The following is a 56,706-nucleotide window of genomic DNA, read 5'->3' on the forward strand; positions in this document are numbered from 1 at the left end:
GCCGCGCGCCAGCAGTTCGGTGCGGATGGTGCCGCCGGCCGCCAGGTGCCGGTCGTAGGGCAGGACGCACACGCTCGCCCCGGTCGCCTTCAGCTGCTCGGCCGCCTTGTCCAGGTCGACGCCGGTGTGCGGCGCGGTCTCGGTGAGCACGACGACGGTGGAGGTGGTGATGTCCCGGGGCAGGCCGCGCATCCACTCCAGGACCGCGTGCGTGCTGGCGACCCCCTCCAGCGTCGCCGGCACCGTCAGGATCCGTGCCTGGGCGGCGGACAGGGCGGTACGGGCGACCTCGGCGGGCAGCGTCTCGCAGTCGGCGACCGTGACGCCGAAGTAGCGGCGCATCGACACCATGATCCGCTCGTAGCCCTTGGTGTCGAGCATCGCCCCGACCTGCCCCTGACTGCCGGGCAACAGCCAGGCGTTCTCGGGCAGTTGGACGAGGTAACCGGTGATGTCCAAAAGCGTCATCTGCGGTTCGAGGACGTCGGCGAGGTCACCGGTGGTCCACCGCAGGTTCTCCGCGCCGAGCCGCAACGGCAGTGAGCCGAGCGCCGGGTCGGCCTCGACGACCAGCACGGGGTCCTGGCGGTAGTGGGCGTACGTGGTGGCCAGCAGCGCGGCCACGGTCGTCTTGCCGGAGCCGCCGCGGATGCTGGTCACGGCTATCTGACGGCCGGTGGTCACCGGCTGCTGGAGCGTCTCGGCGGTCGCGGTGGTCTCGGCGACCTCCCGGGACGCCGAGGAGGCGAGGGTACGGCGGACCGCGCGCACGGCCCGGGCCGCGAACGACTCCCCGCGCCGGGGGCCCTTGCCCGCGCCCAGCAGCTTCTTGTCGACCACCGGCCGGCTGTCGGGGGCGGTGCGGGAGGAACGGGCCCGGGGGGCGGGGGCCTGCTCGGCGTACTGCACCGGCCGTTGCTGCTGCTGCGGGGCGTACTGCTGCTGCGGCGTGTGCCCGGGGTGGGGCTGTTGCGGGGCCGCGTACTGCCCGGCGTACGGCTGCGGGGGCTGGGCGTGCTGCTGACGGGCCGGAGCGGGCTGTTGGGGGTGCTGCGGCTGCTGCGGGTAGCCGTAGGCGGGGGGCCGGCCCTGGGCGTGCGGGTCGGCCTGGAGGGCGGCCGGCGGTTGCTGCTGAGGGGGCACCTGCTGGGACGGCTGCTGCTGCGCTGGCGGTTGCTGCGGGGAGGCCTGTTGCGGTGCGGGCGGTTGCTGGGGGGAGGCCTGTTGCGGTGCGGGCGGCTGCTGAGGTGCCGGCGCCTGCTGCTGCTCGTCCGGTTGCGCGGCACGCTGCTGGGGCGTGCCGCCCCGCAGGTCGCGCAGCACGTCGTTCTGCCAGTTGTCGCCGCTCGGCATGTCGCCCTTCTCTCCTGCCTCAGAACTTGTTGAGCAACTGCCCGTAGATGCCGAACGCCCCGATGGCGAGCGGGAACAGCGTGATCACGCCGAGTGACTCGACCAGGTCGGCGCTCCTGCGCAGCCGCACCCGGACGTGGTCGGGCGGTTCGACGCCGAGCACCAGCAGCGGCAGCAGCGCCGCGGCGCCCAGCAGCACCAGCGCTCCGACGCCCCCGGTGTGGTCCAGCCACAGCACGGCGAGGCGGACGACGAGCACCGCCGCCGCCGCGAACAGCGCCACCACCTCGGCGACCAGCGGGAACGCCCGCGCCCGGGACAGCAGCACCACGGCCACGACGGAGGCGAGGGCCACCGTCCAGACCGACGGCTCCTTCGCGGTGGTCAGCATCCAGCCGCCGGCGGCGGCCGAGGCCGCGGTGACGACGGTGGCGAGGGCGAGTCCGCGATGGGTGGCGGCCAGGGCGTTGCCGACCTGGTGGCGGCTCACCGACGTGCCGGTGGAACGTTTGTCGTCGAGCGCGGTGAGTCCGGAGGCCATCAGCGCGAACCGGGGCAGCAGCCCGAGCAGGACGATGGAGAACACGGCCATCACGGCGCCGATCCGGTCCGTCCGGTCCTGGAGCAGGGCGACGCCCTCCCACACCAGGGTGACCGTGACGATCGCCCCGGCCCCGATGAGCCCGCCCCGGCCCAACGGGGAGCAGTAGGCCAGCAGTACGAGGGTGATGACGAGCGCGGCCGTGATCCCGGCCAGCCGGGCCGTGCCGCCCCAGCCGTACGCGTCGGCGGCCGTCCACGCCGTGAGCAGGCCGAGCCCGCCGGCGGCCAGCAGCAGCGCGGTCGCCAGGCCCTGGTTGCCCGCGCCGATCTTCGCGGTGGCCGCACCGGCGAGCAGGAAGACGACGGTGACGACGGCGAGTGCCGTCGTGACGGCCTCCAGGGAGAACTCCCGGCGGGCCAGCACGGCGGCGGCGACCGTGAAGACCACGGTCGCCACGCCGGCGCTCACCCGGCGGGCCGCCGGACGCCAGCGCCAGGTCCGCAGGTCCAGGTCGTCCGCGACCTGGTCGGTGACGTCGTGCACGACCGGCGCCGGAGGCGCGGCGTGGGCACGGACGAGCCGGAGCACGGCACCGTCGGGCACTTCGGCCGACGACAGCGTCGCGTCATGGGGCAGCGCCGAGCCGTCGGAGGTGATCAACTGCCGGGTGGTGGGCCGGGTGGCCGCACGGTCGTCCAGCAACTGGAGTATGTCGGGGAGCAGTTGGCCGATCGGGGTGTCCGACGGCAGAACGAGGTCGGCTCGTCGTCGTTCGCCGATCAGGGTGACCCGGCTCAGCTGGGTCCGAGACGTCGTTGCTGCGCTCACCACTCACCGGAACCTATCATCGCGTCGTTGAGGGCCCGTCCGCGTCCCGGACGCCTGGCGTAGGCCGCACACAGCCCGTTCACTGCTTCTCCGCACCCTTGCCGCCGGCACCGCTCGCGGAGGCGCCGGGGGCCGGGTCGTACATCTGCTCCTGCTGCTGCCGCTGCTTCTTCTCCTCCGCCTTCTGCTTGGCCAGCGTGGCCTGGAGGAAGGACCAGCCGATGCAGCCGGCGCACAGGACGGCAGCGATCGCGATGCCCGCGAAGAGTTTGCCGAACCGTTCGTCCGCCGTACGCCGGGAGCGCTGGGCGCCGAAGAGCAGCGCGTCGCGCATCCGGCGCCGGCGCACCGCCACCGACTCCAGCAGCTGGCTGTCGTAGTCCCGTGCCATTCAGTCGTCCTGTGCTCGTCGATGCGTCCTGTGCCGCGTGCGGGTTGTGGTGCGTGCGTCTTGTGGTCCGTGCGTGCTGTGTCGTGCCGGTTGACCTTCGTGCGTGCTGTGGTGCGTGCGTGCTGTGTCGTGCCGGTTGACCTTCGTGCGTGCTGTGCTGTGCCGGCCGGTCAGTCGTCCGGGCCGAGGCCGAGGTGCTCGCGCATGTCGGCGTACTTCCGCGTGAGCCGCCGGGCGGTGGCCGGGTCGAGGACGGCGAGGCGAGCGGGGTCCGCGTTGTGCGCGAGATCGGCCGTCTTCACCAGCCGGGCGCCCGGCGTGGCCAGGATCCGGCGCGCGTACGCCTCCGGCTCCTCCCCCGGCCGCTTGGTCATGGCCCGTACGACGTCCTTGGTGTACTGCGTCAGAGCCGCCGCGTCGAGCCAGTCCTCGCCGAGGACGCCGTCCTCCAGAGCGTCGTGCAGCCAGGCGGCGGCGACCAGCCGGTCGTCCCCGCCGCGTGCGCGCACCCCTGCGGCGACGGCCGCCAGGTGCTCCGCGTACGGGCGACCCGCCTTGTCGGTCTGCCCGGCGTGGGCTGCGCGAGCGACGGTCTCGACCTCGGCGACACTCATTGTCTGCGGCATGCCGACCCCCCTAGCTACGCCTCCGCAACATAAGACATGGACGCGCCAGGAGTACAACCGGGGTGCAGCGGTCCCGGCGAGTCCCCCCAGGGCGTTCACATCCCTCGGGACAGCCCCGTCACGGCCAGGAACAGCACCCACAGCACGGGGATCAGGGCGATGTAGGCGCGGGGCCTGCGGCGCACCGGCACCCCCGGGTCGTAGCGGGGCCCGAGGGTTCCCGGGCCCGGCGCGGGGAGCCGCTTGACCTTCCGCACGGCCAGGACGTTGCGGATCAGCGTGAGCGGCGCGAACAGGAAGAGGGACAGCGGGCTCCACCATCCCCAGGTGAGGGTGTGGGCGGTCAGCGCCCGGTACACCGCCAGCCCGCACGTCAGGCACATGGGGCCGTCGGTCCGACGGAAACCGAGGAGCAGGACGAGACCGCGGTGGGCGCGGAAGGCCACGTCCACGGCGGGAGAACCTCCGCAGAACCTGCACATGAGGAGGGCGGGGTCCGGCAGTTCGGCGGGGGGTGCGACCGCCGGCGGACCGGCCATCTCTGGGGCCGGGGCGGTCGGCTCCCGGTCCGCCGCGTAAGAGTCCGCCGGGTCCGGGTCCGGGTGCGCGTACCAGGCGCGCAGCGAGGTGGCGACGGCGTCCAGGAGGCCGTCGTTCAAGGCGTGGTCGATGATCCCGTCGCAGAACTTCTCCCCGCGCACGACCGCGGTGGCGGCCCGCACGGCGTCGGCGGGCCGCAGTGCGCCGTCCGGTCCGGGCGTGGGGACGGGGTTGTCCATCCACCGGTGCTCGGGGGTGACGGCACCGACGCGGTGAAGGGCTCCCACGGCCCGGTGGACGCCCGCGCTGTACTTGGGGAACGGCACGTGGATCGCCCCGCTGGGCGACTTCTGCCCGCCGCCCCACTGCACGTCGCGGTCCTCGTCCGTGAGCGCGTCGAAGGCGTCGGCGAGCTCCCGCCACGCCTCCGTGTCCGCGCGGTCGAGCTGTGCGAGCAGGCGGCGGTCGTCGGCCGGGGTGACGGTCCGGGCGAGTTCCTCCACGGCCGCGGCGTCGACGGCCCCGGTGACGGGGCCCACGCCGGGTTCGCGGCTGAGCAGGTGCAGGACGCCGAGGGGGGTCAGCCCACGCTCCCGGGCCTCGCGCACCTTGCGGTACCACTCGGTTCCGAGCTCGTAGGCCCTGCGGCTGCTCGCCGCGCGGCTGATCCACTCGACGTCGCCGGCTTGATCGCCGGCCCACGCATATCCGACGATCTCGCCGTCGTCGGGGGCGGTGACGGCGACGTACCGCACGGCCCCGGTCGCGGTGCCCGCCGGGGCGGGCGGGCGTCCCCGCGCGGAGCCGTCACCGGGTGCTTCGCTAGGCATCCTTGGCGAGGGCCTCGACAGCGGCGGCACTCGGGGCGTCGGCGAGGGAGCCGGGCAGCGGACGGGTCCTGCCACGCGGCTCGGCCTCGGCGTACAGCTCGGCGAGGGTCTGCGTCGGGCGGAGACCGCGCTCCTTGCCGTCACGCAGCCGGCTGATCCAGGCGATGCCCGCGTTCACGGCGCGGGGGCCGCCTGCCTGACGCGGCTCGTAGGCGGCGGCGTCGTCCTCGTCACCGGCCCAGAGGTATCCGAGAGCCGTGCCGCTCTCCTTGTCCACCACGGTGAAGTACCGCACCGGCTTCTCGGTCCAGTCCCGGTACCGCGCCGGCCCGCCCGGCTTCTCACGGAACTGCAGGTCCTCCTCGAAGCGCGAGGGCACCGGCTGCTCACTGCTCATGGGTTCATCCTCCTTGAGTCGCCCGTCGCGTCCGCGACAGTGACGCGGCTACGACCCGGCCTTCGGCACGACCTGGCAGTAGACCTGCCACTTCCCGGCCTCGTCCTGGAAGACCCGCGTCACCTTGTATTCCACACCACGGGCGAGCAGGAGCTCCCGCTCCCCCTTGTTCACGGAGATGTGGTCGATCCAGAGGGCAGGCGTGCCCTGCGGCACCCGCAGGTGCAGGTGGACGGGCTGATAGGCGAAGGCCGGGTCCTTGCCGAGGGACGTGGACATGTACCCGAGCTCGTCGTAGACGTTGCCCTGCATCTCGAGCGGTGACCGCAGGTTGAGGTAGCTCACGTCGGTGCCCCGGACGACCATGATGTCCTCGGGCACCGGGCGCGAGCCCATGACCCGGTCCATGTTGTCGACGAGATCCGCGACGGGGCGTTCCAGGGGTACGTCGACGTTCCGCAGCTGACCGTTGATGTTCTGGTAGTAGAAGCTGCTGTACCTCTCCAGGGCGCCCCTGGCCTCGGGATCCAGGTTGTCGAGGTGGTCGTTCCAGTACGCGTCGCCGTACTCCTGGCCCGCCCTGTTGCTGGTGCTGGGGTACGGGTTGGTCCCCCGCTCCAGCTCGGCGGTGGCCACCGCGTGCCGCTCGGCGTCGGTGGCCAGGTCGGCGAAGTCCTCCGCGGACATGGTCGGCCGGTACTCGAACGGCTCCCCGGCCGCGCCGCCCGGCACGTCCACGCCCTGGTGCCCGGCACCGACGGGAGCATCGGTGCCGTGGGGTACACCGGCGTCGCCGGCGTCGGCATGCTCACCGGCGTGCGCTGCGTCGTCCGCGTGCTGCCCGGCATCGGCGTCACCGTGATCGCCGCCGTGGGAGACGTCGTCGGCGTGCCCGTGCCCGGCACCGTGCCCGGCGTCGTCCGCGTGCCCGGCTCCCGGGAAGTCGTGGCCGCCGGGGTGCGTGTGCGGCGTGGTCGTCGGCGAGGTGTCGTAGGAGGACGGCGACGGCGCGTGGTCGTACGCGGACGGGGCCGGTGACGGGTCGAAGGCTCCGCCCGGGGCGTGGAGCGGAGCGGTGGGCGGTGCGTGGTGGTACGCACCGCCGGCCGTGTTGTCCACGGTGTGCGCGACGCCGTCCGTCCCGGCGTGCACCCCGGCGTACGAGGGCGTGGGAGAACCGTGCGTCGTCCAGTGAGCGGGAAGCGTCGGCGTGGTGCTGTGCGGGACGGTGGGAGTCGCGCCGTGCGGCGCGGGAGTCGTACCGTGCGGCGCCGGAGTCGCACCGATCGTGCCGTCCGGGGCGACGAGGTTGCCGTTCGGGGTGAGTTGGTGGCCGTCGGGCAGATGGACCGAGCCGTCGGGCAGCGTGGGGATGTCGATGTTGCCGACTCCGCGCAGGCCCTTGGTGATGTCGCCGATCTTCGACAGACCCGCCCCGGCGCCCTTGGCGATGTACGTCATCGGGTCGATCACCCGGCCCGCCTTGCCCGCCACCGACAACGCCTTCGCCACCGCACCGGCCTTGCCCGCACCCGACGCCGCAGCCCCCGCACCACCCGTGAACACCGTCGTCACGACATTGAAGGTGACCGCACCCGCGGCACGGGCGGGGTTCTTGCCCCACTCGTCCCACGCCACCAGCGCCTTGCCCGTCTCCTTCATCGCGGTGCGCGAATCACGGATCCAGGACGGCAACTTGTCGTCCGGCAGCGCCCAGAACGCCGTCGCCACACCCGGGATCGCCGACAGGGCCAGCCCCGTCGCCAACTGCGCCAGGCCCTTCCACGCCTGGCCCATCGCCTCCCAGCCACCGAAACCGACCAGCGTGCCCAGGCCCTTGATCGTGCCCCAGATGCCGTCCACGATCAGCCCGTCCCACACGAAGGACTTCACCCAGTGGCCGACCTCGTACCAGTGGTGCTTCTCCTCCACCGGGTCACCCCAGGGAAGCTTCGCGTTCTTCAAATCCTCCGCGTTGAACCCGTACTGGTTCTCCTTCTCGGAGCCGTCCCCGGCCACCATCTGGGTACCGCCCCACAGGGCAGTGATCTTGTTGTGGCAGGTGCGCTCCGCCGCCCAGAACGCCGCCACCGTCGCGGTGATGTCGTCCCGCAGCTTGTTGTGCTCACCGACCTTGTCCTCGTCGTACTCCCACTCGTCGTCGTCCTTGACGGACTCGACGAAGGTGTGGGCCTTGGTCTTCAGCTCCTTGAGCTTCGTCACCAGGGGCCGGATTTCGGTGGCGTAGGACGAGAGCGCCCCCGACACCGTCTCCAGGTCGTCGGCGAACGCGTCCGCCTTGTCCTTGACCGGCTTGGTCGTGGCGAACAACTGCTCCGCCTCCGGAGCGGAGTAATACGCCGACAAGCCCTGGAAACGGGAGTGGATGTCCCCACCGGCACTGCGAACGTGGCCGGCGTCCTTCTTCAGGTCGGCGTGGTCGCTTTCCAACTGCTCCAGATCACCCGTGAACTGCGGGATCTTCTCCGGCTGGATCACTTCTTGCCCACTCCCGGCAGATCCACCACCGGCGCCTTCAGCGTGTTGCGCTGCGCCTCGGCCGCCATCTCCTGATCACCGTTCAGATAGGCCGTGGTCGCATCCACCACACCCTGCAACGACTTGCCCGCACGCGCCGCGACGAACTTCAGATCCTTCGTCGCGTGCTCCGCCCACTGCGACAACGCCAAGGCCACCAGACCGCCCTGGGCCTTCTCGCCGCCCTCACCGCCACCCTCCGCGGAGACGGTGCCCGCACTGGTCGCCGCCGACGTCAGATGCTTCCCGAAGGCCGTCGCGTACTTCTCCAGCTTCGCAGCCTCCTCACCCGTCGACTTCAGCACCTGAGAAATACCCTGAGGCTTCAAATCCCAGCCGGGCACCGCAAACCCCCGTCACTCACTACCCGCCACCACTTCAACGACTCGCCGAAGACAGCCTGTTCAGCCGATATTGTCGACAGCCGCCTTCGCCCGCTGCAACGTCGACTGCGCCGTACCGTCGTTCTTCTCCAGCGTCGTCTTCAGCAAGTGGATGATGTTCTTCACCTCTTGCGAGGCGTTGTTCCACCGCTTCTCCTTGCCGTGGTACTCATCCGCCACACCGTCCGCCGTGAAGTCCGCCATCGCCGCCTTCACCTGCCGATCACGCTCCGCGATCAACGACTCCAGCCGACCGATCACCGTCTGGATGTTCGACTGAGCGTCCGTCGACGCACCCACGTCATACGACCGACGATCCGCACCCGCGCCTGCCATCACACACCACTCCCCGAATGAAAGAACCCAGTTGACCGGTCAGACGTCTCAGCGGAAACGCGCGGCGTCGAAATTCGCCGCGGACATCTGCTGACGCGCGTTGTCACCCTGCTCCTGATCACCCGAGGAGAACGCGCCGTCCATCCCCGACTGACCACCCAGGATCGCCGACAACGACGAATTCAGATCCGACGCGATCCGATCCGCCCGCGTCTTGAACTGGTCGAACATCACCCGGCCCGAACCGTTGAACTTCCCCTCCAGCGGCTGCGCCGCCGCCACCAACTGCCGGACCAGACCACCCAGATCGTCCGTCGAACCACGCGTGTCCCGCTGCAACGACGACAACGTCTGCGCACCCATGTCGAACTTCATCTACTGACTCGCCTCCCCCGTACGGGCCGTCGGACCACCGCGCATGGCGGCCCGAAGTCTCTCCGCCATCTCTATCAACGCGGCCGACGCGGTGGGTATCGGGGGTCCCGAGCAGTCACAGAAGCACCACAAATCCGCCACGCAGACGGCCGACAGGGGTCGGAGCGGACGCCGGCGACCAAGCCGCGGCACGGGAACGGGCGCGCCTGCACTCGTCCCTCGTGGTCAGGACGGTCGGAGTCGGTCGGTGAGGTCCGGGCCTCGGCCGTCCGTGACGACTGGTTCGTCGACCCCGTATCCCACAGCTCTGCCGAAGCCGGTCTGCTCACCGGGTTCAGGAGGTGCACCCAGCAGGTCCTCAAGGTCTCCCAGCGCTGCGGCAAGACGTGGGGCGTTCTGCTGATGCACTTCGGGGTGCGGATCGCCACGGAAGTCGAACGGGCCCCAGATGTCGTGGTAGACGGACACGTCGGCGGAGAGCCCCAAGGGCTCCGGGTAAACGGTCAGTTCCACGAGCCGGTCCTCGCGGCGTGCCCTTCCTTGTTCGTCGAACCAGATGCCCGGGCCCGCCACGAGTAGATCGCCGCCCACCGCATCCGGGAACCCGGAGGGATGCATGCCCTGGATGCGCCGAAGGGTTTCTTCACCATCGAGCGGGCCCGTCAGCTGCAACCGCGTCACCGCGGGGGCGGGCCCCGCCCGTTCCGGGGATGAACCATGGCCATTCCACACTGCGCGGTTCCAGCAAGTCATGCTGCCGCAGCACGGCGACCATCTTCGAAGCGGTCACCAGTGCCGAGCGCAACCCGGGCGGCGCGTAGTCCTCCAGGTCCCAGAACCAGGACGCGCACTCTCGGGGTGCGCGCATGAGCATGGGCACGGGTCTTCTCCGAGCTGGGCGGCATCTTGGACCAGGACCCTCACGCGTCCTTGCGCCACATGCGGGTCGGCCGGCCCTGTTCGTCCCACGCGTGGTCTTCCAGGAGGGCCATCCCGTTCTCCGCGAAGACCCGCCTCGAGGCGAGCACACCGTTGGCATGCCATTCCTTGAACTCACCCACAGGCAGCCCCCTTCGCGGGGCCCCTTCCGAACGGAGACTGCCGTCCTGGTACCACTCACGAGACGGTCCGTCCCTGTAGCCGTCGACGTAGGTGTCGAGGCTGATGAGGCTCTCGCCGAAGTGCTCTGTCACCTTGCCGGTGAATGGCTCGCCGCCGTAGTACAACCGCTCCGAGTTGTCCATGTCGACCTCGGGGTCGTCGATGTCGATGGACCCACTGAGTGCCAACGACTCACGCACTTTCCTGGGAGAGGCCTACGACCTTGACCCCGAGTGTCGAAAGAAGTTCTGCGCAGACAACGCACGGCGCTACGGGTTTGCCATGGTCAGGATTTCCTGGCTCACGCACCATACGGGACATCATGATAGCCCCGGCAAAGTGAGGTGCCGCGTCAGTGATGGTGCCGGTTCCAGCATCGGCGCGTGCCCCGTCAATCCTCCACAGTTGGTCGGATACGAGAACAGCCTCGGCGCACCGTCCGCTGAATGTCGCCTGCTGATGGCTTGGCAGAGACCTGATAAACGTCCACACCGCTGGATGCAGGCTTGCCCCACTGTCACCAATAAGGCTGGTGTGACTGACGATGGTCCCATCGATAAGCAGCGATGACGCGACTGCAGGGAACCTCTCAGGCAAAATAATCCTCCGCGTCTGGGGCTTCTACAGCGTTCAGAAAGCGCAAAAATGCGTCGTTCTCGTCTGCTCCGAGGAAGTATCCTCCGGTGTGGTGGAGGTGGAACCAACGCCCTTCCTCATCCACAAGGATAAGCCCTCGCTCGGACTCCTCATAGCCCACCGGGAAGAGACCCACACCAAGCCCGCCCGCCAGCTCTGCAATCACGGCCGCATCCCCCTCGTACCCGATGGTTGGCTTCATCAGCCAAGTCTCATCCGTTCGCGGATGAGGGAGTCTAAGCGAGCCAAATGCGTGAATCACTGCAGCCGCCGCCGGAGAGGGGGTCAAGGGATATCCCTGCCGAACTGAGTCCTCCATGCGCACCTGGATGAGCTCTGCTGCACTCGTACCGATGTCACGGCCGGGATTCCAGCCGTTCGCGGTCAGCCACGTCAGCACTTCCGGTGCCCACTGATCAAAAACCATGCTTTATCCGTTCTACGAGCTGAGCCGTCAAGAATGCACACGGATTCCCAATTGAGGCAAAACATGTTTGCATGTATTGCAGGGCGGAAGGAAATCGTTGTGCAAGGATACGACTTGGCCCGTCTGACGGTCGACGACATCGTTGATCTGCCGCGTGTGCATGACAGCGCCCTCGAGGGCGGTTCGTGCGTCATGGACATTCCGAACCGCAGTCCCCCTCGGATCCAGTTGGTGAAGCCGGTCACTGATGAGGGACACCTCGGCACACTTCCCATGCCCCAGGCCTGTCTTCGACCCACTGGCCGCTGCTCGAGCACTAATGTCGTTCAAAATCTCCCGCAACACCGGATGAGTGTTCGGCAGTTTTTGCCCATGCATTTTAGTAGTGCTGGTGTGCACCGTTACGACGTTGTCATGCAAGAGACTGCCGGCACACCCAGATTCAAGGCGGTTGCTACCCGCTGGCGCAGCACCGGGTTGCGCACTTCGCGCTTCATCTGCAAGAGCGACGGCCTCGCTCTCCAGGACCGCCAGTTGCTGTTCGGGGGCTAGGTGACTGACATCGAGAGCCGGCCGTCGATAGTGCCGCATCTGGTCTGCGCTTTGCCCGTGCCACCCCGGTGGAGGGTCGATCGGGTTTCCGTGTACCGGATGCCCAGCGTCATTGCCGCCTGGCGGCGGCGGCGTGTCACCCGTGCCACCGTGGTGCTCCACGTCGGCCGTGCCACCTCCGTGGGATGAATCATCACTGTGGTGATTCGGCATTACATCTTCGCCGTGCGACGTCGAAGTATCCCGCGGCCCATCGGGCAACTCCTGACCGGCGTTCGGCTCAGGAAGCCGGTTGTCGGCTTGGTGACCAGGAAGATGATCTCCTGCACCGTCAACCGGCGCTTTGCTTCCAGCATGCGCGGTGGGTACGTCGCCTCCGGCATGGACTGCCGGGGTGGTGGCCGGGTTGTCCGTGGCCCGGCCGACGTCGCCCAGGTTGGTGTCGAGGCTGTCGCCCAGGCGTACGTGCTGGCCGGCCTGCTCCGCGCTGCGGGTGCCCGCACCGGTCAGGGCCGGCTGCCGGTCCGGGGAGTCCACCCGGGGGTTGTCCGCACCGGAGGTGGGACGGTCCGGCTTGCCCGGCTGGTCGACGACGTCGGCGGGGCCGTCGGCGGACTGCTGCAGCACGTTGCCGCGCTCGTCCAGCAGGTTGCCGTCCGGGTCGTAGTAGCGGGCCGGAGCACCGTCCTCCGTGGGCAGCCGCGTCGTGCCCTCCGGGAGGACCGGCACGTCGTCCGGCAGACGCACCGTGCCGTCCGGCAGCTTCGTCGCACCGTCGGGGATCGCCGCACCCTCGGGCCACTGCACCGTGCCATCGGCAAGCTTCACACTGCCCTCGGGCAGCGTCAGCGCGTTCTCCGGCAGCGTGGGGATGTCGATGGCACCGACTCCGCGCAGGCCCTTGGTGATGTCGCCGATCTTCGACAGACCCGCGCCAGCGCCCTTGGCGATGTACGTCATCGGGTCGATGACCCGGCCCGCCTTGCCCGCCACCGACAACGCCTTCGCCACCGCACCGGCCTTGCCCGCACCCGACGCCGCAGCCCCCGCACCACCCGTGAACACCGTCGTCACCACGTTGAAGGTGACCGCACCCGCGGCGCGGGCGGGGTTCTTGCCCCACTCGTCCCACGCCACCAGCGCCTTGCCCGTCTCCTTCATCGCGGTGCGCGAATCACGGATCCAGGACGGCAACTTGTCGTCCGGCAGCGCCCAGAACGCCGTCGCCACACCCGGGATCGCCGACAGGGCAAGCCCCGTCGCCAACTGCGCCAGCCCCTTCCAGGCCTGGCCCATCGCCTCCCAGCCACCGAAACCGACCAGCGTGCCCAAGCCCTTGATCGTGCCCCAGATGCCGTCCACGATCAGCCCGTCCCACACGAACGACTTCACCCAGTGGCCGACCTCGTACCAATGGTGCTTCTCCTCCACCGGGTCACCCCAGGGAAGCTTCGCGTTCTTCAAGTCCTCCGCGTTGAACCCGTACTGGTTCGCCTTGTCCGAGCCGTCCCCGGCCACCATCTGCGCCCCGCCGGGGAACAGTGCGGTGATCTTGTTGTGGCAGGTGCGCTCCGCCGCCCAGAACGCCGCCACCGTCGCGGTGATGTCGTCCCGCAGCTTGTTGTGCTCACCGACCTTGTCCTCGTCGTACTCCCACTCGTCGTCGTCCTTCACCGACGACACGAACGCCGCCGCGTCCGCCTTCAACTGCTTCAGCTTCGCCACCAGCGGACGCACCTCGGTGGCATACGACGACAACGCCCCCGACACCGTCTCCAAGTCGTCCGCGAACGCATCCGCCCGGTCCTTCACCGGCTTCGTCGTCGCGAACAACTGCTCCGCCTCCGGCGCGGTGTAGTACGCCGACAGACCCTGGAACCGGGAGTGGATGTCCCCACCGGCACCCCGGACAGCACCCGCGTCCTTCTTCAGGGCCGCATAGTCGGACTCCAGCTGCTCCAGATCACCCGTGAACTGCGGGATCTTCTCCGGCTGGATCACTTCTTGCCCACTTCCGGCAGATCCACCACCGGCGCCTTCAGTGTGTTGCGCTGCGCCTCGGCCGCCATCTCCTGATCACCGTTCAGATAGGCCGTGGTCGCGTCAACCACACCCTGCAACGACTTGCCCGCACGCGCCGCGACGAACTTCAGATCCTTCGTCGCGTGCTCCGCCCACTGCGACAACGCCAAGGCCACCAGACCGCCCTGGGCCTTCTCGCCGCCCTCACCGCCACCCTCCGCGGAGACGGTGCCCGCACTGGTCGCCGCCGACGTCAGATGCTTCCCGAAGGCCGTCGCGTACTTCTCCAGCTTCGCAGCCTCCTCACCCGTCGACTTCAGCACCTGAGAAATACCCTGAGGCTTCAAATCCCAGCCGGGCACCGCAAACCCCCGTCACTCACTACCGGCTCAACACGTTCAACGACACCACAACAACGGTCGTGTCAGCCGATGTTGTCGACAGCCGCCTTCGCCCGCTGCAACGTCGACTGCGCCGTACCGTCGTTCTTCTCCAGCGTCGTCTTCAGCAGGTGGATGATGTTCTTCACCTCTTGCGAGGCGTTGTTCCACCGCTTCTCCTTGCCGTGGTACTCATCCGCCACGCCATCCGCGGTGAAGTCCGCCATCGCCGCCTTCACCTGCCGATCACGCTCCGCGATCAACGACTCCAGCCGACCGATCACGGTCTGGATGTTCGACTGAGCGTCCGTCGACGCACCCACGTCATACGACCGACGATCCGCACCCGCGCCTGCCATCACACACCACTCCCCGAATGAAAGAACCCAGTTGACCGGACAGACGTCTCAGCGGAAACGCGCGGCGTCGAAATTCGCCGCGGACATCTGCTGACGCGCGTTGTCACCCTGCTCCTGATCACCCGAGGAGAACGCACCGTCCATCCCCGACTGACCACCCAGGATCGCCGACAACGACGAGTTCAGATCGGAGGCGATGCGATCCGCCCGCGTCTTGAACTGGTCGAACATCACCCGGCCCGAACCGTTGAACTTCCCCTCCAGCGGCTGCGCCGCCGCCACCAACTGCCGGACCAGACCACCCAGATCGTCCGTCGAACCACGCGTGTCCCGGTGCAACGACGACAGCGTCTGCGCACCCATGTCGAACTTCATCTACTGACTCGCCTCCCCCGTGTGGGCTACCTCGGCGACCGATCCCCGGCCGGCCTCACGTCTCCCTACCATCTCTACCAACACCGTAGTTGCCCGTGCAATCGAGGTTCGAGTCGCTTACAGAAGTGGCACAGAACCATGACCGAGCCGTGGGAGGGGCTCCGCCGGGCGCCGTGCGTCAGCGGGTCGCCGCCGCCGTCGGCCCTTCCCGGCAGATCAGCAGCAGGGCGCGGTCGTCGTTGACGTCCTTGGCGACCGCCTCGATGAGGTGCCAGGCCGCGCCGTGGAAGCCGCCGGCGACATAGCGGTCGGCCTCGCCGGTGAGACGGTCGATGCCCTCGACGATGTCGCGGTCGGAGGTCTCCACCAGGCCGTCCGTGAACAGCATCAGGACGTCACCGGGCCGTAGCGAGCCCTTCACCGGGTCGAACTGGGCGCCGTCGTAGACGCCGAGCAGGGGGCCCTCGGCGGCCTTCTCCTCCCAGCGGCCGCTGCCCGCGCTGAGCTGGAGGCCCGGCGGATGGCCCGCCGAGTACAGCTCGTAGTCGCCGGAGTCCAGGTCGAGGACCAGGTGGATGGAGGTGGCGAAGCCCTCGTCCCAGTCCTGGCGGAGCAGGTAGCCGTTCGCGGCCGGGAGGAAGGCGTGCGGCGGGAGGGAGCCCAGGAGGCCGCCGAACGCGCCGGAGAGCAGCAGGGCGCGCGAGCCCGCGTCCATGCCCTTGCCGGAGACGTCGGTGAGGACGACCTCCAGGGTCCGGCCGCCGTTGGTGCGGGCGGCCACCACGAAGTCGCCGGAGAAGGACTGGCCGCCCGCCGGGCGCAGGGCCATCTCGCGGTGCCAGCCGTCGGGCAGGCCGGGCAGCTTGCTCTGCACCCGGATCCGCTCGCGCAGGTCGAACAGCATGGTGCCGCCGCGGCGCCAGGGCACGCCGACCCGGCTGCGGAACTGGGCGAGCAGGAGCCCGAAGAAGCCGCAGGCCGCGACGACGAGCACGGTGCCGGGGGTGACCCGGGACGGGCCCTCGGTGTAGGGGCCGAGCTGCACCGACTCCACGATCAGTGCCGTGGCGGCGGCCGCGTACAGGCCGAGCAGGCTGGCCGGGCGCAGCAGCAGTCCGCCCACGACGACCGGCAGGACCAGGGCGGCCGGGGAGAACCACACCGCGTTGCCCAGGGTGGCGGCCGCGATCAGTGGGACGGTCAGGAGCAGGCCGGCCAGGGCGATCCAGTCCGAGCCGTCGCCGCGGAAGTAGTCCACGGCGGCTCGGCGCACGCCGACGCGGACCCGGTGCCACTGCTTCTTCAACCGGGCCGTGAACGTGTCGGCTTCCGACCGCCGCTCTCGTCCTGATGCCATTAGTTCGGGACCCTATCCATCGGACCAGCCCCTTGGCACGGGAGGTCCCACTTGTCCCCCGTCCGAGGGCCGACTTCACAGTGAACTTCACCGTGCGCCCGTGCGCCGCCGCCGGGGAGAAATTCCCTCGCTCGTCCCGCATTGCCCTGGTAGGCATGGCCCATGGCGACTGATGTGAACGGCTCTTCGGCCGACCCCCGGGTATTGCAGCGGGATGAATGGGACCAGTGGTACAACGCCCTGCTCCGGGGCTTCGGCGGGGTGCCGGAGGCCGCCGAGGAGCGGGAGCTGTGGAACGCGCTGACCCGGTTCGACCGTTCACTGGGCGTCTGGGACGGCGACGAGTGCGTGGGGACGGCCGGGGCGTTCGCCTTCCGGCTCACCGTGCCCGGCGGCGCCCCGGTGCGGGCGGCCGGCGTCACGATGGTGAGTGTCGCGGCCACGCACCGCCGGCGCGGAGTGCTGACGTCGATGATGCGGCGGCAGCTGGACGACGTGCGCGCCTGGGGCGAGCCGCTGGCCGTGCTCACGGCGTCCGAGCCGGCGATCTACGGCCGGTTCGGTTACGGGGCGGCCACCTTCCACCTGGCCGCCGAGATCGACACGACCCGGGTGCGCCTGTCGGTGCCGGACGGGACGGACGCCCTGCGGGTGCGCTTCGCGGCTCCGGCCGACGTCCTCGACGTGTGCGAGGCGCTGTACGCCCGGCTGGTCCCCACGCGGCCCGGGCTCCTCGCGCGGCAGCCCGGCTGGGAGCGGCTGGGGGTGCTCGACCCGGAGAGCGAGCGGGGCGGGGCGTCACCGTTGCAGTGCGTGCTCGCCGAGCGGGACAGGGAGACGGTCGGGTACGCGCGCTACCGCGTGAAGCCGGAGTGGGAGACCGCCGGGCCGAACGGCACGGTCGTACTGGAGGACCTGGTCGCGCTGGACCCGGCGGCGGACGCGGCGTTGTGGCGGTTCCTGTTCGGGATCGACCTGACCTCGAAGATCACCCTGCGCGGACGTCCGGTGGACGACCCCTGGCAGTACATGGTGTCCGACATACGGCGGTGCCTGCCGCGGCTGCGGGACTCGTTGTACGTGCGGCCGGTGGAGGTCGGGGCGGCGCTCCAGGCGCGGACGTACCAGGCGCCGGTGGACGTGGTGTTCGAGGTCGAGGACGCGTTCTGCCCGTGGAACGCCGGGCGCTGGCGGCTGAGCGGCGACCAGAAGGGGGCGTCCTGCGAGCGCACCCGGGATACGGCCGATCTCGCCCTGTCGGTGCGTGAGTTGGGGTCCGCCTACCTCGGGGGGGTGTCGCTGACGGCGCTGGCCGCGGCGGGGCGGGTGCGCGAACTGCGGCAGGGTGCGCTGGCGGAGGCGTCGGTGGCGTTCGGCAGCGGGGGTCCGGCCCCGTGGCTGCCCCACGGGTTCTGAGGCGGGGCGGGCCCCCGGCCCGAGGCCCCGGTCAGGGGCGCTGGCAGGTGGGGCACCAGAAGAGGTTGCGGGCGGCGAGGTCGGCGGTGCGGATCTCGCCGCCGCAGACGTGGCAGGGCAGGTTCGCCCGGCGGTAGACGTACACCTCGCCGCCGTGGTCGTCCACGCGGGGCGGGCGGCCCATCGCTTGCGGGGTGTGCTCGGGGCGGACCGTGTCGATGCGGTTGTTGCGGACGCCCTCGTGCATGAGGGCGACGAGGTCGTCCCAGATGGCCCGCCACTCGGCCGGCCCGATGTCCTTGCCGGGACGGTAGGGGTCGATCCGGTGCCGGAAGAGGACCTCGGCGCGGTAGACGTTGCCGACACCCGCGATGACCTTCTGGTCCATGAGCAGCGCGGCGATCGTCGTACGGCTGCGGGAGACGCGCCGGTACGCCGCGTCCGGGTCGGCGTCGTCGCGCAGCGGGTCGGGTCCGAGGCGGTCGTGTATCGCCTGCTTCTCCGGGGGCGTGATCAGGGCGCAGGTGGTGGGGCCCCGGAGGTCGACGCAGGCCGTGTCGTTCTCCAGGCGCAGGCGGACGGTGTCGGTGGGGGGCGGCGCGGGCGCCGGGCCGAAGGTGACCTTGCCGAAGAGGCCGAGGTGGATGTGCACCCACCGCGTTTCGCCGAAGCGGAGGAAGAGGTGCTTGCCGTGGGCTTCCGTGGCGGTGAGCCGGGTGCCCGTGAGGAGCGCGGCAGCCGGGGCGAACTTGCCCTGCGGGCTGGTGACCTCGGGTGCGCTGCCGAGGAAGGCCGTGGCGTAGTCCTGGGCCAGGCGGTGAATGGTGTGGCCTTCCGGCACGGGGTTCGTCCTCCGGCGGGCGTCTGTCCGGCCCGGGCCGCGGCACGGGCGCGTGGCGGTCGTCGTCGGGCACGGCGGTGGGTCGTCGGGTGCGGCGGTCGTCGTCGGGCACGGCGGTCGTCGTCGCGCGCGGCGGTGGGATCGGGTGCGGCGGTGGTCGTCCAGTGCGGCCGCGGGCCCCGCGGCCGCACTGGAGATCGGCGGCGGGTGCGGCCGCAGCCGCGTGTCACGGCGCACGCCGGGTGACGCTGCGGACACCGCTGCGGCCCGGGGAACGCTCGGAGGCGCGATCCCCGGGCCGTCGGCCGGCTGGGCGGTGCTACGACTGCGGGTGGTGCGGCGGGATCGGCGGCAGGTCGCCGCTGGTCTCGTACGCGGAGAGCATGTCGATGCGGCGGATGTGGCGCTCGTCACCGGAGAACGGGGTGCCGAGGAACGTCTCGACGAACTTCGTCGCCTCGTCCTGCGAGTGCATACGGGCGCCGACGGCCACGACGTTGGCGTTGTTGTGCTGGCGGCCCAGGGCCGCCGTCTCCTCGCTCCAGGCGAGGGCCGCGCGCACGCCCTCGACCTTGTTCGCCGCGATCTGCTCGCCGTTTCCGGAGCCGCCGATGACGATGCCGAGCGAGTCGGGGTCGGCGGCCGTGCGCTCCGCCGCGCGGAGGCAGAAGGGCGGGTAGTCGTCCTGGGCGTCGTAGATGTGCGGGCCGCAGTCCACGGGGTCGTGCCCCGCCGCCTTCAGCCAGTCGACGAGGTGGTTCTTGAGTTCGTAGCCCGCATGGTCCGAGCCGAGGTACACGCGCATGGCACGAGTGTGACACGGGTGACGCGGGGCAGGCGCGCGGGGTGGTGCTCGGGAAAACCCGGCTCGAATGTGAAATGGATTACGGAACCTCAGGAAAACCTCAAGTAACAATCTGGATTCAAAGGTTCTCCTATCCGTTCGCCTCCGATTCACTGGACCGGCTCGTACGCCGCTCGTATGAGCCCCGCACCACCGTCAGGCCGCGGCACACCCCGTTCGCAGGCGTGCGCGGTGCCGTGCGACGTACCACTCCCCGGCGCAAAGGAAATCCGTTCCATGACCTCGCAGCCGACGACGAAGACCACCGAGAAGGACCGTGAAGGACCCGGGGAACCCGGGGCGCACGGTTCCGGACTCCAGGCCGGGCTGAAGAACCGGCACCTGTCGATGATCGCCATCGGCGGTGTCATCGGCGCCGGGCTCTTCGTCGGGTCCAGCTCCGGTATCGCCACCGCCGGTCCCGGCATCCTGCTGTCCTACGCCCTCGTCGGCACGCTCGTGGTGCTGGTGATGCGGATGCTCGGCGAGATGTCGGCCGCCAACCCCACCTCGGGCTCCTTCTCCGCCCACGCGGACCGGGCGCTCGGCTCGTGGGCCGGCTTCTCCATCGGCTGGCTGTACTGGTTCTTCTGGGTCGTCGTGCTCGCGGTCGAGGCGACCGCCGGCGCGGTGATCCTGGAGGGCTGGATACCGGCCGTCCCGCAGTGGGCCTGGGCCCTGATCGTGATGATCGTGCTGACCGCCACCAACCTGGTCTCCGTCGGCTCCTACGGCGAGTTCGAGTTCTGGTTCGCGGGCATCAAGGTCGTCGCCATCGGCGCGTTCATCGTCATCGGCGGTCTCGCCGTGTTCGGCGTGCTGCCGGGTGTCGACAGCGACCAGGCCGGATTCGGCAACCTCACCGAGCACGGCGGTTTCCTGCCCCACGGGGCCGGAGCGATCCTCACCGGTGTGCTGCTCGTCGTCTTCTCCTTCATGGGCAGCGAGATCGCCACCCTGGCCGCCGGTGAGTCGGAGAACCCGCAGCAGGCCGTCACCAAGGCCACCAACAGCATCATCTGGCGTGTCGCCGTCTTCTACCTCGGCTCGATCCTGGTCGTGGTCTCCCTGCTGCCGTGGGACAGCAAGTCCATCACCGAGGACGGCTCGTACGTCGCCGCGCTCGACTCCCTCGGCATCGCGCACGCCGGTCAGATCATGAACTTCATCGTGCTGACCTCGGTGCTGTCCTGCCTCAACTCCGGCCTGTACACCGCCTCCCGCATGGCCTTCTCGCTCGGCCAGCGCGGGGACGCGCCGAAGGCCTTCGCCCGTACGACGTCCAACGGCGTGCCGCGCACCGCGATCCTCGCGTCCGTGGCGTTCGGCTTCGTCGCCGTGTTCTTCAACTACAAGTTCCCGGACTCCGTCTTCCTGTTCCTGGTGAACTCCAGCGGTGCGGTCGCCCTGTTCGTGTGGCTGGTGATCTGCTTCTCCCAGCTGCGCATGCGCAGGATCATCCAGGCCGAGGCGCCGGAGAAGCTCGTCGTGAAGATGTGGCTGTACCCGTACCTGACCTGGGCCACGGCCGCGCTGATCGTGTTCATCCTCGGCTACATGCTCACCGACACCGAGCACGACGGGCGCACCACCATCTCGCTGTCGCTGCTGGTGGCGGCGGTGGTGCTCGTCATCGCCTTCGTGAAGCAGAAGGTGCGGGGCGGCCGCCGCCCGGCCGACGCGGCCGCGGCCCCCGCCGACCGGCGCGACGAGGTCTCGGCCGGCTGAGCCGCACGGCCGCCCGCCGTTCCGGCTGAACCGAAGGGCCTGTGCCGCGTGCTGTTCCCGCACGCGGCACAGGCCCTTCGTCGTGCCGCCCGCCGCGGCTGCTAACAGCACGGTCGAAACCGTCCCCGACCTGCTCGCCCGACCTCCTTCCGCACGCCCGCGGGGGCGTGGACGGGCAGGGCCTGTGCCGCGACGGCGGAGTCGTACGAGGCGCCGGCCCAGCCCGTCGGGCGCGGCCAACCCCCTGCCCGACGCCCGGCCGCCGTGACGCCGAGCGCGGCGCCGAGCACGGCAGAGGCCCGCCGGGGACTCCCGGCGGGCCTCTGCGGCGTCCTGCGCGGTCAGCGCCTGCCGGCGAACTTCCACGCCGTGGGCAGCGCGCCCATCGCCAGCGCCGCCTTCAGCGCGTCGCCGATGAGGAACGGCGTCAGGCCGGCCGCGATGGCGGCGGTGGCGGACATGCCGGTCGACAGCGCGAGGTAGGGCACGCCGACGGCGTAGATGATCGCCTCGCCGACGAGCATCGTGCCCGCCATGCGCCACACCGAGCGGTCCGCGCCGCGGCGGGCCAGGGCGCCGACGACGGTCGCGGCGAGGATCATGCCGAGGATGTAACCGAAGGACGGGGCGACGCCGGACGTGCCACTCGCGAACCACGGCACCCCGGCGACGCCTGCCACCGCGTACAGCGCGAGGGCGAGCAGCCCGCGGCCGGCGCCGAGCGAGGTGCCGACGAGCAGGGCGGCGAAGGTCTGGCCCGTCACCGGCACCGGGGAGCCGGGCACGGGCACCGACAGCTGGGCGGCGAGGCCGGTGAGCGCGGCGCCGCCGAGCACGAGGGCCGCGTCCCGGACACGGGAGGCAGGGAGCAGGTCGGCGAGGACCTGTCCGGTGCTGGCGGGTGTGGCGGCGGCGGTGCTCATGGGGACTCCGCGGGGTGAGGGCCGGTGGGACACCGTGACGCTATCCCAGTGCCCTCGCGCCGATCACCGTCAGCGCTCGACAAAGGCATGAGGCGGCCCTTGGTCGGCTCCGGACAAAGGATGCCGCCTCCCGCGGGTGTGGCGTGACGCCGGTCACTGAGTTGAGGTGGCCCGCAGCACGCCGGCCGCCGAAGAGGCCGCTGTAGGTTTCCACCAAAGACCGCGGCGTCCTCGCGGGTGCTGTCCGGCCGTGTCTCGCCCGTCGGGCACGCCCTGTCCGCCGCGGGGGCGTTTTGCTAGCGTCTCGCCCATGGTTGCCCAGGCCCGGTACTTCTCGCAGCGTCGCTACGTCGACCTGCGCCGCCAGGGCACGGCCACCTGTCGCCGCCCGGTGTGAGGCGGGGCGGCACGGTTCCGGCCCGCCGATCCAGACGGCACAGTGTCGGACCGGCCCCAGGAAGTTCCCATGCCCCGTACCGCGGCTCCCCTTCTGACGTCCCCCATCCCCCGAGTCGCCGACAGCGACCGGCGCCGCACCAGCGCCAGCGTCGTCCTGCGGTCCGTGCTGGAGCACGGCCCCGTCGCGCGCAGCACCATCGCCCGGCTGACCGGGCTGTCGCCGGCGTCGGTGACCGACTACTGCGCCCGGCTGGCCGAGGCGGGGCTCGTCCGCGAGTCCGCGGTGCCGCTGCGGTCCAAGGGGGTGGGGCGGCCGCACCTGCCGGTCGACCTGGACGGCTCCCGGTTCGTGGTGGCCGGGGTGCACGTGGCGGTGCCCCACACCACCGTCGCGCTGCTCGATCTGCGCGGGCGGGTCCTGGCCCGGCGCGAGCTGAAGCACGAGGGGGCCGGTCCCGCGCGGGTGCTGGCCCGGGCCGCCGACGCGCTGGCGGCACTGTTCGCCGGGGCCCGGGACAGCAGGCCGCTGGGCGTCGGGTTCGCTGCGGGCGGCTGGGTGGACCGGGACTCGGGCACCGTTGTGGAGCATCCCCTGCTGGGCTGGCGCGAGGTGCCGGTGCGTGACCTGCTGGGCGCGCACACGGGCCTGCCGGTCCATGTGGACGGGCACGCCCGGTCGTTGCTCAACGCGGAGCGGCTGTTCGGCCCGGCGCGGGGCAGCCGGAGCGTGCTGCACCTGTTCGCGGGCAACATGGTCGACGCGGCGTTCGCGACCAACGACGAGGTGCACCACGGGCCGCGCTCCGCGGCCGGGGCCATCGCCCATCTGCCGGTGCCGGGCGGCTCGGAGCTCTGCGACTGCGGCCGGACCGGTTGCCTCCAGGCCGAGTTGAGCGAGCGGACCCTGTGCCGGCGGGCCCGGGAGGCAGGTGTCCTCGTCGGGGTGAACCCGATGCGCGTGGTCGGCGCGGCCGCGGCCGGTGACGCCGTGGCGGCGGGGCTGCTGCGGGAGCGGTCGCGCCGGGTGGGGCGTGCGGTGGCGCTGTTGCTCGACGTGCTCAACCCGGAGCGGGTGGTGGTGACGGAGATCGGCGCCATGCACCGTGCGGACTGCCTCGCCGCGCTGCGCGAGGAAGTGGGGCCCGAGCGCGCGGACACCGTCACGCCGATCGCCTTCACGGATTCCGTGCCGGCCGTCGCGGGCGGTTCGGTGGCGCTCGACGTTCTCTACCGGGATCCGCTGGGCGCGTCACCTGAGGCTATTTAATTCAGAAACTCGGAATGTTGACAGGCCGGGCCGCTGACCAGGAACATCCTGTTCATGAGCCCGCTCACGAGCTGTCGCACCCTCTGTTGCTGACCCGTTGACGCGCCCCCGGCGCCCCTTCGCGGAGCGCCTTCTCCTTCCTTTGTGACATTCCCGTGAATTCCCGGCCGGTTTTTCCCGGCCCGGAATTCCGCGTGCGGTGCCGCCTTCATACCCAGGGAGCCCTCCCATGCCCTCGCCCCCCGTTTCCGGTGTCGACCGGCGTCTGTTCCTGACCTCGCTGCTCGGCGTGACGGCCGCCGCGGCCGGGCTCAGCGGCTGCGCGGACAGCAGTGCCGCGGCCGGCGAGCCGGCCTCCGACGCCCCGCTGGCCAGGAAGGTCCCGGCGGGTACCGGCCTGAAGATCGCGTCGTACCAGAACGCGCAGGAACTCCAGCTGAAGCTGGCCGGGTTGGACGACCTGCCGTTCAAGGTGACGAACTGGCTGAACATCGGCGCCGGCCCCGATGTCATCAACGCCTTCCGCGCCAAGTCCCTGGACGTCGCCAACAACGCGGGCATCCCGCCGATCCAGGCGCACTACCAGGGCTTCGACGCGAAGATCGTCGCGATCAACATCACCCGCAAGCCCAACTACCTGTTCGCCACCAAACCCGGCAGCGACATCCGCGAGGTGGCGGACTTCCGGGGCAGGCGGCTCGCCTTCTCGCAGGGCCAGGCCCAGGGCGTCGTCCTGCTGCGGGCCCTGAAGAAGGCGGGGCTGGCGTACGACGACGTGGATCTGGTGCCGCTGACCAGCAACCAGTTCCTCACCGCCCTGCAGTCCGGGCAGGTGGACGTCGCGCCGCTGGCCAACACCCAGGCGCCGGCGTACCTGACGCAGTACAGGTCGGCCCGCACCATCACCACCGACGTGGTGGACCTGCTCAGTCTGCTGTGGGCGCCGGTGGCGGTGCTGAACGACCGGGCGAAGGCCGCCGCGGTCGCCGCCTACATCCCGCACTGGGCGAAGAGCCAGGTGTGGACCTACGAGCACCCCGACGAGTGGAACGAGCGGTTCTACGTCGGCACCCAGAACCTGACCCTCGCCCAGGCGAAGGCGGTGACCGAGCTGGCCAACAAGCCGCTGTTCCCGCCGCGCTGGGACGAGGCGATCCGCTGGGAGCAGGAGACCGCGGACCTGCTGGCCGAGGGCGGTTTCGTGAAGAAGTTCGACGTGTCGGAGCTGTTCGACCACCGCTTCGAGTCCCTGGCGGCCGAGGCCGTGCCGGCGGAGTACCGGAGGTGACCGCGATGACCACGACGACGCACACGACCCCGGCCGCCGCCGCGCCGCTCGCGCCGGTGGAGGAGGCGCACCAGGTGCGCAGGCGCCGCCGGCTGGCCCCGGGCCGGCGGCTGCCCGCCGCCCGGCTGGCCGGACCGGCCGCCGTCCTCGCCCTGTGGACCGGCGCCTCGGCCGCCGGGCTGCTCGACACCGGGGCGATACCGGCGCCGTGGACGGTGCTGGAGACGGGCATCCGCCTGTGGACCGAGGGCACGCTGCCCGACGACATCCTGACCTCGCTGCGGCGGGCGGCCGGCGGCTTCGCGATCGGCCTGACCGTGGGGATCCTGCTGGCCCTGGCGTCGGGGCTGACCCGGACCGGCGAGGCGCTGATCGACGGGACCGTGAACCTCAACCGGGCCATCCCCACCCTGGGGCTGATCCCGCTGTTCATCCTGTGGCTGGGCATCGGCGAGACCTTCAAGATCGCCATCATCGCGATCGTCGTCTACATCCCCCTCTACCTCAACACGCACGCGGCGCTGTCCGGCATCGACAGCCGCTTCGTCGAACTGGCCGAGGTGCAGGGGCTGTCGAAGTACCGCTTCATCCGGCAGGTGGTGATCCCCGGGGCGCTGCCCGGCTTCTTCGTCGGGCTGCGGCTCGGCGTGACCGGTTCCTGGCTGGGCCTGGTGGTCCTGGAGCAGATCAACGCCACCAGCGGGCTCGGTTACCTGATGTTCCAGGCGCAGAACTACGGCCAGACGGACGTGATCCTCGTCGGCCTGGTCGTCTACGGCGTCTTCGGCCTGATCTCCGACAGCGCGGTCCGCATCATCGAACGGAGGGTGCTGTCATGGCGCCGCACACTGAGCAGCTGACCCGCCCGGCCGTGCAACTGCGCGGTCTGACCCGGTCTTTCGAGGGGCGCACCGTCCTCGACGGCATCGACCTGGACCTGCCCGCCGGGCAGCTCACGGCCCTGCTCGGGCACAGCGGCTCGGGCAAGAGCACGCTGCTGCGGGCCATCGCCGGGCTCGACCACGGCGTCGCCGGCTCCGGGCAGCTGACCGCGCCCGAGCGGGTGTCGGTCGTCTTCCAGGACTCCCGGCTGCTGCCCTGGCGACGGGTCCTCGACAACGTGCTGCTCGGCGCGGAGGGCAGGGACGCCGGCCGCCGCGGCCGGGCCGCCCTGGAGGAAGTCGGTCTGAAGGGCCGCGAGCGGGCCTGGCCGGGCGAGCTGTCGGGCGGTGAGGCCCAGCGCGCCGCCCTGGCCCGCTCCCTGGTGCGGGAGCCGGAACTGCTGCTGGCGGACGAGCCGTTCGGCGCGCTGGACGCGCTGACCCGGATCCGGATGCACGGCCTGCTGCGGGAGCTGTGGGAGCGCCACCGGCCCTCGGTGCTGCTGGTCACCCACGACGTGGACGAGGCGATCGTGCTGGCCGACCGGGTGCTCGTCCTGGAGAAGGGCCGCATCGGCCTGGACCTGACCATCGACCGCCCGCACCCGCGGTCGTACCGCGACCCCCTGCTCGGCGAGTACCGGGAGCGGCTGCTGGCCGCGCTCGGTGTCACGGAGGACCACCGATGACCGGCGCACAGCTGCACCTGAACGCGTTCCTGATGAACACCGGCCACCACGAGGCGTCGTGGCGGCTGCCGGAGAGCGACCCGTACGCGAGCGTCGACCTGGCCCACTACGTGCGGCTCGCGCGGATCGCCGAACGGGGCACCTTCGACTCGCTGTTCCTCGCCGACGGCCCGCAATTGTGGAGCAGTGTGGGACAGCGGCCCGCGGGAGCGCTGGAGCCGATCACGCTGCTGACCGCGCTGGCGACGGCCACCGAGCACATCGGCCTGATCGCCACGGCGTCCACCTCGTACAACGAGCCCTACAACCTGGCCCGCGCGTTCGCCTCCCTCGACCACATCAGCGGCGGCCGGGCGGGCTGGAACATCGTCACCACCGCCGGTGCGGAGGCGGCCCGCAACTTCGGTCTGGACGCCGAGCCGGCGCACGCCGAGCGGTACGCGCGGGCCGCCGAGTTCCTCGACGTGGCGCTGAAGCTGTGGGACAGCTGGGAGGACGACACGGTCGTCGCCGACAAGGCGGCGGGCGTGTGGGGTGACGACGCGAAGATCCATCCGCCCCGCCACCAGGGGCGCTTCTTCAGCGTCGAGGGGGCGCTCAACGTGCCCCGCTCGCCGCAGGGTTACCCGCTGCTGGTGCAGGCCGGCTCCTCCGAGGACGGCAAGCGGTTCGCGGCCCGCCACGCGGAGGCGGTGTTCACCGCGCAGCAGACGATCGAGGACGCGCGGGCCTTCTACGCCGACCTCAAGGCCCGGACCGTCGCGGCCGGCCGGGACGCCGGGCACGTCAAGGTGCTGCCGGGCATCGTCCCGGTGATCGGTTCCACCGAGGCCGAGGCCCGGGCGCACGAGCAGGTCCTGGAGGACCACATCGTGCACACCCACGGCGTGCGCCATCTGGAGCGGCTGCTGCGCCTGGACCCGGACACCCTCGACCTGGACGGCCCGCTGCCGGCCGACCTGCCGCCGGAGAGCGCCATCGAGGGCGCCAGGAGCCGCTACACGCTCGTGGTCGAACTGGCCCGGCGCGACCGGCTCACCGTGCGGCAGCTGATCGGCCGGCTCGGCGGCGGCCGCGGGCACCTCACGTTCGCGGGGACCCCCGAGCAGGTCGCCGACACCATCGAGCTGTGGTTCACCTCGGGCGCGGCCGACGGTTTCAACATCATGCCCGCGGTGCTGCCGTCCGGCCTGGAGGCGTTCGTCGACCACGTCGTCCCCCTGCTGCGCGGCCGGGGGCTGCTGCGCACCGAGTACGGCGCCCGCACCACCCTGCGGGGGCGCTACGGCCTGCCGCGCCCCGCCAACCAGCACGTCCTCTCCCCCGCCCTCGTCTGACCCACCCGGAAGGAATCCGCCATGAGCATCGAGATCCACAAGGTCACCGCGCACATCGGCGCCCGTGTCGAGGGCGTCGACCTCACCCGGCCCCTCGACCAGGACACGTCCACCGCCCTGCGTGAGGCGCTCAACGCGCACAAGGCCCTCGTCTTCGACGCGGAGGGGCTGGACGACGCGGGCCAGCAGGCCTTCGTGCGGCACTTCGGGGACATCACCACCGCCCATCCGACGGTGGCCGCGGTCGACGGCGCCCCGCACGTGCTGCCGGTCGACAGCGAGGGCGGCCGGGCGGCCAACCACTGGCACACCGACGTGACCTTCGTCCTCAACCCGCCGCAGGCCACCAGCCTGCGCAGCATCACCGTGCCGCCCTACGGCGGCGAGACGCTCATCGCCAGCTCGGCCGCCGCCTACCGCAACCTGCCCGACTCCCTGCGGCGCCTGGCGGACACGCTGTGGGCCGAGCACACCAACGACTACGACTACGCCGTACCGGAGGAGGACCTCGACGACGAGCAGGCGGCCCGGCGTGCCGAGTTCACCTCGATCACGTACCGCACGGTCCACCCCGTGGTCCGGGTCCACCCGCTGACCGGGGAGCGGGGCCTGTTCATCGGCGGCTTCGCCCAGCGGATCGTGGGCCTGTCGGCGGGCGAGTCCCGCAAGGTCCTGGACCTGCTCCAGGCGTACGTGACCCGGCCGGAGAACGTGCTGCGCCACCGCTGGTCGCCGAACCAGCTCGTGCTGTTCGACAACCGCATCACCCAGCACTACGCCGTCGACAACTACGACGGCCTGCCGCGCCGGCTGCACCGCGTCACGGTCGCCGGGGACGTCCCGGTGGGTGTGGAGGGCAAGGAGAGCTACGCGATCGAGGGCGACGCCTCGCATTACACCCCGGTCGCCGCCTGACCACGCGGAGCGACCGGCTCGTCCACATGGTGGGATGCCTCTTCGCGTGGGCGGGGAGGCATCCGAGACTGGCGGCGTTTTTGCCCTCGCACGCCCCTCACGCATTGGACGAGCCGCGCCCATGCCCAGCAGCACCACTCAGGAGACGCCGACCGGCACGGACGGCGTCTCCCTCTCCCACGGCCTGAAACAGCGCCACCTGTCGATGATCGCCCTCGGCGGTGTGATCGGCGCCGGTCTGTTCGTCGGCTCCGGTGCCGGCATCGCCGCCGCCGGACCGTCGATCGTCGTCGCCTACGCCCTCTCCGGTCTCCTCGTCATGCTGGTGATGCGGATGCTGGGCGAGATGTCGGCCGCCTATCCCTCCTCGGGCTCGTTCTCGGCGCACGCCGAGCGGGCCATCGGCCCCTGGGCCGGATTCACCGCCGGCTGGTCGTTCTGGGTGCTGCTGTGCACGGCGGTCGGCCTGGAGGGCATCGGCGCCGCGAAGATCGTCAGCGGCTGGCTGCCGGGCACCCCGGAGTGGCTGTGGGTGGCCCTGTTCATGGTCGTCTTCTGCGGCACGAACCTCGCGGCCGTGAAGAACTTCGGCGAGTTCGAGTTCTGGTTCGCGGCCCTGAAGGTCGCCGCGATCAGCCTGTTCCTGGTGCTCGGCGTGCTGGCGATCCTGGGCGTCCTGCCGGGCACCGACTCGCCCGGCGCGGGCAACCTCACCGACTTCCTGCCCAACGGCGGCGAGGGCCTGGTCATCGGCCTGCTCGCGTCGGTCTTCGCCTACGGCGGCCTGGAGACGGTCACCATCGCGGCGGCCGAGTCGGAGAACCCCGTCCAGGGCGTGGCGCGCGCGGTCCGCACCGCGATGTGGCGCATCGCGCTGTTCTACATCGGCTCCATGGCGGTCATCGTCACGCTCGTGCCGTGGGACTCGAAGGAGGTCGTCGAGAAGGGCCCGTACGTCGCCGCCCTCGACGAACTGGGCATCCCCGGCGCCGGCCAGCTGATGAACGTGGTCGTGCTCGTGGCGCTGCTGTCCGCGATGAACGCCAACATCTACGGCGCCTCGCGCATCGCCTACTCGCTCGTGGAACGCGGCCAGGGCCCCAAGGGTCTGGGCCGGGTCTCGGGCGGCGTGCCGCGCATCGCGGTGCTGGCGTCGTCGGTCTTCGGCTTCCTGTGCGTGCTGCTGAGCTACTGGCGGCCCGACGACGTGTTCGCGTGGCTGCTGAACATGATCGGCGCGGTGATCCTGGCCGTGTGGATCTTCATCGCCGTCTCGCAGCTGCGGCTGCGCCGCCGGCTGGAGCGGGAGGCGCCCGAGCGGCTGGCCGTGCGGATGTGGGCGTTCCCGTATCTGACCTGGGTGGCCCTGGCGGGGATGGCGGCCGTGTTCGTCCTGATGGCCCGCGAGCCGGACACCCGCGTCCAGCTGTACTCGACGGGCGGCATGATCCTGGTCCTCGCGGCCGTCGGCTACGCCTGGCAGCGGGCCCGCGCCAAGCGCTAGGACTCCCGCGACGAGAAGGCCCCCGCGACACCGCGGGGGCCTTTTCGCATGCCCGCGCCACAGACCCGGCCTGTTGCTGCTAGCGTGCAGTTGCAAGTACTTTGCAATAACAGGTCCGGAGGGGATCCCCGCCCATGCCCGTGTACACGCTGCCCGAGCTCCCGTACGACTACTCGGCCCTCGCTCCGGTGATCAGCCCCGAGATCATCGAGCTGCACCACGACAAGCACCACGCGGCCTATGTGAAGGGCGCCAACGACACCCTGGAGCAGCTCGCCGAGGCGCGCGACAAGGAGACCTGGGGCTCGATCAACAGGCTGGAGAAGAACCTGGCCTTCCATCTGTCGGGGCACATCCTGCACAGCATCTACTGGCAGAACATGACCGGCCCGAAGGACGGCGGCGGCGAGCCGCTGGCTCAGGACGGCGTGGGCGAACTCGCCGACGCCATCACCGAGTCCTTCGGCTCCTTCGCCGGCTTCAAGGCCCAGCTGACCAAGGCAGCCGCCACCACCCAGGGCTCCGGCTGGGGCGTGCTCGCCCACGAACCGCTCAGCGGCCGGCTGGTCGTCGAGCAGGTCTACGACCACCAGGGCAACGTCGGCCAGGGCTCGACCCCGATCCTGGTCTTCGACGCCTGGGAGCACGCCTTCTACCTGCAGTACAAGAACCAGAAGGTCGATTTCATCGAGGCCATGTGGGCCGTCGTCAACTGGCAGGACGTGGCCCGGCGTTACAAGGCCGCCACGTCCCGGGCGGACGTGCTGCTGCTGACCCCCTGAGGGCCGCCGAGCGTCCTGCCTCGTGATCGTCTTCTCACCCTTCACGTACGGCAGGCGGAAAGAAGGAGAACCCCCGCGAGGACGTGACTCGCGGGGGTTCTCCCGTGCCGCTACAGCGGGGAGGCCCAGACGGCGTCGACGGGGTGGGCGGCGGCCCACCGGCCCAGGGCCTCGGCCTGGGCGCGGCCGGTGTCGGTGAGGTCGATGTCGCTGACGCCGGCGTAGCGGTTCTCGGCGTGCCGGACGGTCTGCCCGTGGCGCACCAGCAGGAGGGTCGTACTCATGAGGCGGAAGTATCCCGGATGGGACGATTTCGGGGACGCGTCGGCGCAGTACGCGCTGTACTGGCGCAGGGGGCCGGCACGTCGTGCCGGTTTCCCGGACCTGGCGGTGACGGCGAGGAGGGGTTGATGGGGACGCGCGTGCTGGACTGCCCGAACTGCGGCGGGATGCAGGTCTTCCGGGTGCTCGACCGGGAGGAGAGGGAAGCGGTCCGGGCGGAGATGAAGGATCCCCGCTACTACGTGGACAACCTCTGGCGCTGCACGGTCCAGGGCTGCCGGACGTACTACCCGCAGTTCCACAAGGCCGGCCACGGGCTCCTTCCCGAGCGGTTCGGCGAGGAGCCCGCGGCCGGAGGGTGAGCCTCAGAGGTTGGAGAAGTCCGGGCCCTTGGTGCGGGTGCGCTTGATCTCGTAGAAGCCGGGGACCGAGGCCACGGCGAGGGTGCCGTCCCAGAGGCGGGCGGCCTCCTCGCCCTGGGGCGCCGGGGTGACGACCGGGCCGAAGAAGGCGATCTGCTCGCCGTCGGCACCCGGCACGGCGATGACGGGCGTGCCGACGTCCTGGCCGACCTTGTCGATGCCCTCCTTGTGAGAGGCGCGCAGCTCGGCCTCGTACGGGGTGGAGTCCCAGTGCTCCAGGAGGGCCTCGGGCAGGCCCACGTCCTTCAGGGCCGCCGCGACGGTCTCCTTGCCGGGGCCTTCGCCCTGGTTGTGGATGCGGGTGCCGAGGGCGGTGTAGAAGTCACCGAGGACCTCGGGGCCGTGCTCCTGCTGCGCCGCGATGACGACCCGGACGGGGCCCCACGCCTTGTTCTCCAGCATGTCGCGGTATTCCTCGGGCAGCTCGTCCAGCTTGTCCTCGTTGAGGACGGCGAGGCTCATGACGTGCCAGCGGACCTCGATGTCCCTGACCTTCTCCACCTCCAGCACCCAGCGGGAGGTCATCCACGCCCAGGGGCACAGCGGATCGAACCAGAAGTCGACGGGCGTCTTGTCCGACATGTCTCTCCTCAGCAGGAAACCGTTTCTCCGGGAACGCCGCCGTGCGCCCGCCCCATTCCCGGCTGCCCGGCGTCAGGGGCACATGGCAGGATCGGTGCTGTTCAGCCGTACCCCACGACACCTGAGGAGTGCCGCCCGTGCCCGGTGAGAATCTGTCCCGCGACGAGGCCCGCGAGCGGGCCGCCCTGCTGAGCGTCGACGGGTACGAGGTGTCCCTCGACCTGCGGTCCGCGGTCGGCGAGGTCACGGGAGACGGGCCCCGCACCTTCCGTTCCGTGACCACGATCCGCTTCCGCTGCAACGAACCCGGGGCGAGCAGCTTCGCCGATCTGATCGCGCCCGGTGTGACGGCCGTCTCACTCAACGGCCGTGATCTGGACCCGGGTGAGGTCTTCGACGGTTCCCGGATCGCCCTGGAGGACCTGGCCGCGGACAACGAGCTGGTGGTCGACGCGCAGTGCGCGTACTCCCGCACCGGCGAGGGCCTGCACCGCTTCGTCGACCCGGAGGACGGCGAGGTGTACCTGTACACGCAGTACGAGCCGGCCGACGCGCGCCGGGTCTTCGCCAACTTCGAGCAGCCCGACCTCAAGGCCCCCTACCGCTTCGAGGTGCGCGCGCCGCAGGGCTGGACGGTGTGGAGCAACGGCGCGGGCGAACAGGCCGACGGGGTGTGGCGGTTCGCCGAGACCAAGCCGATCTCGACGTACATCACCTGTGTGGTGGCCGGTCCGTACCACTACGTGACGGACTCCTACTCCCGTACGTTCGCCGACGGCACGACCCTGGAGATCCCGCTCGGCGCCCTGTGCCGCAAGGGTCTCGCGCCGCACTTCGACGCCGACGACGTCTTCCTGGTCACCAAGCAGGGCCTGGACTTCTTCCACGACCACTTCGACTACCCCTACCCGTTCGGCAAGTACGACCAGGCGTTCGTGCCGGAGTACAACCTGGGCGCGATGGAGAACCCCGGGCTGGTGACGTTCCGGGAGGAGTTCATCTTCCGCGGGAAGGTCACGCAGACGTCCTACGAGGCCCGCGCCAACGTCGTCCTGCACGAGATGGCGCACATGTGGTTCGGCGACCTGGTCACCATGGAGTGGTGGGACGACCTGTGGCTGAAGGAGTCCTTCGCCGACTTCATGGGCTCGTTCTCGCTGGTCGGGGCGACCCGCTTCCAGGACGGCTGGATCACCTTCGCCAACCGGCGCAAGGCGTGGGCCTACCGCGCCGACCAGCTGCCCTCCACGCACCCCGTCACCGCGGACATCCGTGACCTGCAGGACGCCAAGCTGAACTTCGACGGCATCACGTACGCCAAGGGCGCCTCCGTGCTGAAGCAGCTCGTGACGTACGTCGGCGAGGAGGCGTTCCTGGAGGGCGCCCGGCGCTACTTCAAGCGGCACGCGTACGGCAACACGCGGCTGGGCGACCTGCTGTCGGCGCTGGAGGAGACCAGCGGCCGTGACATGAGCGCCTGGGCGCGGTCCTGGCTGCAGACGGCCGGGGTCAACGCGCTGACCCCGCAGGTGCTGCTGGGCGCGGACGGCCGCGTCGAGGAGCTGGCGGTGGTGCAGGAGGCGGCCGAGTCGCACCCGGAGCTGCGCCCGCACCGGGTCGCGGTGGGCCTGTACCGGGTGACGGACGGCGCGCTGGAGCGCTACGCGCGCGTGGAGACCGACGTCGAGGGCGCCCGCACGGTCGTGGCGGAGCTCGCCGGGAGCGAGGCGCCCGACCTGGTCCTGGTCAACGACGACGACCTGACGTACTGCAAGACCCGTTTCGACGCCACGTCCCTGGCGACCCTGCGCGAGCACCTGGGCGCGGTCACCGACCCGCTCGCCCGCGCCCTGTGCTGGTCGGCGCTGTGGAACATGACGCGGGACGCGCTGCTGCCCGCGCGTGACTTCCTCGACCTGGTGCTGCGGTTCGCGGGCCGCGAGTCCGGCATCGGCGTGCTGCAGATGCTGCACGCCTGGGCCGAGTCGGCGGTCACCCACTACACGGCGCCCGCCCGCCGCGAGACGGCCGCCCGGCTGCTCGCCGAGGGCGCGCGGCGCGAGCTGTACGCGGCGCGCGCCGGCAGCGAGCACCAGCTGGCCTGGGCGCGCTTCTTCGCCCGGACGGCCACCGCCGAGGCCGACTTCGCGCTGCTGGGCGAGCTGCTGTCGGGCACGAGCACGGTCGAGGGCCTGGAGGTGGACCAGGAGCTGCGGTGGGCGTTCCTGGAGCCACTGACCGCGCACGGGGCCGTGGACGAGGAGACGCTGGCGCGGGAACTGGCCCGGGACGACACGGCGTCCGGCAAGCGGCACCAGGTCCGCTGCCTGGCCGCCCGTCCGTCCGCGGCGGTCAAGGCACAGGCGTGGGCGCAGGTCGTGGAGTCGGACGCGCTGTCCAACGCCATGGTCGAGGCGACCATCGCGGGCTTCGCGCAGGACGCGCAGCGCGAGCTGATCGCCCCGTACGCGGACCTGTACTTCGCCGCGATCGAGCGGGTGTGGCAGGAGCGGTCGATCCAGATCGCGATGCACGTGGTGCAGGGCCTGTTCCCCTCGCTGCAGCAGTCCCGGGCGACGCTGGACGCCACCGACGCCTGGCTGGACTCCCACAAGGAGGCCGCCCCGGCGCTGCGCCGGCTGGTGCTGGAGTCCCGGGACGACCTGGCCCGCGCCCTGCGCGGCCAGGCGTGCGACGAGGCCGCTGACCAGTAGCTTTGGCCTGAGATCGGGGTGTTCCCCCGTCGTTACGAGATGAGTGCCCCGTACCCCGTAACCCCTGGTCCGTACCCGAACGGACCAGGGGCTTTCGGCAACCGAACATCCGTCCTTTAGTGCCGTGTTGTCCGCATTCTTCGACGGACGTGTAACAGCGGTTCAAAGCGGGTCCGGGCGCGGGAAATTGCGGGGCATGACGCACAACACCCCGCTCTCCCCCCGCCCCCTGCACGAGCTGTCCGGCCACGGCCGCCCCCGGGTGATGACGACGGCCCAGCTGCGTTCGCACGGCGTCTCCCAGGCCGGGACCAACGAGCAGTGCCGGCCCGGCGGCCCCTGGCAGCAGCTCCTGCCGGGTGTGGTCCTGCTCCACCCGGGCCCGCCGACCAGCGAGGAGCGGCTGCACGCCGTGCTCATGTACGCGGCACGGGAGCGCGGGACCGGCGTCCCGGCCCAGCCCGGCGCGGCCCGGGAGCACACCGCCGACTATCCCGAGGTGATGATCACCGGCCTGGCCGCACTGACCCTGCACGGCTTCGCGTCCACGCCCCCACTGCCGTCCCTGGACGCCTTCGACGTCCTGGTCCCCCGGATGCGGCGGCTGCGCTCGACGGGCTGCGCCCGCATCGTCCGCACGCCCGTCCTGCCCGCCGCCGACCGGGTGACGGGGCTGCCGGTGGCTCCCGTGCCCCGCGCCCTGGCCGACGCGGTGGCCGGGCTCGCCGACGCCGAGGTGGTGCGCCGGCTGCTGACGGAGGCCGTGCGCGGCGGCCACTGCGACGCCGCCTCGGTGGTGCGCGAGCTGACCGAGGCCCGGCTGCTGAGCCGTCCGCACGTGGTGGACGCCGTGGACTCGCTGCTCGCCGAGGGCCGGGCCCGCGCGGAGGGCCGCCTGTACCGCATGGTCGCCCGGTACGGTCTGCCCGACCCGGTGTGGAACGTCGACCTGCGGCTGCCCGGCGGCCCCTACCTCGGCGGTCTGGACGCGTACTGGCCCGAGCAGGCGGTGGCGGTCGAACTCGACACCCGCGCACCCCGCCAGGACGACGACGCCCTGTGGTCCGAGTACGCCCGCAAGCGCGAGCACCTGGAGCGCCTCGGCATCACGGTCGTCCACATCACGCCGCGGAAGCTGCGCGACAGCCCGGAGCAGCAGGCGACGGTCGTGCGCACCGCGCTGATGGCCGCGGGCGACCGCGATCCGGCCGCGTACGTCGTGGTGCTGCCCCGGTAGGGAGGGACCGGGACCACCCGCCAGGAGGGGAGAGGAGGGGCCACCGGCGCCGCGTGCCGGTGGCCCCTCCTCTCCCGTCCGCTCCCGGACGTCAGCCCTTCTTGAGGACGAGTTCGGTGTTGCGGTCCCCCGGGGCGCCGCCGAGGGTCGTGCTCGCCCCGGGGGCGTTGAGGGACAGTTCGCGGTACAGGGCGGCGAGGCCGGTCTGGGAGAGGTCGGAGAAGTCGGTGCGGTGCGGGGCGGCGGACTCCACCAGCGTGGTGAACAGGGAGAGGGTGCCGTCCTTGTTGTCGGCCAGTTCGACGATCCTGGCGAGCTGCGGATAGTCGACGTGGGAGGCGGTGGAGATCTCCCAGAAGGAGCGCCCGCCGGGCGCGGAGTGGGGCGTGACGACGTTCTTGTGGACGTGGCCGTTCACCCAGGCCAGCACGTTGCGGTGGCTGCCGAGCAGGGCCAGGACGGCTTGGCCGTCGTGCCGGCGTTCCTGGGGGCGGGCCGGGTCGGGGCGGGTGTTGGTCATGGAGGTGCTCGTGTGGTGGCTGAAGATCACCGCGTAGGAGTCCTTGTTCTCCCGCAGGGTCCGGTCGAGCCATCTCATCTGGGCCGAGCCGATGGAGCCCTCGTAGTGGCCGCCCGGGTCGGTGGTGTCCAGGCTGATGCCGACGACGTCGTCGGAGACGCGGAAGGCGTAGTACTGGGTGCCCGCGTCGAGGTTGGCCGCGGTGTAGCCGTGGCCGGCCGGGCCGGCGCCGCGGTGGGCCGGGTCGAGGTGGGCCCGGAGGTATTCGGCCGGGGTGAAGGGGGCGCGGCGCTCGTCCGGGGTGACCGGGCGCATGGACCGGGCGTGGGACGTGAGGAAGTCGCGGTAGAGCACGCCCTGCGGGTCGCGGGCCTTCTTGATGAGTTTCCTGAGCCGCTTGGCCTCCGCGGCCGGGACGTCCATCAGCTTCCTGCCGCCGACGGCCAGGTCCGTGAGGGAGGAGTCGCCGTGCGAGCCGTAGACGCCCATCGGCAGGAAGTCGTGGTTGCCGACGGTGGAGTACCAGGGCAGGTTCAGGCCGGGGCTGCGCACCTCGCGGGTCGCGGCCCGGAGGAAGCCGTCGAGCTGGGGGAAGCCGGCCCGTTTGTCGAGGTCGCGCAGCGGGGCGTCCGGCTGCCAGTACTGCGTGAGGCCGCTGTTCTGGACGCCCTCGTAGCGGCGCGGGTCACCGGTGTTGGGCGTGATGCGCCCGCCGCTCATGACCGTCAGGAACCACTCCAGCTCGGACTTGGCGTTGTTGTCCGTGTTGTCGCCGGTGGTCATGGCGAAGTGCAGCGGGGCGCCGGTGACGGGGGCGCCGCGCAGCGCGTTGATCCGCTCCACGAGCGCGATCGCGCCCTGCACGGTGAGCGCCTCGTGCGGCCGCCAGGCGTGCACGTCGGCCGCGCGCAGATACTCCAGGCGCAGGGGATGCTGCGCGTCGATGATGTGCAGGTCGGTGAGCTGCACGAAGGCGGCGAGCGCGGTGCGGCGCCCGGCGCGGCCGGCCTTGGGCGCGGCCAGTTCGGAGCGCACCACGCGCTGCCAGCCGGGTCCGTCGCCGAGGCGCCGGTAGCCGGAGCCGCCGCGCGGAGCGGCGACGCTCGCCAGGGTGGTGCCCCTGGTGTAGGGGGCGAGGGGGGCGGCGGGTGCCTGCCGGGAGGCCGCGGCCGCGGCGGCCTGCCCGCCCTCCCCGGCCGCGGCGGCCCGGCTCTCGCCGGTCCGCAGGGCGAGTCCGGCGCCCGCGGAGAGGGCGACCGCGCCGGTGGCGGCGAGGACGGAACGACGGTGGATGCCCGGGCCTGAGCCGGCGTCTGAGCGTGTGCGCGCCATGCGCTTGTCTCCCCGAGTGCGAACGCGTCGGCAGTGGTCGCGGGGCGTTCGTGACGCGAACACCCCGCTCGTACTGGATCGTTGGCACCGGGAATGACCTGTGTGTGAACGCGGCCGCAACGGGCGGCGCCGATCGCCGGACGTGGATCTCGGACCACCCGGGGTGTCGGCGACCGCTCCGGGTGCGGCCCGGAGGCGGTCACCCGGCGTTCATCTGCCGGGGTAACCGGGGTGCGGGGCGGGCCGGTTCAGCCCTCGGGGAGACGGGCCCCGCGCTCCTCGGTCAGATGCCCGGTCACCGGGCGCTCACGCCACAGCCGCAGCGCGGTGTCGACCATCGGCACCCGCACCAGGCCGGGCACGGCGTCCAGGTCGTGCCAGGCGGCCAGGTCGGTGGAGCCGTTCACCTCGTAGCGGAGCTCGCCGCCGGTGATACGGGCCTCGTAGACGCAGCGGACGGCGTGGTGGTCCAGGGAGCGCCCGCCGAAGCCCTCACGGAAGACGCGGTGGGAGGAGTCGACCCCGAGCAGGGCGGTGACCTCGACGCGGTAGCCGGTCTCCTCCTCGACCTCGCGCCGCACGGTGTCGTAGGGATCCTCGCCGTGCTCCATGCCGCCGCCGGGCACGACCCACTCGGGCGTGCCGTCCCGGGCGGGTGAGCGGGCGAGCAGGATCCGTCCGTCCCGGACACATATGGCGTAGGCCGCCACCCTCAACTTCTGGCGCACTCCGGGACGTTAACCGATTTCACCGCCTTAGGGACCGATAGCCGCAAAACGCATCGGGGGTTTTCCCCATACATCCATTTCGTTTCGGTCAACCCTCCCCAAAGAACATCCCCTTGCGTAAAGCTGTGCGATCGTCCGGGCTCGCCGTTCCGGACCGTCGCGACCAGGTCCGATCGGAGCCGATCGGTCCCGGCCGCTGCCGCTCGTTCCTTTACCTCAAGGGATGCCGATGACCTCCACCCCCCAGCACGACCCGATACCGGGCCGGAGACGCGTGGCGCGGATCGCCGTGGCCGCCGGCCTCGTCGCCGCGCTCACCGCGGCCGGGCCGATTCCGCTGGCCTTCTCCGCCGACGGCCCGGGCGCCTCGGCCCCGGCCGACGCCGACGTCAAGTCCGCGCACGACAAGCTCGGTTCGAACGACGCGGACCTGCTCGCGGAGGCCAAGGCCGACGGCGACAAGACCGTCACCCTGATGGTCGCCACCGCGCCCGGGAAGACCGAGCAGGTCGCCGGGCAGCTGGACGCGGTCAAGGGCGGCTCGGTGGGCCGGGCCGACGACAAGCTGGGCTACGTCCGCGCCACCGTCCCGACCTCCCGCGCGGACGCGGCCATCGCGGCCGCGGCCAAGCTCTCCTCGGTGCACGGCATCGACCTGCGCGAGGAGATCCCGCTCGACGACCCGACGCCCGGCGGCGACGCCGCCAAGGGCGCCCGGGCCGACAAGGGCACGTACCCGGCGCCGGACAGGAAGACCCCGGCCGAGAACCCGTACAACCCGTCCTTCGAGACGGGCGCGGTCGACTTCGTCGAGGACCACCCCAAGGCGGACGGCCGCGGCGTGACCATCGGCATCCTCGACTCCGGCGTGGACCTCGGCCACCCGGCGCTGCAGAAGACCACCACCGGTGAGCGCAAGATCGTCGACTGGGTGACGGCGACCGACCCGATCATCGACAACGACAACACCTGGCGCCCGATGGTCTCGGCCGTGTCCGGCCCGGCCTTCACGTACCAGGGCCAGTCCTGGAAGGCTCCGGCGGGCTCCTACGCCGTCAGCCTGTTCAAGGAGTCGTACACCACCGGCGGCGACGCGGCGGGCGACGCCAACCGCGACGGCGACACGACCGACGTCTGGGGCGTGCTCTACGACGCGAAGACGGGCACGGTCCGGGTCGACCTGAACAACAACAACGACTTCGGCGACGACGTCGCGATGAAGCCGTACAAGGACGGTCACCAGGTCGGGTACTTCGGCACCGACGACCCGAAGACCGACATCGCCGAGCGGCAGCCGTTCGTCGTGGAGATCCGCAAGGACGTCCCGATGGACCCGCTGGGCGGCTCCTGGGTCGGCAAGAAGTCCGACTTCGTCAACATCGGCGTCATCGAGTCCGAGCACGGCACGCACGTCGCCGGCATCACCGCCGCCAACGGCCTGTTCGGCGGGCGGATGGACGGTGCCGCGCCCGGCGCCAAGCTGGTCTCCTCCCGCGCCTGCACCTGGTCCGGCGGCTGCACCAACGTCGCACTGACCGAGGGCATGATCGACCTCGTCACCAAGCGCGGTGTCGACATCGTCAACATGTCCATCGGCGGCCTGCCGGCGCTGAACGACGGCAACAACGCGCGCGCCGAGCTGTACACGCGTCTCATCGACGAGTACGGCGTGCAGCTGGTGATCTCCGCGGGCAACTCCGGCCCCGGCGCCAACACCATCGGCGACCCGGCCCTGGCCGAGAAGGTCATCTCGGTCGGCGCGTCCGTCTCCAGGGAGACCTGGGCCGCCAACTACGGCTCCGTCGTGGAGAAGAAGTACGCGATGATGCCGTTCTCCTCGCGCGGCCCGCGTGAGGACGGCGGCTTCACCCCGACCCTGGTCGCCCCGGGTGCCGCGATCAACACCATCCAGACCTGGATGCCGGGCGCCCCGGTCGCCGAGGCGGGCTACTCCCTGCCCGCCGGCTACGGCATGCTGCAGGGCACCTCGATGGCCTCCCCGCAGGCCGCCGGTGCCTCGGCGCTGCTGATCTCGGCCGCCAAGCAGAAGAAGATCGACCTGACGCCGGCGACGCTGCGCACGGCCCTCACCTCCACCGCCGACCACATCAAGGGTGTGCAGGCGTACGAGGAGGGCGCGGGTCTGATGAACATCCCGGACGCCTGGGACGCCATCCGTGACGGCGCGCACTCGCACGCGTACACGGTCAAGGCGCCGGTCGACACCGCGATCGACCAGTTCCTGAAGACCCCGGGCTCCGGCACGGGCCTGTACGACCGTGAGGGCGGCCTGAAGGCCGGCCAGAAGAAGACGTACGAGGTCACCATCACCCGTACGTCCGGCGCCGACAAGGCGATCCGGCACGAGCTGCACTTCGAGAACAACGCGGGCGGCACGTTCCGCGTCGTCGGCTCCGACGAGGTGAAGCTGCCGCTGAACCAGCCGGTGACCGTGAAGGTCCAGGCCGCGCCGAAGTCCGCGGGCATCAAGAGCGCGATCCTCGAGGTCGACGACCCGCGCACCGAGGGCATCGACGAGCAGGTCCTGCACACGGTCGTGGTCTCCGCGCCGCTGAAGTACACCTTCTCCGCCAAGGACTCGGTGCAGCGCAACAGCTCGCAGCACTACTTCGTCACCGTCCCCGAGGGCGCCAAGAGCCTCGAGGTCGCGATGAGCGGGCTGAAGGACAAGAGCCAGACCCGGTTCATCTCCATCCACCCGTACGGCGTCCCGTCCGACCCGACGTCGACGATCAACTGCTACCCGAACTACTCGAACCCGGCCAACACCTGCCGCCCCGACGTGCGTGCGTACGCCGACCCGCAGCCGGGTGTCTGGGAGATCGAGGTCGAGTCGCGCCGGACGTCGCCGCTGCTGGACAACCCGTACCAGCTGGACGTCGCCGTCCTCGGCGCGGCCTTCGACCCGGAGACCGTGACCGTGCCCGAGGCGAAGGTCGGCACCCCGGCCACCGCCTCCTGGAAGGTGACCAACGGCTTCGCCCCGATCGAGGGCAAGCTGGTCGGCGGCCCGCTCGGCTCGGCGAAGACGGCCCGTCCGTCGATCAAGCAGGGCGAGACGCAGACCACCACGGTCGAGGTGCCCGCGGGCGCCAAGTCCCTGGACGTCGCCATCGGCCGTGTCTCGGACACCGCCGCCGACCTGGACCTCGCCGTGTACGACGCGGCCGGCAAGCAGGTCGGCAGCTCCGCCGACGGCGACTCGGAGGAGTCCGTCTCCGTGCCGTCCCCGGCCGCCGGGACGTACACCGTCGAGGTCGTCGGCTACTCGGTGCCCGCCGGCACCACGGAGTACGACTACCAGGACGTGTTCTTCTCCGCCTCGCTCGGCACCGTCACGGTCGACGGCTCGGCGCCGGTGAAGCTCGCCACGGGCGACTCGGCGACCGTCTCCGGCAGCGTCACCGCCGCGGCGGCCGCTCCCGAGGGACGTGAGTTCTTCGGCCAGGTCCAGCTGGTCAACGCGCGCGGCACCGTCGCGGGCCTGGGCAGCGTGAAGATCGAGAAGGTTCTGCCGTAACCCTGTACGGCGGGTGAGGGGCGGGCGTCCTGACGGGCGCCCGCCCCTTCGCCGTGCTCAGGGGCAGGGCAGGGTGCGGGCGTGGGGCAGGGCGGTAGTGATCCAGGCCCGTTCCCGGGCGATCTCCTGCTCCCCCGTGACCCACAGGTCCGGCTCGTCCCGCCCCTGCGGGATGCCGACCAGGAGGTGATCGCCCGCCTCCGGCCGCGGCTCCGCATGGGCGTCCATGGGGAAGACGACCCGGTCCCGGCCCTTCGCGGGCTTCCAGTACCGCGTCACGTCGAGCGTCACGCGGACCCGCCCGGTCCCGGCGACCGCCTCGGCCTTCACGACCGTGCCCTCGGCGACGAGCCGGGCGCAGGCCAGGTAGCCGGCGTGATCGGTCTTGTAGTCCTCGCCGCCCTTCGCCTGTCCTGCCGCGTCGTCGGCCGCGGAGCTCGCACCCCTGTCGCCCTGATCTCCCGTCCCGTCGCCGTTCACCACCAGCCAGCCCATCCCGAGGACGACGGCGGCCCCGGCGGCGGCGACGAGACCCTTCAGGGCGAGGGCCCGGGGCGAGGACCGCCGTCGCCAGCGCCGCGCGGGCATCCGGGCGACGGTGGCGGACCGGGGGTCCGGCGCGGGCGGCGCGTCCTCCCCGGGCGAGGGCTCGGCCAGGGCGGCGCCGATGAGCCCCAGCTGCTCGCGCAGCGCCGCCACATCGGCGGCGGCCGACCGGTACGCCTCGGCGAAGGCCCCGTCGGCCAGGACGGCCCGCGACGGCGGCTCCCCGGTGACCGCGGCCATGAGCGCGCCCCCGTCGCCGTCGGGAACGCCGCCGTACGGCTCGGGCTCGCCGCGCCGGTTCTCGTCGTGTTCGGCGGGCACCTCACACCACCTCGTCCTCGTGCAGGCGGGCGCGCAGGGCCCGTACCGCCGTGTGCAGCCTGCTCTTGACCGTGCCCTCGGGGACGCCGAGCTGCTCGGCGATGGACCTCACCGGCAGGTCGGCGTAGAAGCGCAGGACGACGACCTGGCGCTGGGCGTCGGGCAGCTCGTCCAGGCCCTGGGCGACGGCGACGGACAGCACGCTGGTGTCCTCGCCGGAGGGGTGCTCGAGCTGCCGCAGGGCGGCCAGCCGCTCCCCGAGCCGCTCCTGGCGGCGCTTGGCCCGGTGCCAGTCCATGGCGAGGTTGGAGGCGACGACCGCCGCCCAGGCGGAGACGTCCCGCGGCGCCTCACGCCCGCTCGCGGCCCGCTCCAGCAGCCGCAGGCGGACCTGCTGCACCCCGTCCGGCAGGTCCGCCTGCGGCACACCCCCGAGCGCGAGCACCGCCCGCACCCGGCGCTCCTGGGCCGGATCGAGCGGATCGGCGCCGTCCGGCAGGCCGGAGCCGCCGGGCGCACCGGCGTCGCCCGGCGGGCCGTCCCCGGCGCGCGCCTCCCGCCCGCGCCCGGCCCTTCCGCGCAGCAGCACAAGCCACCCCCCTCACCGTGTCCCTCCTACGACGCCGGACCGGCGCGGAACGTTCACCGGTCCACGCGGTGGATTCGCCAAGCCGGCCGAGGCATACGTCACACTTCCGTGTGGCCGGGACCCGCATGGGCAGGCGACCTTGCGGCGTACGACCCCTGCCGGATGAATTCCTGCAGCTCAGCGGGGTCGGAACCGCAGGTCCGCAACCATGGGGCGGGACACGTCGTCCCACTCCTCGGGCAGGTGCGGCGAAAGAAGTGGACAGGCGGGCCGTGGTCGGCCGCATGATGGAAAAGCCTCGGCCAAGCAACGAGCACGTGAAGAGACGCAGGAGAGGGAGTCGCCGTGAGGGTCGGAATCGTCGGAGCCACCGGACAGGTGGGCACGGTCATGCGCAGGATCCTCAAGGAGCGGAACTTCCCGGTCACGGAGCTGCGCCTGTTCGCCTCGGCCCGGTCGGCGGGCACCGAGCTGGACGGCGTGACGGTGGAGGACGCGGCGGCCGCCGACTACACCGGCCTGGACATCGTGCTGTTCTCCGCGGGCGGTGCCACGTCCAGGGCGCTGGCCGAAAAGGTCGCCTCGCAGGGCCCGGTCGTGATCGACAACTCCTCGGCCTGGCGCAAGGACCCCGAGGTGCCGCTGGTCGTCTCCGAGGTGAACCCGCACGCGATCGCCCACCGCCCCAAGGGCATCATCGCCAACCCGAACTGCACGACGATGGCCGCCATGCCGGTGCTGCGCCCGCTGCACGAGGAGGCGGGCCTCCAGGCCCTGGTCGTCGCCACCTACCAGGCGGTGTCCGGCTCGGGTCTCGCGGGCGTGGCCGAACTGCACGGCCAGACGCAGAAGGTCGTCGCCGACGCGGACAAGCTCACGCACGACGGCGAGGCCGTCGACTTCCCGGAGCCCGGCGTCTACAAGCGCCCCATCGCGTTCAACGTGCTGCCGCTGGCGGGCTCGATCGTGGACGACGGCCTGAACGAGACCGACGAGGAGCAGAAGCTCCGCAACGAGTCCCGCAAGATCCTGGAGATCCCGGAGCTGAAGGTGTCCGGCACCTGCGTGCGCGTCCCGGTCTTCTCCGGCCACTCCCTGCAGATCAACGCCCGCTTCGCCCGCCCGCTCTCCCCGGAGCGCGCCGCGGAGCTGCTGAAGGACGCCCCCGGCGTCGAGCTCTCCGACATCCCGACCCCGCTCCAGGCCGCCGGCAAGGACCCCTCGTACGTCGGCCGCATCCGCCGCGACGAGACGGTGGACAACGGCCTGGCCCTGTTCGTCTCCAACGACAACCTCCGCAAGGGCGCGGCCCTGAACGCCGTCCAGATCGCGGAGCTGGTGGCCCAGGAGCTGGAGGGCCGGCCCCTGCGCATCTCGTAGAGGAAGCAGCCGTACTCGACGGCCCGGACGTGGACGAGCGCCACGGCCGGGTCGTCGAGTCTTTCCGTGAGGGCCCAGGCGCACCGCCCGGTCGGGGTCGTCCGCGCGGCGGCGCGAAACCGGCGGATTCCGGACGTCGCGTTCCCGCGCGCGGCACCGCCGCCGGGGGTCGCCCGAGGGGTATCCCTAGGGAAGTCCCAGGTCGTCGCCGGAGCCCGGACCGCCGTGGAAAGATGGCGCAACCCACCCATAACGAGGAGATGACCGCGTGCCTGGCACAAACCTGACCCGCGAAGAGGCGCAGCAGCGGGCACAGCTGCTCGCCGTCGAGTCGTACGAGATCGAGCTCGATCTCTCCGGCGCGCAGGAGGGGGGCACCTACCGGTCCGTGACCACGGTGCGCTTCGACGTGAGCGCCGAGAACGGCGCGGAGTCGTTCATCGACCTGGTGGCACCCGCCGTGCACGAGGTGACCCTGAACGGCGACTCCCTCGACCCGGCCGAGGTCTTCGCGGACTCCCGGATCGCGCTGCCCGGGCTGCTGCACGGCCGCAACATCCTGCGGGTCGTCGCCGACTGCGCCTACACCAACACCGGTGAGGGCCTGCACCGCTTCGTCGACCCGGTCGACGACCAGGCCTACCTGTACACCCAGTTCGAGGTGCCGGACGCCCGCCGGGTGTTCGCCAGCTTCGAGCAGCCCGACCTCAAGGCGACCTTCCAGTTCACGGTGAAGGCCCCCGAGGGCTGGACCGTCGTCTCCAACTCGCCGACGCCCGAGCCGCAGGACAACGTCTGGGTCTTCGAGCCGACGCCGCGCATCTCGACGTACATCACGGCGCTCATCGCCGGCCCGTACCACTCGGTGCACAGCGTGTACGAGAAGGACGGCCAGTCCGTCCCGCTCGGCATCTACTGCCGTCCCTCGCTCGCCGAGTACCTCGACTCGGACGCCATCTTCGAGGTGACCCGGCAGGGCTTCGAGTGGTTCCAGGAGAAGTTCGACTACGCGTACCCGTTCGCGAAGTACGACCAGCTGTTCGTGCCGGAGTTCAACGCGGGCGCGATGGAGAACGCGGGCGCGGTGACGATCCGCGACCAGTACGTGTTCCGCTCGAAGGTGACGGACGCGGCGTACGAGACGCGTGCGGAGACCATCCTGCACGAGCTGGCCCACATGTGGTTCGGCGACCTCGTGACCATGGAGTGGTGGAACGACCTGTGGCTGAACGAGTCGTTCGCCACCTACACCTCGATCGCCTGCCAGGCCGCCGCGCCCGGCTCGCGCTGGCCGCACTCGTGGACGACGTTCGCGAACTCCATGAAGACCTGGGCGTACCGGCAGGACCAGCTGCCCTCCACGCACCCGATCATGGCGGACATCCGCGACCTGGACGACGTCCTCGTCAACTTCGACGGCATCACGTACGCCAAGGGCGCCTCCGTGCTGAAGCAGCTCGTGGCCTACGTGGGCGAGGACGAGTTCTTCCGGGGCGTGCAGGCCTACTTCAAGGCCCACGCCTTCGGCAACACGCGCCTGTCGGACCTGCTGGGAGCGCTGGAGGAGACCTCCGGCCGCGACCTGAAGACCTGGTCGAAGAAGTGGCTGGAGACGGCCGGCATCAACGTCCTGCGCCCGGAGATCGAGACGGACGCGGACGGTGTGATCACCTCGTTCGCCGTCCGCCAGGAGGCTCCGGCCCTGCCCGCCGGCGCCAAGGGCGAGCCGACGCTGCGCCCGCACCGCATCGCCGTCGGTCTGTACGACCTCGACGAGGGCAGCGGCAAGCTGGTCCGCACCGAGCGCGTCGAGCTGGACGTCGACGGTGAACTGACCGCCGTCCCGCAGCTGGCGGGCAGGCGCCGCCCGGCCGTGGTGCTGCTCAACGACGACGACCTGTCGTACGCGAAGGTCCGCCTGGACGAGCAGTCCCTGGCCCATGTCACCGAGCACCTGGGCGACTTCGAGTCCTCCCTGCCGCGCGCCCTGTGCTGGGCGTCAGCCTGGGACATGACGCGCGACGCCCAGCTCGCGGCCCGCGACTACCTGGCCCTGGTGCTGTCCGGCATCGGCAAGGAGTCCGACATCGGTGTCGTGCAGTCGCTGCAGCGGCAGGTGAAGCTGGCGATCGACCTGTACGCCGACCCGGCCGCCCGCGAGACGCTGCTGGCCCGCTGGACCGACGCGACGCTGGCCCACCTGCGCTCGGCCGCCCCGGGCAGCGACCACCAGCTGGCGTGGGCGCGTGCCTTCGCCGCGACGGCCCGCACGCCGGAGCAGCTGGACCTGCTGGAGGCGCTGCTGGACGGCTCGCAGAGTGTGGAGGGCCTGGTCGTCGACACGGAGCTGCGCTGGGCGTTCGTGCAGCGGCTGGCGGCGGTCGGCCGGTTCGACGAGTCGGAGATCGCGGCGGAGTACGAGCGCGACCGCACGGCCGCCGGTGAGCGTCACGCCGCCACGGCCCGTGCGGCCCGTCCGAGCGCGGAGGCCAAGGCGGAGGCGTGGGCGTCGGTCGTCGACTCCGACAAGCTGCCCAACGCCGTGCAGGAGGCGGTGATCGGCGGCTTCGTCCAGACCGACCAGCGCGAGCTGCTCGCCCCCTACGCGGAGCGGTACTTCGAGGTGGTCAAGGACATCTGGGCGTCCCGGTCCCACGAGATGGCCCAGCAGATCGCGGTCGGCCTCTACCCCGCGGTCCAGGTCTCCCGGGAGACCCTGGACCGGACGGACGCCTGGCTGGCCTCCGCCGAGCCCAACGCGGCGCTGCGCCGTCTGGTCTCGGAGTCCCGCGCGGGCGTCGAGCGCGCCCTGCACGCCCAGCGGGCGGACGCGGCGGCGGCCGGGCGGTAACCCGCGGCGGCACCGAGCACGAGGGGCGCCCGGCCTGTGCCGGGCGCCCCTTGCGTGCCTTCGGCGGCCCCGTCGTGGGCCGTTCCGGCCGCCCTACCGGCGCGGCACCGCGGTGGTGAGGTCCGTCCGGTCCTCCCCCGCCGTCCCCGCCCGGCGTGCGGAGGCCGCGCGGAGCGGCCCCCGGGGAACGAACTGGCCCGCCACCGTCGCGCCGAGCGCCAGCACCATGCCCACCAGCTGCACCGGCGTCAGGGCCTCGCCGAGCGCCGCCCAGCCGGTGACGGCCGCGGTCAGCGGGGAGAGCGGCCCGAGGAAAGTGGCCTGGGTGGCGCTGAGGCGGCCGATGCCCCGGAACCACAGCCAGTACGCGACGGCCGTGTTGGCCAGGGCGAGGTAGAGGTAGCCGCCGACGGCCCGGCCGTCCAGCGCCGGCGGTGCCCCCTCGGCGAGGAGGGCGAGCGGCGCGATGAACAGCCCGCCCGCGGTGAGCTGCCAGGCGGTGAGGGCGAGCGGGCCGACCCCGTCGGGGCGTCCCCAGCGCTGCGTGAGCACCACACCCGCCGACATCGACGCGGTGCCCGCGAGGGCCGCCAGCAGCCCGAGCGCGTCCAGCGCCCCCGTGGCCCGCAGCACCACCAGGCTCACCCCGAACGCCGCCACGGCCCCGGTCAGCAGGGTGCGTGCCGAGGGCCGCTGTCCGAGCAGCAGCGCCGACAGCCCGGCCACGAACAGCGGCCCGGCCGATCCCACGACCGCCGCTAGGCCGCCGGGCAGCCGGTAGGCGGACAGGAACAGCAGCGGGAAGAAGGCGCCGATGTTCAGCGCGCCGAGCGCGGCCGCCTTCCACCACCAGGAGCCGCGCGGCAGGACCCGGGCGAGGGCGAGCAGCAGCAGCCCGGCGGGCAGGGCGCGCACCAGGGCGGTGAACAGGGGGCGGTCGGCCGGGAGGAACTCGGTGGTGACCGCGTAGGTCGTGCCCCACGAGACGGGGGCGAGTGCGGTGAGGGCGATGAGCGCCGGACGGGACAGGGCCATGGAGGCACCCCCAAAGTAGGTCAGTGGAAAGTAGCTTAGCGCTAAGCAACTTTCCGTCAAGCTACTTTCTTGCGGGTGACCGGAAGGGCCCCGATACTCGTGCCATGAGCGAACGCCCGGACCAGCGCACGGACCCCGTCGACGCGATCATCGGCCAGTGGGCGAGGGTCCGGCCCGACCTGGACACCGCCGCCATGGAGGTCTTCGGCCGGATCAACCGGCTCTCCGCGGCCATGGCCGACCGGGTGGCGAAGGCGTACGCGCCCTTCGGGATCTCCCGTGGGGAGTTCGACGTCCTGGCGACCCTGCGCCGCTCCGGGGAGCCCTACACGCTCTCGCCCCGGCAGCTGTCCGCGACGCTGATGCTCACCACCGGCGGGATGACGGGACGCCTGGACAAGCTGGAGCGGGCGGAGTTGCTGCGCCGCTCACCCGATCCGCACGACCGGCGCGGCCTGCACGTGACTCTCACCGGCAAGGGCCTGGACCTGGTCGACGAGGCGGTCGGCGCGGGGCTCGCCGTGCAGACCGAGGCCCTGTCCGCGCTGGACGCCGAGCGCGCCGGTCTCCTGGCCGGGCTGCTGCGCGAGCTGCTCGCGGGAGCGGAGCGGCCCTGAACACGCGAGGGCGCCGTCGCGGTGATCGCGACGGCGCCCTCGGCGGAGCGGACCGGTCAGGCCTTGACGTCGGTGCCCGCCTCGGCCTTGGTGGTGATGTTGGAGCTGGTCGGGTCCTTCTTCTTGTGCGTCTTGTCGCCGACCATCACCAGACCGGCGATGACCAGGTAGAGCACGATCGGGGCCGCAACGAAGAGACCCAGCGTCTCGATGACGCTCAGGCCCGTGCCGGGGTCGTCACCGTCGTCGCGGGTGAGCGCGCTCGCGGGGGACGACATGAGCAGCATCATCAGCGTCGTACCGGCTGCCAGGGCGCCGGCGCGCAGGGCGTTCTTCTTGTCCACGGTGTCAACGTATCCAACGCCGGCCGGGCACGCGCGCCCGGGGTGCCGTAAGGGCTTCCCGCCTCATGCCCCCGGCTCCCGGAGGACGTCCGTCAGCGCCCGCAGCCGCGGGGAGGCCGCCAGGTCCTCCAGGGTGACGGGGCGCCCCTCGGCGTCCGCCACGGGCAGCCGCCAGTTCGGGTACTGGTCCCAGGTCCCGGGCAGGTTCTGCGGGCGGCGGTCGCCCACCCCGTCCGGCAGCCAGACGCCGATCATGCGGGCGGGCGTGCGGAGCAGGAAGCGGTGCACGGCCTGGATCTGGGCCTCCTCCGAGGACGCGTCGCCACCGCCGCCCGTGCCCTCCAGCAGGCCCAGGCGGGACAGCTCCGACAGCCACTCCCCCGTGTCGCGGGCGGCCTCCTCGCGCTCCTGCGCCAGCGGGCGGGTCAGCAGGCCGAGGCTGTCGCGCAGCTCGACGTGCTCACCGGTGAGCCGCGCGGCCGTGGAGGGCAGGTCGTGCGTGGTGGCGGTGGCCAGGCAGTCGGCGCGCCAGCTCTCCGGGGGCAGGGGGCGGCCGTCCCCCTCCCAGTCGCGCTCGAACCACAGCACGGACGTCCCGAGCACCCCGCGCTCGCGCAGCGCCTCGCGCACGCCCGGTTCGACGGTGCCGAGGTCCTCGCCGATGACCGGGGCACCCGCCCGGGAGGCCTCCAGGACGAGGACCGCGAGCATCGCCTCGGCGTCGTAGCGGACGTAGGTGCCCTCGGTGGGCGGACGGCCCTGAGGGACCCACCACAGGCGGAACAGGCCCATCACGTGGTCGATGCGCAGGGCGCCCGCGTAGCGGAACAGGGCGCGCAGCAGGTCGCGGTAGGGGGCGTAGCCGGACTCGGCCAGCCGGTCGGGCCGCCACGGAGGCAGGCCCCAGTCCTGGCCGCGGGCGTTGAAGGCGTCCGGCGGGGCGCCCACGGACATGCCGGCGGCGAAGTGCTCCTGCTGGGCCCAGGCGTCCGCGCCGCCGGGGTGCACGCCGACCGCGAGGTCGTGCACGACCCCCACCGGCATCCCCGCCTCGCGCCCGGCGCGCTGGGCGGCCCGGAGCTGCTCGTCGGTGAGCCACGCCAGCCGGGACCAGAAGCCGACCCGGTCCTGCAGGCCGTTGCGGGCCCGCTCGGTCTCGGCCGACCGCGGGTCCTGCAGCCCGGTCGGCCAGCGGTGCCAGTCGGACCCGTGCACCTCGGCGAGCGCGCACCAGGTGGCGTGGTCCTCCAGCGCCTTGCCCTGCTCCGCGAGGAAGTCGCTGTAGGCGGCGCGCCTGCCGGGGCCGAGCGGGACCTCGGCGAGCAGCTGCAGCGCCTCGCGCTTGAGCTCCCACACGGCGTCCCGGTCGATCAGCTCGCCCTTCTCCAGCACCGCGGCGCGCAGCCGCCCGCCCTGCTCCAGCAGGGTGTGCAGGCGCTCGCGGTCCTCCACGTACGCGGCCTCGGGGACGTCCTCGACGCGCAGGTGCACCGGGTCGGGGAAGCGGCGGGAGGAGGGGCGGTACGGGGAGGGGTCGGTGGGGGCGCCGGGCACGGCCGCGTGCAGCGGGTTGACCTGGATGAACCCGGCGCCCAGCGACCGTCCGGCCCAGGCGGCCAGCTCGCGCAGGTCGCCGAGGTCGCCCATGCCCCAGGAGCGGCGGGACAGCAGGGAGTACAGCTGGACGAGCAGGCCGTGGGCGCGCCCGGCGGGGGCGGGCAGGCGGGGCGGGGCGACGATCAGGTGGGCCTCGGCCGTGCGGCCGTCGGGGGCGGTGGCGGTCAGCCGGTGCACCCCGGGCGGCAGGCCGTCGGCCGAGGTGCGCGTGCCGCCGTCCTCGGTGTCGATGTGCAGGCGGGTGCCCGCGGGCAGGCCGGCGAGGGCGTCCGGGGCGCTTCCGGTCCGGCCGACCACGGTCGGCGGCAGCAGCCGCTCGGCCTGTTCCCGCTCCCGGGCGGCGAGCGCGGCGCGAACGGCGCCGGGCGTGCTCGCGTCCACGCCGAGGGCGGTCAGCACGGAGACGACCGCGGTGGCCGAGGCGGCCACGACACGGTCCGGGGAGGGGCTGTAGGAGGTGGCGACGCCGTACAGGGCGGCGAGTCGCGTCAGGTCCTCGGAGGGCGGGTCGGCCGGCTCGGGTGCGGTCATCTACGGCCTCGGCTGGTCCGGGACGAAGGCCGGCGGCTCGCTGGTGAGGGGGGTGGCCTCGGCGAGCGGCGGCTCACTGGTGAGGGGCTCGGCGTCGGGGAGCGGGGGCTCGCTGGTCAGCGGCAGCTCCGTGCACGTGCTCTCGGAGCTGAAGACGCAGTACATGGGGTCGTCGTGGTGGGGTTCGTCGAGGTCGGCGGACGGGTCCGCCACGGGTTTGGACGGGGCCGGGAGCGGGAGGAACGTCATCGCAGCCACGGGGGCCTCCTTGCCTGTACGGGTTCGGTGGGTCGTTGCAGCCCTACCCAGTCGCCGGGAAGGCAGACGCCCTGGGCCGAACATCGTGCTTCTGCTCACATTTCGCTCCCCTGCCCTGTTCCCGTACTCCGGCAAACCACGGCACACCGGCCACCGCCGTTGACACCTTCACCAGGGGGTGGTGGGCTCGTCCCGCCGGTCGGACACATCGGGAGGCGGCCAGTGGGACTGCGGCACGGGAAGCGGGCGGCGGCCCTGGCCATCGCCGTCGCCGCGTCGGGTCTCGGCCTCCCGCCCGCGGCGGTGGCCGCCCCGCCCGCGCCGGGTGCGACCGCGCGACCGGTCGCCGCCTCCCCCGCGCCGGACCTCTCGGTCTGGCCGCGCCCGCAGTCGCTGCGCCCCGGCGGCGCCCCGGTGACCGTGCCGCACGAGGTCGCGCTGATCGCCGGCCCGGGCACCGATCCGCACGCCCTGGACGCGCTGCGCGCGCTGCTGCGCCGGGCCGGTGCCCGCCGCATCACGGACGCGCCGGTGCCGGGCGCCCTGGTCGTACGCGCCCGGACGCAGCCGGCCCGCCCGGGCGACCGGCACGCCCTGCCCGCCGGGGGATACGAGCTGTCCGTCGGCCGCGGCGGCGTCCTGCTCACCGGCACGGGCGCGGACGGCCTGTTCCACGCCGTGCAGACCCTGCGGCAACTGCTGCGCCCGGACCGCGCGTTCACCGCGGCCGTCGTGCGCGACTGGCCCGGGAGCGCCGTACGCGGCATCACCGAGGGTTTCTACGGCACGGCGTGGACGCACCGGCAGCGGCTGGCGCAGCTGGACTTCATGGGGCGCACCAAACAGAACCGCTACCTGTACGCCCCCGGTGACGACCTGTACCGGCAGGCACGCTGGCGCGAGCCGTACCCGCAGCGGCGGCGGGCTCAGTTCCGCGAACTGGCCGCACGGGCGGAGCGCAACCACGTGACGCCCGCCTGGGCGGTGGCCCCGGGCCAGGCGATGTGCTTCTCCTCGGACGCGGACGTGCGGGCGCTGACCCGCAAGCTGGACGCGATGTGGGTGCTGGGCTTCCGGGCCTTCCAGCTGCAGTTCCAGGACGTCAGCTACAGCGAGTGGCACTGCGAGGCGGACGCCGGACGGTTCGGCTCGGGAGCGCGGGCGGCGGCGCGGGCCCAGGCCCGGGTGGCGAACGAGGTGGCCCGGCACCTCGCCCGCCGCCACCCCGGCGCCGCCGCCCCCTCCCTCATGCCGACCGAGTACTACGAGGACGGCTCGACCGTGTACCGGCGGGCGCTGGCGGACGCGCTGGACGAGGGCGTCGAGGTGGCGTGGACGGGCGTCGGCGTGCTGCCCCGCACCATCACCGGCCGCGAACTGGCCACCGCCCGCGAGGCGTTCGGGCATCCGCTGGTCACCATGGACAACTATCCGGTCAACGACTACGACCCCGGCCGCCTCTTCCTCGGCCCCTACCGGGGCCGGGAACCGGCCGTCGCGACCGGCTCGGCCGGGCTGCTCGCCAACGCCATGCAGCAGCCGGAGGCCTCCCGCATCCCGCTGTTCACCGCGGCCGACTTCGCCTGGAACCCGCGCGCCTACCGGCCCGCGGCGTCCTGGCGCGCGGCGATCGCCGACCTGGCGGGCGGGGACCGGCGGCGCGAGCAGGCCCTGGCCGCGCTCGCCGGGAACGACGCCTCGTCGGTGCTGGACGCCCGGGAGTCGGCGTACCTGCGGCCGCTGACGGAGGCGTACTGGGCGTCCCGGGCGGCCGGTGGCCCGCGGCGGGACGACGCGGCGGCCGGGCTGCGCGCGGCCTTCACCGTGCTGCGCGAGCTGCCGCAGCGCCTGGCGGGCACCGGCCTGGCCGCCGAGGTGGCCCCCTGGTCCGGGCAGCTCGCCCGCTACGGCGAGGCGGGCACGGCCGCACTGGACATGCTGGACGCGCAGCGCGCGGGCGACGCGGCGGCGGCCTGGAGGGCGTACCGCCGGATCGGGGAGCTGCGGTCCGCGCTGGGCGGCGCGCGGGCCGAGGTCGGCACGCAGGTGCTCGACCCCTTCCTCCAGCGGGCGCAGAAGTCCTACACGGCCTGGTCGGGCGTCGACCACGAGCCGCCCCGGGCCCCCGGCGACGGACGCACCCTGCGCTTCCCGGGGCCCCGGGCGCTGACGGCCGTGACGGTGCTGACCGACCCGGGCACGGCCGGTGCCGTCGAGGTGCGCGTGCCGGGCCGGGGCTGGCGCGAGGCGGGACGGCTGGACGGCTCGGGCGCGACCGAGATCCGCCTGCCGGGCCGGGACCGGGCCGGGCGAGAGGGGCCCGGCATCGGGCAGGTCGACGCCGTGCGGGTCGCCGGGGCCGAGCCGTCCCGCGTCCGGCACCTCGTGCCGTGGTTCGGCGACTCCCCCGCGGTCTCTCTGGGGCTGGCCCGCGACCACGTGGACGTCGAGACCGGCCGCACGGAGAAGCTGACGGTCCGGCTCGGCTCCCTGCGCCCGGCCGGCGCCCGCGGCCGGCTCACCGTCGAGGCGCCCGAGGGCGTACGGGTGCGGGCGCCCCGGGGCGAGCTGGAGGTCCCGCGCGGTGCGGCGGCGGAGGTGCCCGTCGAGGTCACGGTGGAGCGCGGCAGGCCGATGCGGCCGCACGAGGTCCGGCTGCGCTTCGGGGACGCCTCCCGCACGCTCACCGTCCGGGCCGTCCCGCCCACCGGGGGTGCGGACCTCGCGCGCGCCGGCTCGGCGCGGTCCTCCGGCGACGAGACACCCGCCTTCCCCGCGCCCGCGGCGAACGACGGCGATCCGTCCACCCGCTGGTCCTCGCCGGTGGACGACGGCGCCTGGTGGCAGGTCGAACTGCCGCGCCCGGCCCGCATCGGGCGCGTGGTCCTGAACTGGCAGGACGCCCACCCCTCGGCCTACCGCGTCGAGGTCTCCGCCGACGGCCGCCGCTGGCGCACGGCCGCGTCGGTACGGGAGGGCCGGGGCGGCCGGGAGAGCGTCCGCATGGACGAGCGGGACGTGCGCTTCCTGCGCGTCCAGGGCGAGGAACGAGCGACACCGTACGGCTACTCGCTGTGGTCCGTGGAGGCGTACGCGGTCACCCCATGACCCCCGCACGGCCCCGGTCGCGCACTTCCCCGGGCCCGACTATTCACTCAGTACATGTACTCAGTGCATAATGATCGCCATGAGCACCCGCCACATCCTGCTGGGCCTGCTCGCCACGGGTCCGAGTCACGGCTACGACCTGAAGCGACGCCATGACGAACGCTTCCCGCAGGCGCGTCCGCTGGCCTACGGGCAGGTGTACACGACACTGCAACGCCTGGTCCGGGACGGCCTCGCCGAGGTCGACGGCACCGACTCGGACGGCGGCCCCGAGCGGACCCGCTACCGCGCCACCGGCGAGGGGGCGCGCGAACTGGCCCGCTGGGCCGGTCAGATCGCCCCGCCCGCCCCGTTCGTGGCCAACGAGATCTTCGCCAAGGTCGTCGTCTCCATCCTCTCGGGCGGCGACCCGGCCGGATACCTGGACGCCCAGCGCACCGCCCACAAGGAGCGGATGCGGGAGCTGACGGCGCTCAAGGCCACCGAGGGAGCCGACCTCGCGACCGTGCTCTCGGCGGACTACGCCCTCACCCACCTCGACGCCGACCTCCGCTGGATGAACACCACGGCGGCCCGGCTCACCACCCTGACCGCGGAGGTCGACGCAGTATGAACGAACCCGTGCCACTCCTCACGGCCCGCGACCTCACCAAGGCGCACGGCAGGACACCCGCCCTGCGCGGCGCGTCGCTCCGGCTGCACGCGGGCGAGATCCTGGCCGTGACGGGCGCCAGCGGCAGCGGCAAGTCGACCCTGCTGCACTGCCTGGCCGGCATCGTCCGCCCGGACGCGGGCTCCGTGACCTACGACGGACAGCGGCTGGAGGACCTGCCCGAGAAGCGGCTGAGCGAACTGCGGCGCACCGAGTTCGGCGTGGTGTTCCAGTTCGGCCAGCTCATCCCCGAGCTGACGGCCCTGGACAACGTCGCCCTGCCCCTGCTCCTGGCCGGCACCGGCCGGGCCCCCGCCCGGGACCTGGCCGCGCAG

Annotated in this window: 51 protein-coding genes and 2 pseudogenes (2 of these 53 cut by a window edge); 20 read left to right on the plus strand and 33 right to left on the minus strand. The window is 72.0% G+C overall.

The window, feature by feature from the left end:
- The 19 genes from ACZ4M5_RS06125 to ACZ4M5_RS06215 all read right to left on the minus strand — a co-directional run.
- A protein-coding gene (locus ACZ4M5_RS06125) for an AAA family ATPase (protein WP_467733569.1) crosses the window boundary here: on the minus strand, window positions 1–1,353 show its 5' portion. The gene continues 63 nt to the left of window position 1, outside the view; only the first 1,353 of its 1,416 coding nucleotides appear in the window; the start codon lies at window positions 1,351–1,353; its stop codon lies off the left edge, out of view.
- Window positions 1,354–1,372: 19 nt separating this feature from the next.
- Window positions 1,373–2,728 (minus strand): type VII secretion integral membrane protein EccD, encoded by a 1,356-nt coding sequence (gene eccD, locus ACZ4M5_RS06130; RefSeq protein WP_467733571.1) that lies wholly within the window; start codon window positions 2,726–2,728, stop codon window positions 1,373–1,375.
- Window positions 2,729–2,804: 76 nt separating this feature from the next.
- Window positions 2,805–3,116 carry a hypothetical protein gene (locus ACZ4M5_RS06135; RefSeq protein ID WP_369195646.1) on the minus strand — a complete coding sequence of 104 codons (312 nt, stop codon included), beginning with the start codon at window positions 3,114–3,116 and terminating at the stop codon, window positions 2,805–2,807.
- A gap of 170 nt (window positions 3,117–3,286) precedes the next feature.
- The gene (locus ACZ4M5_RS06140) at window positions 3,287–3,742 is read right to left on the minus strand and encodes an HD domain-containing protein (RefSeq protein ID WP_467733573.1); all 456 of its coding nucleotides are present in this window, start codon (window positions 3,740–3,742) and stop codon (window positions 3,287–3,289) included.
- A gap of 95 nt (window positions 3,743–3,837) precedes the next feature.
- Complete coding sequence (locus ACZ4M5_RS06145) at window positions 3,838–5,112, minus strand: DUF6508 domain-containing protein (RefSeq protein WP_467733575.1); 1,275 nt, start codon at window positions 5,110–5,112, stop codon at window positions 3,838–3,840.
- On the minus strand, window positions 5,105–5,509 hold the full coding sequence (locus ACZ4M5_RS06150; RefSeq protein WP_398110338.1) for a hypothetical protein: 405 nt from the start codon (window positions 5,507–5,509) through the stop codon (window positions 5,105–5,107). The genes ACZ4M5_RS06145 and ACZ4M5_RS06150 overlap by 8 nt, the downstream gene beginning before the upstream one ends.
- A gap of 48 nt (window positions 5,510–5,557) precedes the next feature.
- A complete protein-coding gene (locus tag ACZ4M5_RS06155) occupies window positions 5,558–8,008 on the minus strand; it encodes an ADP-ribosyltransferase (protein WP_467733578.1) in 2,451 nt (816 codons plus the stop codon).
- Entirely contained in the window at window positions 8,005–8,352 is a 348-nt protein-coding gene (locus ACZ4M5_RS06160) for a DUF6507 family protein (RefSeq protein ID WP_467733580.1), read from the minus strand. The genes ACZ4M5_RS06155 and ACZ4M5_RS06160 overlap by 4 nt, the downstream gene beginning before the upstream one ends.
- A gap of 99 nt (window positions 8,353–8,451) precedes the next feature.
- Entirely contained in the window at window positions 8,452–8,766 is a 315-nt protein-coding gene (locus ACZ4M5_RS06165) for a pore-forming ESAT-6 family protein (protein ID WP_369195632.1), read from the minus strand.
- Between the two features lie 48 nt (window positions 8,767–8,814).
- Entirely contained in the window at window positions 8,815–9,141 is a 327-nt protein-coding gene (locus tag ACZ4M5_RS06170) for a hypothetical protein (protein ID WP_369195639.1), read from the minus strand.
- A gap of 225 nt (window positions 9,142–9,366) precedes the next feature.
- Window positions 9,367–9,813: a hypothetical protein gene (locus tag ACZ4M5_RS06175; protein ID WP_467733583.1), complete on the minus strand. Its 447-nt coding sequence runs from the start codon at window positions 9,811–9,813 to the stop codon at window positions 9,367–9,369.
- A 248-nt stretch (window positions 9,814–10,061) separates the two neighbouring features.
- Window positions 10,062–10,430 (minus strand): toxin-antitoxin system YwqK family antitoxin, encoded by a 369-nt coding sequence (locus ACZ4M5_RS06180; RefSeq protein WP_467733585.1) that lies wholly within the window; start codon window positions 10,428–10,430, stop codon window positions 10,062–10,064.
- A 4-nt stretch (window positions 10,431–10,434) separates the two neighbouring features.
- Window positions 10,435–10,839, minus strand: coding sequence for a YwqJ-related putative deaminase (locus ACZ4M5_RS06185; RefSeq protein ID WP_467733587.1), 405 nt, complete (start codon window positions 10,837–10,839; stop codon window positions 10,435–10,437).
- On the minus strand, window positions 10,832–11,305 hold the full coding sequence (locus tag ACZ4M5_RS06190; protein WP_467733589.1) for an SUKH-3 domain-containing protein: 474 nt from the start codon (window positions 11,303–11,305) through the stop codon (window positions 10,832–10,834). Before ACZ4M5_RS06190 ends, ACZ4M5_RS06185 begins: the two co-directional genes overlap by 8 nt.
- Window positions 11,306–11,332: 27 nt before the next feature.
- Complete coding sequence (locus tag ACZ4M5_RS06195) at window positions 11,333–13,858, minus strand: YwqJ-related putative deaminase (protein WP_467733591.1); 2,526 nt, start codon at window positions 13,856–13,858, stop codon at window positions 11,333–11,335.
- Complete coding sequence (locus tag ACZ4M5_RS06200; protein ID WP_467733593.1) at window positions 13,855–14,202, minus strand: DUF6507 family protein; 348 nt, start codon at window positions 14,200–14,202, stop codon at window positions 13,855–13,857. Before ACZ4M5_RS06200 ends, ACZ4M5_RS06195 begins: the two co-directional genes overlap by 4 nt.
- Window positions 14,203–14,303: 101 nt before the next feature.
- Complete coding sequence (locus ACZ4M5_RS06205; RefSeq protein ID WP_369195632.1) at window positions 14,304–14,618, minus strand: pore-forming ESAT-6 family protein; 315 nt, start codon at window positions 14,616–14,618, stop codon at window positions 14,304–14,306.
- Window positions 14,619–14,666: 48 nt separating this feature from the next.
- On the minus strand, window positions 14,667–14,993 hold the full coding sequence (locus tag ACZ4M5_RS06210) for a hypothetical protein (RefSeq protein WP_467733595.1): 327 nt from the start codon (window positions 14,991–14,993) through the stop codon (window positions 14,667–14,669).
- Between the two features lie 178 nt (window positions 14,994–15,171).
- Entirely contained in the window at window positions 15,172–16,350 is a 1,179-nt protein-coding gene (locus ACZ4M5_RS06215; protein ID WP_398110329.1) for a PP2C family protein-serine/threonine phosphatase, read from the minus strand.
- A 162-nt stretch (window positions 16,351–16,512) separates the two neighbouring features.
- Between ACZ4M5_RS06215 and ACZ4M5_RS06220 the strand changes: the two genes are divergently transcribed.
- Window positions 16,513–17,766 (plus strand): GNAT family N-acetyltransferase, encoded by a 1,254-nt coding sequence (locus tag ACZ4M5_RS06220; RefSeq protein ID WP_467733597.1) that lies wholly within the window; start codon window positions 16,513–16,515, stop codon window positions 17,764–17,766.
- Window positions 17,767–17,797: 31 nt separating this feature from the next.
- Here the strand turns inward: ACZ4M5_RS06220 and ACZ4M5_RS06225 are convergent, their stop codons facing one another.
- Together ACZ4M5_RS06225 and ACZ4M5_RS06230 are read right to left on the minus strand one after the other, a co-directional pair.
- The gene (locus ACZ4M5_RS06225; RefSeq protein ID WP_467733599.1) at window positions 17,798–18,607 is read right to left on the minus strand and encodes an Fpg/Nei family DNA glycosylase; all 810 of its coding nucleotides are present in this window, start codon (window positions 18,605–18,607) and stop codon (window positions 17,798–17,800) included.
- A gap of 319 nt (window positions 18,608–18,926) precedes the next feature.
- Window positions 18,927–19,412, minus strand: coding sequence for a ribose-5-phosphate isomerase (locus tag ACZ4M5_RS06230; RefSeq protein WP_467733601.1), 486 nt, complete (start codon window positions 19,410–19,412; stop codon window positions 18,927–18,929).
- 276 nt (window positions 19,413–19,688) lie between these two features.
- Between ACZ4M5_RS06230 and ACZ4M5_RS06235 the strand changes: the two genes are divergently transcribed.
- Window positions 19,689–21,179: an amino acid permease gene (locus ACZ4M5_RS06235; RefSeq protein WP_467733603.1), complete on the plus strand. Its 1,491-nt coding sequence runs from the start codon at window positions 19,689–19,691 to the stop codon at window positions 21,177–21,179.
- A 341-nt stretch (window positions 21,180–21,520) separates the two neighbouring features.
- Here ACZ4M5_RS06235 and ACZ4M5_RS06240 read toward each other — a convergent pair whose 3' ends face one another.
- Window positions 21,521–22,102, minus strand: coding sequence for a biotin transporter BioY (locus ACZ4M5_RS06240; RefSeq protein ID WP_398110324.1), 582 nt, complete (start codon window positions 22,100–22,102; stop codon window positions 21,521–21,523).
- A 466-nt stretch (window positions 22,103–22,568) separates the two neighbouring features.
- On the opposite strand from ACZ4M5_RS06240, the gene ACZ4M5_RS06245 reads away from it, so the two are divergent.
- The 8 genes from ACZ4M5_RS06245 to ACZ4M5_RS06280 all read left to right on the plus strand — a co-directional run bounded on the left by ACZ4M5_RS06245 (window position 22,569) and on the right by ACZ4M5_RS06280 (window position 31,164).
- On the plus strand, window positions 22,569–23,768 hold the full coding sequence (locus tag ACZ4M5_RS06245) for an ROK family protein (RefSeq protein WP_467733605.1): 1,200 nt from the start codon (window positions 22,569–22,571) through the stop codon (window positions 23,766–23,768).
- Window positions 23,769–23,997: 229 nt separating this feature from the next.
- The gene (locus ACZ4M5_RS06250; RefSeq protein ID WP_467733607.1) at window positions 23,998–25,056 is read left to right on the plus strand and encodes an ABC transporter substrate-binding protein; all 1,059 of its coding nucleotides are present in this window, start codon (window positions 23,998–24,000) and stop codon (window positions 25,054–25,056) included.
- A gap of 5 nt (window positions 25,057–25,061) precedes the next feature.
- A complete protein-coding gene (locus ACZ4M5_RS06255; protein WP_467733609.1) occupies window positions 25,062–25,916 on the plus strand; it encodes an ABC transporter permease in 855 nt (284 codons plus the stop codon).
- Window positions 25,892–26,626, plus strand: a complete 735-nt coding sequence (locus ACZ4M5_RS06260; RefSeq protein ID WP_467733611.1) for an ABC transporter ATP-binding protein — start codon at window positions 25,892–25,894, stop codon at window positions 26,624–26,626. Before ACZ4M5_RS06255 ends, ACZ4M5_RS06260 begins: the two co-directional genes overlap by 25 nt.
- Window positions 26,623–27,963 (plus strand): LLM class flavin-dependent oxidoreductase, encoded by a 1,341-nt coding sequence (locus ACZ4M5_RS06265; protein WP_467733613.1) that lies wholly within the window; start codon window positions 26,623–26,625, stop codon window positions 27,961–27,963. The genes ACZ4M5_RS06260 and ACZ4M5_RS06265 overlap by 4 nt, the downstream gene beginning before the upstream one ends.
- Window positions 27,964–27,984: 21 nt before the next feature.
- Window positions 27,985–28,878, plus strand: coding sequence for a TauD/TfdA dioxygenase family protein (locus ACZ4M5_RS06270; RefSeq protein WP_467733615.1), 894 nt, complete (start codon window positions 27,985–27,987; stop codon window positions 28,876–28,878).
- A gap of 121 nt (window positions 28,879–28,999) precedes the next feature.
- The gene (locus tag ACZ4M5_RS06275) at window positions 29,000–30,382 is read left to right on the plus strand and encodes an amino acid permease (protein ID WP_467733617.1); all 1,383 of its coding nucleotides are present in this window, start codon (window positions 29,000–29,002) and stop codon (window positions 30,380–30,382) included.
- Window positions 30,383–30,516: 134 nt separating this feature from the next.
- Complete coding sequence (locus tag ACZ4M5_RS06280) at window positions 30,517–31,164, plus strand: superoxide dismutase (protein WP_467733619.1); 648 nt, start codon at window positions 30,517–30,519, stop codon at window positions 31,162–31,164.
- 113 nt (window positions 31,165–31,277) lie between these two features.
- Here the strand turns inward: ACZ4M5_RS06280 and ACZ4M5_RS06285 are convergent.
- Window positions 31,278–31,448, minus strand: a pseudogene (locus tag ACZ4M5_RS06285) (histidine phosphatase family protein); the annotation flags it as partial.
- A 126-nt stretch (window positions 31,449–31,574) separates the two neighbouring features.
- Here ACZ4M5_RS06285 and ACZ4M5_RS06290 point away from each other — a divergent pair.
- Window positions 31,575–31,808, plus strand: a complete 234-nt coding sequence (locus ACZ4M5_RS06290) for a hypothetical protein (RefSeq protein ID WP_467733621.1) — start codon at window positions 31,575–31,577, stop codon at window positions 31,806–31,808.
- A 3-nt stretch (window positions 31,809–31,811) separates the two neighbouring features.
- Here the strand turns inward: ACZ4M5_RS06290 and ACZ4M5_RS06295 are convergent, their stop codons facing one another.
- Window positions 31,812–32,450 carry a mycothiol-dependent nitroreductase Rv2466c family protein gene (locus ACZ4M5_RS06295; RefSeq protein ID WP_467733623.1) on the minus strand — a complete coding sequence of 213 codons (639 nt, stop codon included), beginning with the start codon at window positions 32,448–32,450 and terminating at the stop codon, window positions 31,812–31,814.
- Window positions 32,451–32,587: 137 nt separating this feature from the next.
- Here ACZ4M5_RS06295 and pepN (ACZ4M5_RS06300) point away from each other — a divergent pair, with 137 nt between their 5' ends.
- Window positions 32,588–35,164, plus strand: a complete 2,577-nt coding sequence (gene pepN / locus ACZ4M5_RS06300; protein WP_467733625.1) for an aminopeptidase N — start codon at window positions 32,588–32,590, stop codon at window positions 35,162–35,164.
- Between the two features lie 196 nt (window positions 35,165–35,360).
- The gene (locus ACZ4M5_RS06305; RefSeq protein WP_467733627.1) at window positions 35,361–36,401 is read left to right on the plus strand and encodes a hypothetical protein; all 1,041 of its coding nucleotides are present in this window, start codon (window positions 35,361–35,363) and stop codon (window positions 36,399–36,401) included.
- Window positions 36,402–36,492: 91 nt separating this feature from the next.
- On the opposite strand, the gene ACZ4M5_RS06310 is transcribed toward ACZ4M5_RS06305, so the two are convergent.
- Both ACZ4M5_RS06310 and ACZ4M5_RS06315 read right to left on the minus strand, forming a co-directional pair.
- The gene (locus tag ACZ4M5_RS06310; RefSeq protein ID WP_467733629.1) at window positions 36,493–38,253 is read right to left on the minus strand and encodes a TIGR03767 family metallophosphoesterase; all 1,761 of its coding nucleotides are present in this window, start codon (window positions 38,251–38,253) and stop codon (window positions 36,493–36,495) included.
- 248 nt (window positions 38,254–38,501) lie between these two features.
- Window positions 38,502–38,981, minus strand: a complete 480-nt coding sequence (locus ACZ4M5_RS06315) for an NUDIX hydrolase (RefSeq protein ID WP_467733631.1) — start codon at window positions 38,979–38,981, stop codon at window positions 38,502–38,504.
- A 229-nt stretch (window positions 38,982–39,210) separates the two neighbouring features.
- Between ACZ4M5_RS06315 and ACZ4M5_RS06320 the strand changes: the two genes are divergently transcribed.
- Window positions 39,211–42,522 carry a S8 family serine peptidase gene (locus ACZ4M5_RS06320; RefSeq protein WP_467733633.1) on the plus strand — a complete coding sequence of 1,104 codons (3,312 nt, stop codon included), beginning with the start codon at window positions 39,211–39,213 and terminating at the stop codon, window positions 42,520–42,522.
- A 57-nt stretch (window positions 42,523–42,579) separates the two neighbouring features.
- On the opposite strand, the gene ACZ4M5_RS06325 is transcribed toward ACZ4M5_RS06320, so the two are convergent.
- Together ACZ4M5_RS06325 and ACZ4M5_RS06330 are read right to left on the minus strand one after the other, a co-directional pair.
- On the minus strand, window positions 42,580–43,389 hold the full coding sequence (locus tag ACZ4M5_RS06325) for a hypothetical protein (protein ID WP_467733635.1): 810 nt from the start codon (window positions 43,387–43,389) through the stop codon (window positions 42,580–42,582).
- 1 nt (window position 43,390) lies between these two features.
- The gene (locus ACZ4M5_RS06330; RefSeq protein WP_467734255.1) at window positions 43,391–43,975 is read right to left on the minus strand and encodes an RNA polymerase sigma factor; all 585 of its coding nucleotides are present in this window, start codon (window positions 43,973–43,975) and stop codon (window positions 43,391–43,393) included.
- A gap of 348 nt (window positions 43,976–44,323) precedes the next feature.
- Between ACZ4M5_RS06330 and ACZ4M5_RS06335 the strand changes: the two genes are divergently transcribed.
- Complete coding sequence (locus tag ACZ4M5_RS06335) at window positions 44,324–45,358, plus strand: aspartate-semialdehyde dehydrogenase (protein WP_467733638.1); 1,035 nt, start codon at window positions 44,324–44,326, stop codon at window positions 45,356–45,358.
- On the opposite strand, the pseudogene ACZ4M5_RS06340 reads toward ACZ4M5_RS06335, so the two are convergent.
- Window positions 45,343–45,438 (minus strand): annotated as a pseudogene (locus tag ACZ4M5_RS06340) (DUF1203 domain-containing protein); the annotation flags it as partial. The gene ACZ4M5_RS06335 and the pseudogene ACZ4M5_RS06340 overlap by 16 nt on opposite strands.
- A gap of 188 nt (window positions 45,439–45,626) precedes the next feature.
- Here ACZ4M5_RS06340 and pepN (ACZ4M5_RS06345) point away from each other — a divergent pair.
- Complete coding sequence (gene pepN, locus ACZ4M5_RS06345; protein ID WP_467733640.1) at window positions 45,627–48,209, plus strand: aminopeptidase N; 2,583 nt, start codon at window positions 45,627–45,629, stop codon at window positions 48,207–48,209.
- 93 nt (window positions 48,210–48,302) lie between these two features.
- Here the strand turns inward: pepN (ACZ4M5_RS06345) and ACZ4M5_RS06350 are convergent, their stop codons facing one another.
- Window positions 48,303–49,244 (minus strand): EamA family transporter, encoded by a 942-nt coding sequence (locus tag ACZ4M5_RS06350; RefSeq protein ID WP_467733642.1) that lies wholly within the window; start codon window positions 49,242–49,244, stop codon window positions 48,303–48,305.
- A gap of 104 nt (window positions 49,245–49,348) precedes the next feature.
- Here ACZ4M5_RS06350 and ACZ4M5_RS06355 point away from each other — a divergent pair, with 104 nt between their 5' ends.
- Window positions 49,349–49,861 carry a MarR family winged helix-turn-helix transcriptional regulator gene (locus tag ACZ4M5_RS06355; protein WP_467733644.1) on the plus strand — a complete coding sequence of 171 codons (513 nt, stop codon included), beginning with the start codon at window positions 49,349–49,351 and terminating at the stop codon, window positions 49,859–49,861.
- 56 nt (window positions 49,862–49,917) lie between these two features.
- Here ACZ4M5_RS06355 and ACZ4M5_RS06360 read toward each other — a convergent pair whose 3' ends face one another.
- The 3 genes from ACZ4M5_RS06360 to ACZ4M5_RS06370 form a co-directional block, all read right to left on the minus strand.
- Window positions 49,918–50,205, minus strand: a complete 288-nt coding sequence (locus ACZ4M5_RS06360; RefSeq protein ID WP_369195600.1) for a hypothetical protein — start codon at window positions 50,203–50,205, stop codon at window positions 49,918–49,920.
- 63 nt (window positions 50,206–50,268) lie between these two features.
- A complete protein-coding gene (gene malQ / locus ACZ4M5_RS06365; RefSeq protein ID WP_467733647.1) occupies window positions 50,269–52,353 on the minus strand; it encodes a 4-alpha-glucanotransferase in 2,085 nt (694 codons plus the stop codon).
- On the minus strand, window positions 52,354–52,611 hold the full coding sequence (locus ACZ4M5_RS06370) for a hypothetical protein (protein WP_467733649.1): 258 nt from the start codon (window positions 52,609–52,611) through the stop codon (window positions 52,354–52,356).
- A gap of 222 nt (window positions 52,612–52,833) precedes the next feature.
- Between ACZ4M5_RS06370 and ACZ4M5_RS06375 the strand changes: the two genes are divergently transcribed.
- From ACZ4M5_RS06375 to ACZ4M5_RS06385, 3 genes are all read left to right on the plus strand, one after another.
- Window positions 52,834–55,719: a beta-N-acetylglucosaminidase domain-containing protein gene (locus ACZ4M5_RS06375; RefSeq protein WP_467733651.1), complete on the plus strand. Its 2,886-nt coding sequence runs from the start codon at window positions 52,834–52,836 to the stop codon at window positions 55,717–55,719.
- A 79-nt stretch (window positions 55,720–55,798) separates the two neighbouring features.
- A complete protein-coding gene (locus tag ACZ4M5_RS06380) occupies window positions 55,799–56,332 on the plus strand; it encodes a PadR family transcriptional regulator (RefSeq protein ID WP_467733653.1) in 534 nt (177 codons plus the stop codon).
- Window positions 56,329–56,706 carry the 5' portion of an ABC transporter ATP-binding protein gene (locus ACZ4M5_RS06385; RefSeq protein ID WP_467733655.1) on the plus strand. The gene runs 309 nt beyond the window's last position, so 378 of the gene's 687 nt are visible here — the first part of the coding sequence; the start codon lies at window positions 56,329–56,331; its stop codon lies off the right edge, out of view. The genes ACZ4M5_RS06380 and ACZ4M5_RS06385 overlap by 4 nt, the downstream gene beginning before the upstream one ends.

Source organism: Streptomyces sp. NPDC026246 (genome assembly GCF_055567995.1).

Bases quoted from the DNA above. Each gene is read 5' to 3' on its own strand.
- ACZ4M5_RS06135 (WP_369195646.1), bottom strand. From the start codon at position 3,116: ATGGCACGGGACTACGACAGCCAGCTGCTGGAGTCGGTGGCGGTGCGC.
- ACZ4M5_RS06140 (WP_467733573.1), bottom strand. From the start codon at position 3,742: ATGCCGCAGACAATGAGTGTCGCCGAGGTCGAGACCGTCGCTCGCGCA.
- ACZ4M5_RS06145 (WP_467733575.1), bottom strand. From the start codon at position 5,112: ATGCCTAGCGAAGCACCCGGTGACGGCTCCGCGCGGGGACGCCCGCCC.
- ACZ4M5_RS06150 (WP_398110338.1), bottom strand. From the start codon at position 5,509: ATGAGCAGTGAGCAGCCGGTGCCCTCGCGCTTCGAGGAGGACCTGCAG.
- ACZ4M5_RS06165 (WP_369195632.1), bottom strand. From the start codon at position 8,766: ATGGCAGGCGCGGGTGCGGATCGTCGGTCGTATGACGTGGGTGCGTCG.
- ACZ4M5_RS06170 (WP_369195639.1), bottom strand. From the start codon at position 9,141: ATGAAGTTCGACATGGGTGCGCAGACGTTGTCGTCGTTGCAGCGGGAC.
- ACZ4M5_RS06190 (WP_467733589.1), bottom strand. From the start codon at position 11,305: ATGGTTTTTGATCAGTGGGCACCGGAAGTGCTGACGTGGCTGACCGCG.
- ACZ4M5_RS06205 (WP_369195632.1), bottom strand. From the start codon at position 14,618: ATGGCAGGCGCGGGTGCGGATCGTCGGTCGTATGACGTGGGTGCGTCG.
- ACZ4M5_RS06210 (WP_467733595.1), bottom strand. From the start codon at position 14,993: ATGAAGTTCGACATGGGTGCGCAGACGCTGTCGTCGTTGCACCGGGAC.
- ACZ4M5_RS06215 (WP_398110329.1), bottom strand. From the start codon at position 16,350: ATGGCATCAGGACGAGAGCGGCGGTCGGAAGCCGACACGTTCACGGCC.
- ACZ4M5_RS06220 (WP_467733597.1), top strand. From the start codon at position 16,513: ATGGCGACTGATGTGAACGGCTCTTCGGCCGACCCCCGGGTATTGCAG.
- ACZ4M5_RS06230 (WP_467733601.1), bottom strand. From the start codon at position 19,412: ATGCGCGTGTACCTCGGCTCGGACCATGCGGGCTACGAACTCAAGAAC.
- ACZ4M5_RS06235 (WP_467733603.1), top strand. From the start codon at position 19,689: ATGACCTCGCAGCCGACGACGAAGACCACCGAGAAGGACCGTGAAGGA.
- ACZ4M5_RS06240 (WP_398110324.1), bottom strand. From the start codon at position 22,102: ATGAGCACCGCCGCCGCCACACCCGCCAGCACCGGACAGGTCCTCGCC.
- ACZ4M5_RS06245 (WP_467733605.1), top strand. From the start codon at position 22,569: ATGCCCCGTACCGCGGCTCCCCTTCTGACGTCCCCCATCCCCCGAGTC.
- ACZ4M5_RS06250 (WP_467733607.1), top strand. From the start codon at position 23,998: ATGCCCTCGCCCCCCGTTTCCGGTGTCGACCGGCGTCTGTTCCTGACC.
- ACZ4M5_RS06255 (WP_467733609.1), top strand. From the start codon at position 25,062: ATGACCACGACGACGCACACGACCCCGGCCGCCGCCGCGCCGCTCGCG.
- ACZ4M5_RS06260 (WP_467733611.1), top strand. From the start codon at position 25,892: ATGGCGCCGCACACTGAGCAGCTGACCCGCCCGGCCGTGCAACTGCGC.
- ACZ4M5_RS06265 (WP_467733613.1), top strand. From the start codon at position 26,623: ATGACCGGCGCACAGCTGCACCTGAACGCGTTCCTGATGAACACCGGC.
- ACZ4M5_RS06270 (WP_467733615.1), top strand. From the start codon at position 27,985: ATGAGCATCGAGATCCACAAGGTCACCGCGCACATCGGCGCCCGTGTC.
- ACZ4M5_RS06275 (WP_467733617.1), top strand. From the start codon at position 29,000: ATGCCCAGCAGCACCACTCAGGAGACGCCGACCGGCACGGACGGCGTC.
- ACZ4M5_RS06280 (WP_467733619.1), top strand. From the start codon at position 30,517: ATGCCCGTGTACACGCTGCCCGAGCTCCCGTACGACTACTCGGCCCTC.
- ACZ4M5_RS06290 (WP_467733621.1), top strand. From the start codon at position 31,575: ATGGGGACGCGCGTGCTGGACTGCCCGAACTGCGGCGGGATGCAGGTC.
- ACZ4M5_RS06295 (WP_467733623.1), bottom strand. From the start codon at position 32,450: ATGTCGGACAAGACGCCCGTCGACTTCTGGTTCGATCCGCTGTGCCCC.
- ACZ4M5_RS06305 (WP_467733627.1), top strand. From the start codon at position 35,361: ATGACGCACAACACCCCGCTCTCCCCCCGCCCCCTGCACGAGCTGTCC.
- ACZ4M5_RS06310 (WP_467733629.1), bottom strand. From the start codon at position 38,253: ATGGCGCGCACACGCTCAGACGCCGGCTCAGGCCCGGGCATCCACCGT.
- ACZ4M5_RS06320 (WP_467733633.1), top strand. From the start codon at position 39,211: ATGACCTCCACCCCCCAGCACGACCCGATACCGGGCCGGAGACGCGTG.
- ACZ4M5_RS06350 (WP_467733642.1), bottom strand. From the start codon at position 49,244: ATGGCCCTGTCCCGTCCGGCGCTCATCGCCCTCACCGCACTCGCCCCC.
- ACZ4M5_RS06355 (WP_467733644.1), top strand. From the start codon at position 49,349: ATGAGCGAACGCCCGGACCAGCGCACGGACCCCGTCGACGCGATCATC.
- malQ (WP_467733647.1), bottom strand. From the start codon at position 52,353: ATGACCGCACCCGAGCCGGCCGACCCGCCCTCCGAGGACCTGACGCGA.
- ACZ4M5_RS06380 (WP_467733653.1), top strand. From the start codon at position 55,799: ATGAGCACCCGCCACATCCTGCTGGGCCTGCTCGCCACGGGTCCGAGT.